This window comes from Thiohalophilus sp. (genome assembly GCF_034522235.1).
Taxonomy (GTDB): Bacteria; Pseudomonadota; Gammaproteobacteria; order UBA6429; family Thiohalophilaceae; genus Thiohalophilus.
In genome coordinates this window covers 2,284,477-2,340,691 of record NZ_JAXHLN010000003.1, presented here as the reverse complement: position 1 = coordinate 2,340,691, position 56,215 = coordinate 2,284,477, and the positions used below count along the sequence as shown (strand labels likewise).

General features: G+C 57.5%; 58 protein-coding genes and 2 pseudogenes (2 of these 60 running past the window's edge). 29 read left to right on the top strand and 31 right to left on the bottom strand.

Annotated features, from left to right (window positions below; translation table 11 throughout):
- The 5 genes from U5J94_RS14480 to U5J94_RS14460 form a co-directional block, all read right to left on the bottom strand.
- On the bottom strand, positions 1-722 hold the 5' portion of the coding sequence (locus U5J94_RS14480; protein ID WP_322566332.1) for an endonuclease/exonuclease/phosphatase family protein. The gene continues 160 nt to the left of window position 1, outside the view; only the first 722 of its 882 coding nucleotides appear in the window; it begins with the start codon at positions 720-722; its stop codon lies off the left edge, out of view.
- Between the two features lie 251 nt (positions 723-973).
- Complete coding sequence (locus U5J94_RS14475; protein ID WP_322566331.1) at positions 974-2,260, bottom strand: glycosyltransferase; 1,287 nt, start codon at positions 2,258-2,260, stop codon at positions 974-976.
- 3 nt (positions 2,261-2,263) lie between these two features.
- Positions 2,264-4,510 carry a hypothetical protein gene (locus U5J94_RS14470; protein WP_322566330.1) on the bottom strand — a complete coding sequence of 749 codons (2,247 nt, stop codon included), beginning with the start codon at positions 4,508-4,510 and terminating at the stop codon, positions 2,264-2,266.
- A complete protein-coding gene (locus U5J94_RS14465; RefSeq protein WP_322566329.1) occupies positions 4,507-5,262 on the bottom strand; it encodes a TVP38/TMEM64 family protein in 756 nt (251 codons plus the stop codon). The genes U5J94_RS14470 and U5J94_RS14465 overlap by 4 nt, the downstream gene beginning before the upstream one ends.
- A gap of 139 nt (positions 5,263-5,401) precedes the next feature.
- Positions 5,402-5,845, bottom strand: a complete 444-nt coding sequence (locus tag U5J94_RS14460; protein ID WP_322566328.1) for a universal stress protein — start codon at positions 5,843-5,845, stop codon at positions 5,402-5,404.
- Between the two features lie 425 nt (positions 5,846-6,270).
- Here U5J94_RS14460 and U5J94_RS14455 point away from each other — a divergent pair, with 425 nt between their 5' ends.
- Positions 6,271-6,657, top strand: coding sequence for a PilZ domain-containing protein (locus U5J94_RS14455; protein WP_322566327.1), 387 nt, complete (start codon positions 6,271-6,273; stop codon positions 6,655-6,657).
- A gap of 62 nt (positions 6,658-6,719) precedes the next feature.
- Here the strand turns inward: U5J94_RS14455 and U5J94_RS14450 are convergent, their stop codons facing one another.
- A complete protein-coding gene (locus U5J94_RS14450) occupies positions 6,720-9,548 on the bottom strand; it encodes an AMP-binding protein (RefSeq protein WP_322566326.1) in 2,829 nt (942 codons plus the stop codon).
- Positions 9,549-10,001: 453 nt separating this feature from the next.
- Between U5J94_RS14450 and U5J94_RS14445 the strand changes: the two genes are divergently transcribed.
- Complete coding sequence (locus U5J94_RS14445) at positions 10,002-10,715, top strand: hypothetical protein (RefSeq protein ID WP_322566325.1); 714 nt, start codon at positions 10,002-10,004, stop codon at positions 10,713-10,715.
- Between the two features lie 96 nt (positions 10,716-10,811).
- Complete coding sequence (gene trhA, locus U5J94_RS14440; RefSeq protein WP_322566324.1) at positions 10,812-11,426, top strand: PAQR family membrane homeostasis protein TrhA; 615 nt, start codon at positions 10,812-10,814, stop codon at positions 11,424-11,426.
- A 76-nt stretch (positions 11,427-11,502) separates the two neighbouring features.
- Here the strand turns inward: trhA and U5J94_RS14435 are convergent, their stop codons facing one another.
- Positions 11,503-11,826 (bottom strand): host attachment protein, encoded by a 324-nt coding sequence (locus tag U5J94_RS14435; RefSeq protein WP_322566323.1) that lies wholly within the window; start codon positions 11,824-11,826, stop codon positions 11,503-11,505.
- Positions 11,827-11,983: 157 nt separating this feature from the next.
- Here U5J94_RS14435 and U5J94_RS14430 point away from each other — a divergent pair, with 157 nt between their 5' ends.
- Positions 11,984-12,295: a DUF3301 domain-containing protein gene (locus U5J94_RS14430; RefSeq protein ID WP_322566322.1), complete on the top strand. Its 312-nt coding sequence runs from the start codon at positions 11,984-11,986 to the stop codon at positions 12,293-12,295.
- A 181-nt stretch (positions 12,296-12,476) separates the two neighbouring features.
- Here U5J94_RS14430 and U5J94_RS14425 read toward each other — a convergent pair whose 3' ends face one another.
- Positions 12,477-12,824 carry a GYD domain-containing protein gene (locus U5J94_RS14425; protein WP_322566321.1) on the bottom strand — a complete coding sequence of 116 codons (348 nt, stop codon included), beginning with the start codon at positions 12,822-12,824 and terminating at the stop codon, positions 12,477-12,479.
- A 162-nt stretch (positions 12,825-12,986) separates the two neighbouring features.
- Between U5J94_RS14425 and U5J94_RS14420 the strand changes: the two genes are divergently transcribed.
- From U5J94_RS14420 to U5J94_RS14365, 12 genes are all read left to right on the top strand, one after another.
- Positions 12,987-13,295, top strand: a complete 309-nt coding sequence (locus U5J94_RS14420; protein WP_322566320.1) for a hypothetical protein — start codon at positions 12,987-12,989, stop codon at positions 13,293-13,295.
- A 319-nt stretch (positions 13,296-13,614) separates the two neighbouring features.
- The gene (locus U5J94_RS14415; protein WP_322566319.1) at positions 13,615-14,454 is read left to right on the top strand and encodes a hypothetical protein; all 840 of its coding nucleotides are present in this window, start codon (positions 13,615-13,617) and stop codon (positions 14,452-14,454) included.
- Positions 14,455-14,475: 21 nt separating this feature from the next.
- Entirely contained in the window at positions 14,476-14,958 is a 483-nt protein-coding gene (gene aprB, locus U5J94_RS14410) for an adenylyl-sulfate reductase subunit beta (RefSeq protein WP_322566318.1), read from the top strand.
- Positions 14,958-16,826 carry an adenylyl-sulfate reductase subunit alpha gene (gene aprA, locus U5J94_RS14405; protein WP_322566317.1) on the top strand — a complete coding sequence of 623 codons (1,869 nt, stop codon included), beginning with the start codon at positions 14,958-14,960 and terminating at the stop codon, positions 16,824-16,826. Before aprB ends, aprA begins: the two co-directional genes overlap by 1 nt.
- A 193-nt stretch (positions 16,827-17,019) precedes the next feature.
- On the top strand, positions 17,020-17,355 hold the full coding sequence (locus U5J94_RS14400) for a hypothetical protein (protein WP_416224005.1): 336 nt from the start codon (positions 17,020-17,022) through the stop codon (positions 17,353-17,355).
- A 60-nt stretch (positions 17,356-17,415) separates the two neighbouring features.
- Complete coding sequence (locus U5J94_RS14395; RefSeq protein WP_322566315.1) at positions 17,416-17,940, top strand: hypothetical protein; 525 nt, start codon at positions 17,416-17,418, stop codon at positions 17,938-17,940.
- Between the two features lie 29 nt (positions 17,941-17,969).
- Complete coding sequence (locus tag U5J94_RS14390; RefSeq protein ID WP_322566314.1) at positions 17,970-18,383, top strand: HIT family protein; 414 nt, start codon at positions 17,970-17,972, stop codon at positions 18,381-18,383.
- 85 nt (positions 18,384-18,468) lie between these two features.
- The gene (locus U5J94_RS14385; RefSeq protein ID WP_322566313.1) at positions 18,469-18,630 is read left to right on the top strand and encodes a hypothetical protein; all 162 of its coding nucleotides are present in this window, start codon (positions 18,469-18,471) and stop codon (positions 18,628-18,630) included.
- A 434-nt stretch (positions 18,631-19,064) separates the two neighbouring features.
- A complete protein-coding gene (locus tag U5J94_RS14380) occupies positions 19,065-20,282 on the top strand; it encodes a cysteine desulfurase (protein ID WP_322566312.1) in 1,218 nt (405 codons plus the stop codon).
- 15 nt (positions 20,283-20,297) lie between these two features.
- On the top strand, positions 20,298-20,735 hold the full coding sequence (locus tag U5J94_RS14375; RefSeq protein ID WP_322566311.1) for a SufE family protein: 438 nt from the start codon (positions 20,298-20,300) through the stop codon (positions 20,733-20,735).
- Between the two features lie 140 nt (positions 20,736-20,875).
- On the top strand, positions 20,876-21,727 hold the full coding sequence (locus tag U5J94_RS14370; protein ID WP_322566310.1) for a hypothetical protein: 852 nt from the start codon (positions 20,876-20,878) through the stop codon (positions 21,725-21,727).
- Between the two features lie 77 nt (positions 21,728-21,804).
- Entirely contained in the window at positions 21,805-22,152 is a 348-nt protein-coding gene (locus U5J94_RS14365) for an antibiotic biosynthesis monooxygenase (protein WP_322566309.1), read from the top strand.
- A 62-nt stretch (positions 22,153-22,214) separates the two neighbouring features.
- On the opposite strand, the gene U5J94_RS14360 is transcribed toward U5J94_RS14365, so the two are convergent.
- Positions 22,215-23,177, bottom strand: coding sequence for a magnesium transporter CorA family protein (locus U5J94_RS14360; RefSeq protein WP_322566308.1), 963 nt, complete (start codon positions 23,175-23,177; stop codon positions 22,215-22,217).
- A 222-nt stretch (positions 23,178-23,399) separates the two neighbouring features.
- On the opposite strand from U5J94_RS14360, the gene U5J94_RS14355 reads away from it, so the two are divergent.
- The 4 genes and pseudogenes from U5J94_RS14355 to U5J94_RS14340 form a co-directional block, all read left to right on the top strand.
- A complete protein-coding gene (locus U5J94_RS14355) occupies positions 23,400-24,551 on the top strand; it encodes a glycosyltransferase (protein WP_322566307.1) in 1,152 nt (383 codons plus the stop codon).
- Positions 24,552-24,646: 95 nt separating this feature from the next.
- Positions 24,647-24,989 (top strand): annotated as a pseudogene (locus tag U5J94_RS14350) (metalloregulator ArsR/SmtB family transcription factor).
- A 203-nt stretch (positions 24,990-25,192) separates the two neighbouring features.
- Positions 25,193-26,140, top strand: coding sequence for an MBL fold metallo-hydrolase (locus U5J94_RS14345; RefSeq protein ID WP_322566305.1), 948 nt, complete (start codon positions 25,193-25,195; stop codon positions 26,138-26,140).
- A gap of 184 nt (positions 26,141-26,324) precedes the next feature.
- A pseudogene (locus tag U5J94_RS14340) lies at positions 26,325-26,670 on the top strand (arsenic resistance protein); the annotation flags it as partial.
- Between the two features lie 653 nt (positions 26,671-27,323).
- On the opposite strand, the gene U5J94_RS14335 reads toward U5J94_RS14340, so the two are convergent.
- Positions 27,324-27,566, bottom strand: a complete 243-nt coding sequence (locus tag U5J94_RS14335; RefSeq protein ID WP_322566304.1) for a hypothetical protein — start codon at positions 27,564-27,566, stop codon at positions 27,324-27,326.
- 225 nt (positions 27,567-27,791) lie between these two features.
- Here U5J94_RS14335 and U5J94_RS14330 point away from each other — a divergent pair, with 225 nt between their 5' ends.
- Positions 27,792-29,006, top strand: a complete 1,215-nt coding sequence (locus U5J94_RS14330) for an argininosuccinate synthase (protein ID WP_322566303.1) — start codon at positions 27,792-27,794, stop codon at positions 29,004-29,006.
- A gap of 232 nt (positions 29,007-29,238) precedes the next feature.
- Positions 29,239-31,605 (top strand): bifunctional diguanylate cyclase/phosphodiesterase, encoded by a 2,367-nt coding sequence (locus U5J94_RS14325; protein WP_322566302.1) that lies wholly within the window; start codon positions 29,239-29,241, stop codon positions 31,603-31,605.
- 17 nt (positions 31,606-31,622) lie between these two features.
- Here the strand turns inward: U5J94_RS14325 and kdsB are convergent, their stop codons facing one another.
- From kdsB to metG, 16 genes are all read right to left on the bottom strand, one after another.
- A complete protein-coding gene (gene kdsB, locus U5J94_RS14320; RefSeq protein WP_322566301.1) occupies positions 31,623-32,387 on the bottom strand; it encodes a 3-deoxy-manno-octulosonate cytidylyltransferase in 765 nt (254 codons plus the stop codon).
- Complete coding sequence (locus U5J94_RS14315; protein ID WP_322566300.1) at positions 32,384-33,472, bottom strand: glycosyltransferase family 9 protein; 1,089 nt, start codon at positions 33,470-33,472, stop codon at positions 32,384-32,386. The genes kdsB and U5J94_RS14315 overlap by 4 nt, the downstream gene beginning before the upstream one ends.
- A gap of 17 nt (positions 33,473-33,489) precedes the next feature.
- Positions 33,490-33,972 (bottom strand): HAD-IIIA family hydrolase, encoded by a 483-nt coding sequence (locus U5J94_RS14310; RefSeq protein WP_322566299.1) that lies wholly within the window; start codon positions 33,970-33,972, stop codon positions 33,490-33,492.
- Between the two features lie 4 nt (positions 33,973-33,976).
- Complete coding sequence (gene aroF / locus U5J94_RS14305; RefSeq protein WP_322566298.1) at positions 33,977-34,975, bottom strand: 3-deoxy-7-phosphoheptulonate synthase; 999 nt, start codon at positions 34,973-34,975, stop codon at positions 33,977-33,979.
- The gene (locus U5J94_RS14300) at positions 34,972-35,979 is read right to left on the bottom strand and encodes a CBS domain-containing protein (protein ID WP_322566297.1); all 1,008 of its coding nucleotides are present in this window, start codon (positions 35,977-35,979) and stop codon (positions 34,972-34,974) included. Before U5J94_RS14300 ends, aroF begins: the two co-directional genes overlap by 4 nt.
- 316 nt (positions 35,980-36,295) lie before the next feature.
- Complete coding sequence (locus tag U5J94_RS14295) at positions 36,296-37,099, bottom strand: DNA-binding domain-containing protein (RefSeq protein ID WP_322566296.1); 804 nt, start codon at positions 37,097-37,099, stop codon at positions 36,296-36,298.
- Positions 37,074-37,931 (bottom strand): DUF692 domain-containing protein, encoded by an 858-nt coding sequence (locus tag U5J94_RS14290; RefSeq protein WP_322566295.1) that lies wholly within the window; start codon positions 37,929-37,931, stop codon positions 37,074-37,076. The genes U5J94_RS14295 and U5J94_RS14290 overlap by 26 nt, the downstream gene beginning before the upstream one ends.
- 18 nt (positions 37,932-37,949) lie before the next feature.
- The gene (locus tag U5J94_RS14285) at positions 37,950-38,327 is read right to left on the bottom strand and encodes a hypothetical protein (protein WP_322566294.1); all 378 of its coding nucleotides are present in this window, start codon (positions 38,325-38,327) and stop codon (positions 37,950-37,952) included.
- Between the two features lie 244 nt (positions 38,328-38,571).
- Positions 38,572-39,207: an endonuclease III gene (nth, locus tag U5J94_RS14280; RefSeq protein ID WP_322566293.1), complete on the bottom strand. Its 636-nt coding sequence runs from the start codon at positions 39,205-39,207 to the stop codon at positions 38,572-38,574.
- Between the two features lie 176 nt (positions 39,208-39,383).
- On the bottom strand, positions 39,384-40,085 hold the full coding sequence (locus U5J94_RS14275; protein ID WP_322566292.1) for an electron transport complex subunit E: 702 nt from the start codon (positions 40,083-40,085) through the stop codon (positions 39,384-39,386).
- Positions 40,082-40,726: an electron transport complex subunit RsxG gene (rsxG, locus tag U5J94_RS14270; RefSeq protein WP_322566291.1), complete on the bottom strand. Its 645-nt coding sequence runs from the start codon at positions 40,724-40,726 to the stop codon at positions 40,082-40,084. The genes U5J94_RS14275 and rsxG overlap by 4 nt, the downstream gene beginning before the upstream one ends.
- Positions 40,727-40,731: 5 nt before the next feature.
- Positions 40,732-41,763: an electron transport complex subunit RsxD gene (gene rsxD / locus U5J94_RS14265; protein WP_322566290.1), complete on the bottom strand. Its 1,032-nt coding sequence runs from the start codon at positions 41,761-41,763 to the stop codon at positions 40,732-40,734.
- Positions 41,760-43,325 (bottom strand): electron transport complex subunit RsxC, encoded by a 1,566-nt coding sequence (gene rsxC, locus U5J94_RS14260; protein ID WP_322566289.1) that lies wholly within the window; start codon positions 43,323-43,325, stop codon positions 41,760-41,762. The genes rsxD and rsxC overlap by 4 nt, the downstream gene beginning before the upstream one ends.
- Positions 43,322-43,894 carry an electron transport complex subunit RsxB gene (gene rsxB, locus U5J94_RS14255; RefSeq protein ID WP_322566288.1) on the bottom strand — a complete coding sequence of 191 codons (573 nt, stop codon included), beginning with the start codon at positions 43,892-43,894 and terminating at the stop codon, positions 43,322-43,324. The genes rsxC and rsxB overlap by 4 nt, the downstream gene beginning before the upstream one ends.
- Before the next feature lie 10 nt (positions 43,895-43,904).
- Entirely contained in the window at positions 43,905-44,486 is a 582-nt protein-coding gene (rsxA, locus tag U5J94_RS14250) for an electron transport complex subunit RsxA (RefSeq protein ID WP_322566287.1), read from the bottom strand.
- A gap of 204 nt (positions 44,487-44,690) precedes the next feature.
- Entirely contained in the window at positions 44,691-46,721 is a 2,031-nt protein-coding gene (gene metG, locus U5J94_RS14245; RefSeq protein ID WP_322566286.1) for a methionine--tRNA ligase, read from the bottom strand.
- 213 nt (positions 46,722-46,934) lie between these two features.
- On the opposite strand from metG, the gene apbC reads away from it, so the two are divergent.
- From apbC to U5J94_RS14230, 3 genes are all read left to right on the top strand, one after another.
- Positions 46,935-48,026, top strand: a complete 1,092-nt coding sequence (gene apbC, locus U5J94_RS14240; RefSeq protein WP_322566285.1) for an iron-sulfur cluster carrier protein ApbC — start codon at positions 46,935-46,937, stop codon at positions 48,024-48,026.
- Between the two features lie 369 nt (positions 48,027-48,395).
- Positions 48,396-48,962 (top strand): dCTP deaminase, encoded by a 567-nt coding sequence (gene dcd / locus U5J94_RS14235; protein WP_322566284.1) that lies wholly within the window; start codon positions 48,396-48,398, stop codon positions 48,960-48,962.
- An 80-nt stretch (positions 48,963-49,042) separates the two neighbouring features.
- Positions 49,043-49,327, top strand: coding sequence for a hypothetical protein (locus U5J94_RS14230; RefSeq protein ID WP_322566283.1), 285 nt, complete (start codon positions 49,043-49,045; stop codon positions 49,325-49,327).
- Between the two features lie 238 nt (positions 49,328-49,565).
- Here U5J94_RS14230 and U5J94_RS14225 read toward each other — a convergent pair whose 3' ends face one another.
- From U5J94_RS14225 to purM, 3 genes are all read right to left on the bottom strand, one after another.
- On the bottom strand, positions 49,566-50,270 hold the full coding sequence (locus tag U5J94_RS14225) for a DUF3108 domain-containing protein (RefSeq protein WP_322566282.1): 705 nt from the start codon (positions 50,268-50,270) through the stop codon (positions 49,566-49,568).
- 137 nt (positions 50,271-50,407) lie between these two features.
- Positions 50,408-51,076, bottom strand: coding sequence for a phosphoribosylglycinamide formyltransferase (purN, locus tag U5J94_RS14220; protein WP_322566281.1), 669 nt, complete (start codon positions 51,074-51,076; stop codon positions 50,408-50,410).
- A 5-nt stretch (positions 51,077-51,081) separates the two neighbouring features.
- Complete coding sequence (gene purM / locus U5J94_RS14215) at positions 51,082-52,137, bottom strand: phosphoribosylformylglycinamidine cyclo-ligase (RefSeq protein ID WP_322566280.1); 1,056 nt, start codon at positions 52,135-52,137, stop codon at positions 51,082-51,084.
- A 266-nt stretch (positions 52,138-52,403) separates the two neighbouring features.
- Between purM and U5J94_RS14210 the strand changes: the two genes are divergently transcribed.
- Genes U5J94_RS14210 through hda form a run of 4 tightly spaced genes read left to right on the top strand, consistent with a single transcriptional unit; the run spans position 52,404 to position 55,850 of the window.
- The gene (locus tag U5J94_RS14210; protein WP_322566279.1) at positions 52,404-53,534 is read left to right on the top strand and encodes a DUF2066 domain-containing protein; all 1,131 of its coding nucleotides are present in this window, start codon (positions 52,404-52,406) and stop codon (positions 53,532-53,534) included.
- Complete coding sequence (locus U5J94_RS14205; protein WP_322566278.1) at positions 53,531-54,097, top strand: CDP-alcohol phosphatidyltransferase family protein; 567 nt, start codon at positions 53,531-53,533, stop codon at positions 54,095-54,097. The genes U5J94_RS14210 and U5J94_RS14205 overlap by 4 nt, the downstream gene beginning before the upstream one ends.
- Positions 54,094-55,164 (top strand): AI-2E family transporter, encoded by a 1,071-nt coding sequence (locus tag U5J94_RS14200; RefSeq protein ID WP_322566277.1) that lies wholly within the window; start codon positions 54,094-54,096, stop codon positions 55,162-55,164. Before U5J94_RS14205 ends, U5J94_RS14200 begins: the two co-directional genes overlap by 4 nt.
- Positions 55,161-55,850, top strand: a complete 690-nt coding sequence (gene hda / locus U5J94_RS14195; RefSeq protein WP_322566276.1) for a DnaA regulatory inactivator Hda — start codon at positions 55,161-55,163, stop codon at positions 55,848-55,850. The genes U5J94_RS14200 and hda overlap by 4 nt, the downstream gene beginning before the upstream one ends.
- Here hda and U5J94_RS14190 read toward each other — a convergent pair.
- Positions 55,801-56,196, bottom strand: coding sequence for a DUF2069 domain-containing protein (locus U5J94_RS14190; protein WP_322566275.1), 396 nt, complete (start codon positions 56,194-56,196; stop codon positions 55,801-55,803). The genes hda and U5J94_RS14190 overlap by 50 nt on opposite strands.
- 4 nt (positions 56,197-56,200) lie before the next feature.
- On the bottom strand, positions 56,201-56,215 hold the 3' end of the coding sequence (wrbA, locus tag U5J94_RS14185) for an NAD(P)H:quinone oxidoreductase (RefSeq protein ID WP_322566274.1). 597 nt of this gene lie beyond the right edge of the window; the window shows 15 of its 612 coding nt (coding positions 598-612); its start codon lies off the right edge, out of view — the gene reads right to left on this strand; the stop codon is at positions 56,201-56,203.

Genomic DNA, 56,215 nt, shown 5'->3' with positions numbered 1-56,215 from the left:
AGGGAGGGAAAACGGCTGGAAAATGTACTCCGGGGGCGATGGCCTGGCACCATGGCTTGCACATCTTTGAGCTGCTCAGCAAAACGGCGGTACACGGGCGAGGAGGGCGGCGCATTGAGATCGCCACAGAACACCACGGGGCCGCGATACGCTTCATTGCCCAGCCAGTCAGGATCCAGCAACGCGTCGATCTGCGCCATGCGTTCGCGCGGGGACAGTCCCAGGTGAGTATTGATGACCTGTACCTCCCGGCCATGCAGATCGATGGCGACCCAGAGGGCACCGCGTGGCTCCTGGTCCGGCTTGTCGGCGAGTCCCGGTAGTGAGCCTGTTTTTACCAGACGCTGGGGCAGGTGGGTCAGGATCGCGTCCCCGTAGCGTTCTTCCTCCAGGTGCATGGCCGGATGGAAATGAAACTCCATTTCCAGATAACGGGCAATCTGGTGCGCCTGGTCCACGCCAAGACTGCGCTCACGCCCCACATCCAGCTCCTGCAGTGCCACCACATCGGGTCTGGCGCGGGCAATCACACGCGCGATGCGTTCAGCATCGATCTTGCCATCCATCCCGATACAACTATGCACGTTATAGGTCATGATCCGCAGGGTGTCGATCTCTGTGGCCGCGGCCCGTTCGCGGGCCGCGGCGGGTTGCTGACCGGCGCGTCCCAGGCGTCGTTGCCGGCAAGCCGGAATAATGTGCGTGTTCCCGGTAATGTTCACGCCGCATCAAGCGTCTGAGAAACGGCAGCTCCCTGCGTTTGAGGGCGCGTTCGAATTGCGACTGCGAGAGGCCGTCGATCTGGATCAGGAGCAGCCCGGGTCGGGTTGGCGATCCTTCGGAAACGGGCAATTGCAGCAGGCGCGCCAACCAGGCGCTGCGGCTGAGCTTGCGGCGTATACGCCTGAAAAAGACTTCGATTCGACCGATCATGGGTCAGGCCGCAAATCGCTCGAGCAGGACGAGAGCGGCATCACTTCTCCTTGTCAGAGGAACGACTGGTGCCGATGGCCGCATCGCCCGCGCCGGCCACGCTTTTCAATATCGCCCATTCCGTCCTGATCCAGGCAACGACATTCTCCCAGTCCCGTTCACCGTGACTGGCACGCGCGGTATTCCGCGATCTGACCGCTTCATAGCAGGACAGGGCTTTCTCCGCGGTACGTGACATGGAAAAAGCCTTGGCGGTGCCCAGCGCCGCCTGTTTCATGTCTTGCCTGGTCACTGGCGGCAGCGCCGCCAGCCATTGCAATGCGGCGCTGAATGCCGCGGGCGTTTGATCCTGCAGCAGGCGCCCGTTACGCCCATCCTTGACCACTTCCCGTGCCCCGGGGGCATCCAGGGCAATGACCGGCAGACCGGCGGCCATGGCTTCGGTCAGTACCATCCCCTGGGTTTCACTCAGGGAGGCAAAAGCGAACAGGTTCATTGCATGCAACGTATCGGCAAGTTGTGGTTGCTGAAGAATGCCCACCATATGGAGTCGGTCTTCAATCCCTGCGCGCGCGAATATCGCGCGCATGGCATCCTCGGAGGGGCCCCTTCCCACTACGAGAAAATGCGCATCCGGGTGACCTTGTACGAAGTCGGCTATGGCCCGGGTCATAAATTCCAGGTTTTTTTCCGGCGCCAGTCGTCCCAGGTGTCCGACCACAAAAGCCTCTTCCGGTATACCCATCGCCTTGCGCACGGCCTTGCCGTCGCCCTGTTTGAAATCCTCCAGGCGAACACCGGTCGGCACGACGGAAACAGGCCTGATGACACCTCTTTCCCGCAGCAGGCCGGCGATACTTTCACTGGGAGCGAATACCTGGTCGCACAGATTGGCGTATCGCGTGGCCAACTCTATCGCGAAGTGTTTCATGGCGGCCGAATCACCGGGGACATAGTGGGTATATTGTTCATAGAGTGTGTGGTGGGTGAACACCAGCGGCAAACCCCGGGATCGCGCGATCCGCAAGGCAGTCATGCCAAGCAGGAAGGGATGTTGGGAATGCACGATTTCCGGCTGGAATTCATCAAGCCTTTCCCGCAGCCCGGCAATTGGTGGCAATGCGACTGAAAAATCGCTGGCGTTGAACTTCTGGATTGCCGGGGCGCGCACCACGCCGACTTCATCCTGCGGCATCTCCGGGAATTGCGGGGCGACGATCAGGACCTGGTGACCGCGCTTTCGATATTCATCGACGAATGCCGCCACCGAGCGCGCCACACCACCAACATGCGGTGCAAAGGTATTGGTGAGGATGAGAATATTCATGACTTAAGGCTGTTTCCTGGCAAGCGTGATGGAAGTCGTGCCCGGACTGGCTGTTACCCGCTCGAATCCGGGCATATGGATCTCGATCGCGGGGGCGTCATGGTGCCACTCTGCCTGCCAGTCAATGCGGGGATCGCCATTCGTGCCCGGCGTAATGCTTACGCGTATTACACCAAAGGATGTCGGCGCGGGTCCGAATCGAATGGGCTCAGCCTGGTCAAGCCAGCGTGGCGGTATGCCTGCGCAAAGAATGAGGCGATGCGCCTCCTCGCGCACGAAACAGTTGCGTATCATCATGACCCACTCGGCAGAGGCCCACACATGATGCCCGTCTCCCATGCAGCCACCCCCGGTACGCGGATGAATGGCTTCCGGCCATTGTCCTGTCGGTGAAGCCAGGGCGGCAACTTTGTCCATCAGATCCAGGTAGCGCGGATCGCCGGCCCGCAACAGCACCTGGGCGACATGCAGAGTCAGGTAAGCATTGAGACCGGAATGGATCATATCCTGGTAAAACGCGCCCTTGACGAAACATCGATCCAGCAGAAATTCCACATTGTCCAGAAGACGGGGATCGTCCGGCGCGAAGAGCTGCAAGGGATAGCCGGATGCCAGCGAACCTATGGCGCCCGCATCCAGGCGTCGGTAAGGTGACGCGGGCATGGCCGGACGAGCCAGGCGTTGCGCACAGCTTTCCAGGCTGTGATCGATCGCCTTTGCAAAGTCGTCCGCGGCCTGCGCGAATTCCGCCGCGCAATCAGCGTCCCGGTCCGCCATCATCGCTGCCGCCGCCCGCAGTCCCGTGACTCCCCAAAAGTCATCCCAGTAATAATAATCATTGGGACCCAGATGTTCCGCACTGAAACCGGCCGGCAACAGGCCGGCATGGGGGAGGCCTGTATTGTTATTCAGCCGCTTGCGTATGATCCAGCGGGCCCCTCGCTTGACAGGGCCCAGCCATTCCGTCGGGGGTGCCCGGCCGGTCAGGGCGAAGAACCGTTGCAAAATCCACAGAACCTCACCATTGGAGTCCCATTCGCCTTCCTGGGAGCGGAAGTAGCCGAGCACCGTTTGCCGCTCCGGAAATCTTGCCAGCGCCCGCTCGGCGCGATCCGTCATCCCCGCACAAAGCAGTGCGTGAATGATGAAGGCGGCGTCACGAAACCAGAACCGCTTGTAGGTAAAGGGGCCCGGGTAGACATCATCCGGCGAGTGCAGAATCAAGGAGGTTACCGCGGCATCGTAGAGAAACCGGTAATCGGGATCAGGACATTCAAGCTGGCAGCTATTGTTGCGTGCCTGCAGCCAGGCATCCGGGCGAAGCATCCCGGTATCCGCCGCCGCCAGAGGTATTGTCGCGGTAACTTCGCCCTCCACGCCTGCCTGCACCGGGAACAATGCCGCCGCCGTGGCCATACCCACGTCACACACTTCTTTATCCTGAGCATCCGTATCCCTGAGGTGAATGTATACATCACCATTGCGGTAATCTGAGACATGATGCCTTTGTGCTGCACGACTGAATTCGACCCGCCGGGTATTGTCTATGATCCAGGCTTGTCGATTCTCCGCCAGCCGGACCTCGTGGATAAAGCTGATGCCTTCCGGATTATACGGCCGCAGCGCCACGACCAGCCAGGCCTTGGTATCGGCATGGGCTCGCATCCGCAGCTCGCAAACCGGGACGCCTGATTCCATCCGGACCAAGGCGTTACATGACAGGACAAGATCATCGAGTTGGGTCTCTGTATTAATGCTTACCCCCGATTCCATCTCCTGTCGTTGCCGGCAGATCTTCGCCCGCGAAGGCAGCAGGCATCGTCCGTCTTCCGCAAGCAGCCAGGTATCGAGTGACCAGCCGTCCAGGAAAGGGGTGAGCAGTCCTCTGGGATCGACAATCGGCAGTTCCTCGAAGTCCGGATAGCCGATGGCGGTCCAGTTGCGCTGGGTTAGATTGATATGGGTGATCGAAAAAGCGCGTGGAACGAATGACTCGTCGAGAGGATCGAACTGGCGCTCGATCCAGTAGGGCCATACCCAGTCCATGTTATGCTGTATGACCCGGCTGTTGACCAGTCCGCGGGCATGAAATACCACTCCCGCCCGCAACAGCTCGATGGGCTCCCCGACTTCGGAAGGCTGGGCAAAATTGTGCAGTCTGCCCAGCAATGCAATGGGATCAAGAAAGCCGTGCTTGCGCGCCAGGTAACGCACTATAAAACGCCAGGGGAGCCACTTCATCCAGCTCACGACACCTCCTCTTCTATGACACCTTTTTCGGTATAGCGAGCCAGCGCGCGCCGCGCAAGGTGGTTGAGATAAAGGACTGTGGCCACGGTGACAAGGAAGCCCGCGCCATATAGCGTCCACTGCAGCGGACTGCGTTCCAGGTCGCGCACAGCCAGGGTGGTAATATCGGCCGCAATGGAACCAAGATAAACATTGTGGACCGAGAAGGGTATGAAGCCCAGTAGCGAACCGCCAACATAACCTCGCAGGGAAAACTGGGTCAGCCCGAAGAAATAATTGGATATCTTGCCGGGAAAAAAAGGTATCAGGCGCGTCAGCAGCACGATTTTCCAGCCATTGGGTGTCAGCTCCTCGCTCACTAGCCGAAGCTTGACGTGATTTATAACGAACCGCCTCGCCCGTCTGCCGAACAGGTAGCGTGCCAGAAGGAATGAAACGGTGGACCCGAGCGTCGTCCCCAGCACGACATAGATCGAACCCTCTACAAGGCCGAATACGAAGCCGGCGCCAGCAGTGAACAGTATGCCGGGCAGCAGAAGCACCACCACGGCCATCATGATCAGGATAAAGAGTAGCGGCGCCCATGCCCCCTGTTCATCAATCAATGCCAGCAGGTTAAAAACCTGTTCATGGGCACCGGAGTAGACCATGACAGCGAGTGCCGCAGCGACAAATAAAATACTGACCGTGATACCGAACAGCGGTGACTGCAGGGGATTAAAGCGGGACCTGTGCGCGGCCTGTTTCACCATCGACTCCAAACGCCGGGCCAGTAGGAAAGCCGGGACAGATTTATTTTTCTGGACATGACTACCCGCCTGAAGTTCCGGCCTGGCCCTTCCATTCGCAAAAGGTGTGGCCCTTTCGACAAGCGACAAAGCCTGTTTGGTCTTATTCGCCCCGGATCAACAGTACCGGTCTGGATGCAAGGCGCATCACGCTCTCGGCAATGCTGCCCAGTAACAGGCGGCGAATGCCGCGTCGTCCGTGGCTGCCGATCACGATGAGGTCGGCTCCCCGGTTCTCTGCTTCGGCCACGATCATATCGGCGGCATTTTGACCGAATTTGTCGATCTCGAGCAGTATCGTCTCGGCTGTCACGCCGGCCTTGCGGGCGTCCGACTCGGCCTGTCTCAGGATCTCGCGCCCGGATTCGCGGAACGCTTCTTGTACATCGGGGACATAACCCCCCTCCGGCAAGCTCATGCTGATTTCATTGATGACATGCACAACCAGCAATTCCGATTGCTGCACTTTGGCGAGCCGGATTGCGGCTTTGAGGGCATGTTGCGCTGTTTCGCTACCGTCGATGGCAACCAGGATGTGTTTGTACATGACGCGGTCTCCTGAAGTAATAAGCCAAGCGTAGCAAACCAGCTGGAACTCAGGCAGAGCCGGCAAGGGTTATCGTACCCTCGCCGCTTTATACCATGAAAAATAGTATTACCTTTCCCGCGAGGTGATCGATTATGGACCTTTAAAAAGTGCGTGCAAACACCCCGGGTTTTGCCACCCCTTGAACAGATTTATTCAATAATCCAACGCGCTTTTCTTCTCTTTTACTTCGATACCTGATGGCCTGATTTTAAATCCATCTTTTTTTGTCCCGGCGACCAACTAGACTTTCAATGAAGCTATCAACATGGCAACGCGCCATGGAACAAAATGGCTGATATGAGACCACCAATGGATGAGCAGCTAACCCGGCAAGCCACCCCCCGGGGCCTGTAGCTGAGCTGCTGGATAAAAGGAGAGAAGATATGGAACACCGGCATGGTGAACGTATTCGGGCCCTGGCTCTGGTTCGTGTTTGTCGAAGTGATCGTGCAGGCGAGTGCCGGGCCGGGCTGTTATATAATATCAGCCAGGATGGTATTTTCGTGCTGAGTAATATGCGCCCGGCGATCAATACAGGTCTCGATGTGTACATTCAATCTGCTGATAATCGTATCAATTTATGCCTGCCGGGGCAGGTTGTACACGCCAATGGTCACGGGTTTGGTTTGATGTTTCGCCGCTTAAACACGCAAAACCGGTGGTTGATAAGATTGTTTCACGAGAATTACCGAACAACGGCGAAGCGGCAATTGATTGAGGGCCGCCAGGGAGCCCAGGGAACCAGCGAAGCCGGCGCATCGTTTTTTTGACAATGGGCGCTGTGCTTCGAGGTTCTGCTTCAGCGCAGAAATCTGCCCGGAATGTCCGGTATTCAGGACATATCCCTCGCCAGATCCGGTTCGCCGAGTTGTTTGAGTATCCGGTTGCGCGCGGCATCGCGCAGGCGCACTGCCGCGGCCCAGTCATTTCCGTGCGGTATGATGGGTTCGCTAATCAACACGCTTACGGCCCCGTGGCGCGGGAACCAGGTGTCGCCGCGCAGGATTGAGCGGGTGCCCCGCAGGGTGATCGGCACTACCGCGAGGCCGGCTTCCGCCGCGGCGGCGAAGGCGCCCATGTGAAAGGCCATCAGCCCCGGCATGCGTCGCAGCGTGCCTTCGGGGAAAAACAGCAGGCTGCGTCCGCCACGTGCGAGCCCGGTAATCCGTCGGGCGTCGATCACGCCTTTTTGCTTGTCGAAGCGTTCGACAAATTGCGTGCCGATGCGCTTGAGAAACAGGCCGGCCAGCCATTGTGACTGCAGTTCCCCCTTGGCGACGAAGCTGAAGGGGCGATCCAGCGCCGCCACCAGCATCACGCCGTCCAGGTAACTCGCATGATTAGCGACCATTACACGGGTGCCATTGCCCGCCAGGTATTCAGTGCCGTGCACCTGCAGCGGCACGCCGGCCAGGCGCAGCAGCAGGCGCGCGCCGCGCCGCATGACGGCCCAGCGCCAGGACTCGCGCGGCAGTATTACCACCAGCGTCCAGACTGGCGGGGCCAGCAGCCAGAACAGCAGTTGCACATAGGCGGCGTAGGTGAGATGGCGCAGGCCGCGCCAGACCCGGCGGGTTTCGGGCAGCAGGCTGGCGCCGACCAGGCGTACGATCTGCCACCAGACCGCACGGGACTTGTCGCCGACCCGGCCCTGCTCGTACAGCTCGCGCGTGGCGGGACGACGGATTTTGCCGCTGGAGGTTTTGAGAATGGTGCGCGGCGGTGCCAGTACCACTTTGTCCGGCGGCAGGCCGAGCAGATCGTGGCTGGTGTGGCGGATGCGGGTTTGCAGATCGGCGCGCGCGGCGGGATCGGTCAGCCGGGTTTCGGCCATCACCACCAGCCGTTCGGTGCCGGAATCCGGATCCACGCTGCCGAATATTGCCACGCAGCCTTTGCGCACCCCTTCCAGCTCGCCGATGGCGTGTTCCGCCTCGTAAGGGTAAATATTGCGCCCGCCGCGGATGATGACGTCCTTGATGCGGCTGGTCAGGTACACCTCGCCGTCGGCGATATAGGCGAGATCGCCGGTTTCCAGCCAGCCATCATCGAACAGCGCGCGGGTGGCTTTGGGATTGCGATAGTAACCGCTGGTGGCGGATGGCCCGCGAAATTGCAGCCGGCCCTGCTGCCGATCGGGTAACTCGCGGCTGCTGTCATCGACGACGCGCAGTTCATAACCCGGCAGTGGCTGGCCGCAGGCGACATATTCCAGGGCATGGGGATCCTCTTCGGCGGCGGGTTGCGCGCGTGCTTCATCGACGAAAATATCGCGCACGATGCGATCGATTCGCGGGCCGCGCCCCAGCGGCGGAAAGGCCAGTCCCACCGCCGCTTCGGCCAGTCCGTAAACCGGCGCTATTGCGGTCGGGTGCAAACCGTATTGCGCGAAGCGCCGGTTGAAACGCCGGATGGTTTGCGGGCTGACCGGTTCGGCGCCGTTGAACAGCATGCGCAGGGAGCCCAGATCCAGACCGGCGAGGGCCTCATCGGGAATGCGGGTCAGACACAGTTCATAGGCAAAATTGGGCCCGGCGCTGAGCGTGCCGCGATGGCGGTGCACGGCCCACAACCAGCGTTGCGGGCGGGTCAGAAACGTCAGCGGTGACATCAGCACCAGGGTCATCGCATAGTACAGGCTGCCGAGCCAGGCGCCGATCAACCCCATGTCATGATAAAGCGGCAACCAGCTGACGAACACGTCGGTGGAATCCACCCGGATGGCGCGGCCCATGGCGCGGATGTTGGCCAGCAGATCCGCGTGGCTGAGCACCACGCCCTTGGGTTGGCCGGTGCTGCCGGAGGTGTATTGCAAAAATGCGATATCCTGCGACGTGACCGGCGGCAGCAGCTCGGCCGGTTCCCGGTGCAGGTCGTCCGGCGTGGTGATCGTGTCCAGCGTCTGCACCCGGGATTTGAGCAGGCGCGCCAGCGGCCGGGCTTCGCTGACGGTGATCAGCAGTACCGTCGCGGCATTGGCCAGGATGCCGGCATGGCGTTGCAGATGATCCTCCAGTTGCGAGGGCCGCGCCGGGGGGTAGATGGGCACCGGAATCGCCCCGGCATATAAAATGCCGAAAAAACAAAACAGATATTCCCGGCCGGTGGGCAGCATGATGGCCACGGTTTGTCCCGGTTTGACCCCATGCGCCAGCAGCCCGGCGGCGATGGCCAGCGCGCCGTCGCGCAGGGACCGGTAACTGATCGGTTGCGGATCCTCGGCTTCATCATACAGGTAGAGCTGCACCCGCTCGGGCCGGGTCTGCACATGCCAGTCAAGCACCTCGAGCAGGGTCGTGGCACGGTGTGGCGCGGCCCCGGCTTCCGTTCTGTTGGCGGGGGCCGCCGGCTGCGAGCGTTCCTGTTTTTGGGCTTGCTGCGGCGCGGCGCTGGTAACGGCCCGCAGCAGATCGCGCGGGGTTTCGGCGCTGGCCAGCAATTGTTCGGACAGGCCGATCTGAAATTCGCGTTCGAGACGTGTCAGCAATTCCGCGCGTGTCAGGCTGTCGAAGCCCAGCTCGCGCTCCAGTGCGGCGTCGAGCTGAACCTCGCTGTCATCGCGATCGGGATGCAGTTCGCGGCTGAGCGTGCGCACGATATCCAGCAGCCTGTGCCGGATATCGACGTCCGTGTCCGGTTCGCTGTGGGGCGGGCAGGTCATCGTATGATTCAGAGTAAGATCTATTTGCACCTGATGCGGTATGTGTGCCGGGCGGTTGATGTCAACATGCTACTTTGAAGTTGATCGCGCAACAAACCCGGGAGTCTGAGCAGAGGTATCCGGCCTTACCTTCTGCTCTGATTATTGTAGAAGAACACAGAAGAAGTGCACCAACAATCGACGTTATTCGCCTGGTTGATAATTCTATATTTTGATTGCGGGTTAGCGGCGAGTGATTCCACGATGCCAATCACAGGCCGGGCCCGAACAAAAGTGAATCCCTCTATCCCTTTGCTTTATGTTATGTACTTTTAGGCGGCTTCAGGCCGTACAGGGCATGCGAAGCGGGGCAGACCTGGCATCAAGGAAGAGAATGCTCTACCTTCAATGGTGAATGAAATAGTTTGTCAGCGACGCTTTTAGCGCATTGCATGAATCAGGGGCCATGCTGGTATGGTGCAAAATATCTTTGTTCTCGGCGCGGACGATTCTTTCTTTCGCTATGAGTATCCCTCGCAACTTCCGCAGGAGGTCAAGGATGCGATGGTTGAGACTTCCCGGACGATTATGTCGCATATCGGCTTTGACAATGGCGCTTTCAATATTGAATATTTTTACGATATGAATACTGGCGATTATCAATTGCTGGAGATCAATCCCCGGATTTCCCAGTCTCACAGTGAAATGTTTCAGTTCGTCGACGGGACCTCAAATCATCAGATAATGGTGGATCTGGCCCTCGGAAATAAGCCGGATTTCAAGGCCCGGGCCGGACGGTTTGCTTGTGCCGCCAAGTTTTATTTGCGCCGCTTCAAGGATGGAAAGGTCAGTCATGTACCGGGTGCCGATGAACTCGATCGCCTGCGCAATTCTATTCCCGGGGTTGATATTGATATCAATGTTGAAAAAGGTACGCAGCTGTCCGCCATGATTGAACAGGACAGTTACAGTTTTGACCTGGCAAATATCTATGTTGGTGCCGACGATACGCGGGAGCTGCTGGAAAAGTTTCGCAAGGTGGTCGAGGCCCTGCCGATTGAGATTGAGGGCGAAGTGAGTCGCGAATGGAAACAAGCCGCATTAAGGGCCAGCTACGAAATGGTTTTTCTCGGCGATGTTTTCAAATACAATCATTGTGATGCGGCTGTGACAAACGATTCTCATTAGCGCGGTGATCGGAGCAGATCCTGCCTTTGTTCCTCCCGTCTTTATAAAGTAAAAATCTGTAAAACACTTCGATCCCTTCATAATTATAATAGTGGTATGAAAAAGGGCGAGCGTTTCAATACCATCTCTCACCTCGTTGGCGCCACACTCGCGCTGGCGGGTGTGGTCGTGCTGCTGGTTGTTGCGACAAACAGCGGTGATGGATTCAAGATCGTGTCATTCAGCGTGTACGGCGGCTCGCTGTTCCTGCTTTATCTGATCTCGACGCTTTATCACGGATTGCGTGGCCGGGCGAAGCGGGTGTTTCGTGTTCTGGATCACCAGGCCATTTATCTGCTTATTGCCGGCACCTATACCCCGTTTACGCTGGTGACGCTGGAAGGCAGCGTGGGCTGGTGGCTGTTCGGGGTCATCTGGGGACTGGCGGTGCTGGGTATCGTGATCGATGGTGTGTTTCGAAACGGGACGCGTGTTGCCCCGTTTATTATCTATTTGCTGATGGGCTGGCTTATCCTGCTGGCGCTTGGGCCCTTGCTGGCCGGTTTGCCATTCAGCGGTTTTGTCTGGTTGCTGGCCGGGGGGCTTTTCTATACGGGCGGGATCGTCTTTTTTGCCCTGGACCGTCGTTACCCGTGGATGCACGGCCTGTGGCATCTGTGTGTGCTGGCCGGCAGCATCAGCCATTACGTGGCCATACTGGTCTATGTTTGAGGCGCCGAACATTGTGGCGGGCAAATGACACATTGTTCGTCCTCCCGGTTTGATGTGACCGGGAGGCGGTGCATGTTTATTCCTTCAGGTACGGACGCAGGTAGGGAAGGAGCGTATCCAGCATATCGCTATCCTTTACCTGGGTGTAATCTTTTTCGATGTTGTGGCTTACCTTCTCGCTCGATTCATCATAAAGATGCTGATTGATGAGGCCATGAAAGTGGGGAGAGGCGACGATGACCAGTTCGTTGAACTGATTCTCACTGCGCGCCTTGTTAAGGACGTTTGCCAGTTCCCGGGCGAAGCGGTCCTTTTCATACTCTTTGGGGTTGGTCGGTTCCGCGTAGCTGCCGTGCCCTTCGCGGTTGACCTCGCTCTGGATAGCCGGTTCGACCGACAAGGTGCCACTGGTGGCAATACCCGGGACAGGATACAGATTTTCTTAATATCAGTAATAAGCGTGCACTGACCGCGGTTAGTTGGCAAAATCGGGCCATGACAAATGACACTACGAATCATTCTTACATGCGTACGCATCTGCTGACGGAGCGGGTCGAATGACGCTGACGGGATTGCTTGTCTTTATCCCCGTCGCCCTGCTGGCGGTATTGTGGTGGAAGGGGATGGGCAGCAAGGAGATCGCGCGTCGTGCCGGCATCCAAGCCTGCCGCGAGGCCGGGGTACAGTTTCTCGACGATAGCGTCGCGCTGCACAAACTGCGAGTGCGGCGCGGGCCGCGCGGTGCCCTGGCGCTTTACCGGGTGTATGGCTTCGAATTCACCAGTAGTGGGGAGCGTCGCCATCACGGTTACATTCACATGCTGGCCCATCACGTACAAAAGCTGGAGATGGATCCTTATCCGGAATAAAAAGACGGGTAAGAAGAAAACCGGGAAGAGCGCCCAATTGTTTTGACCTGTCGGACAAACCTGTGCCCTGAGCCCGGTTTTTTGGCATGCCTCAGGCGCAGAAGGGAGCGAACAGCTTGTTTGCAGGGTTCTGCGCCAGCGCTGCGCTGAATCGATTCCTGGCGGTGGCAGATAAAGACCTTTACGCCGCCCGTGGCATATCGTGCAGCAACTCCCTGAAGCGTTGCCACTCGGTGGCCGCCCAGATCTCCGAGGTGGCATGGCCGAATATCTGCACCAGCATTGATACTCGGGTTGCGGTCTCGACGTCGGGGGCCTCGAAAATGCCCACGTAATCGTAAGGCCCCAGGGTGGCAAAGTTGTGCAGCCAGTTGACGTCGGGCAGTTCGCTGCGGATTTTGTCCATTACCCGCTGTTCGAGTTGTTCCACCTGTTGGGGGATTCGGTGGCATCCGGCGACAGCCGGGTCAGTCGCAAGTTCGATGCGCGGGTTGGGAACAATGTGGGCGATATCGGGCAGCAGGATCATGAATGCCTCAGCCCGGAGCAGCGGCGGGTCACCCGATTGTCTACACTGGCGCTATGAATTTTAGACAGTGTGAAGGTTTTAAAATGAAACAGTATTCATCGTGTTAATTTTTCAATGATCGGGTCTGCGATGAATGGCCAGGCGTCTGCGCATGTTACCGGGATGTCACAGCATCCCGTCGATCATGAGTTCGATGAACCGCGCGAGATTGTCCGGATCTATTTAAAGGCGGTTAAGCGGGGCGAGTTGGTCGTGTTTGATCAAACCCTCGATGCATCGATGCTGACTCCCGTTCGCGTCGAATATGTCTATGAATTGAATAACGCGCTACCCCGGGTAAAGGTATGTGCCGAATTCAAACAGCCAATGTCCGTTCCGGGGCAGACTGACTGCAAGGCCCGCGGCGTCAATGCCGTGCTGGATGACGCGGGCAGTATCGTCGAGGTCGAGATCCACGTCTGGGCGGAGTAGTCGTGATTTAGAAAGATTCTAAGTTCGCCGAAGGATTATTACAATATTAGCAAATACTAAAATAGAGTCAGAATCGTAACTCCATGAATTGCACACGGACTATCCAGCCATCTGGTGTTGAGAGCCGCTCCGCGCTATAATAGCGGGCTTCGCCTCCCTCCACGAGCTGAGGCTCTTATCAACTTTCGGAATGACGGATAAAAAACGTTTATCGTGATTGTCTGGTCGAACCGCAAGAGCAATGTTAACCTTGGCCGCGTTATTGCGGGTGTAACGATTGTTACAAATCATAAACAATAAATTAGAGGAAGTGTCTCATATGCTGACCACCAACCCCTTCTCTGAACTAACAGCATTGATATCTCCCGAGATCATGCAGGGTTACATCATTTTAATGATTATCCTGGTGGTGCTGGGTACAGTGCTGGATATGATGCACAAGAAAAGTGCCCAGTACTTTTTCGAAAATTCGAAAAAGTCGCAGAAGGCTGCCAAACGAACAGTCGGTGGTGGTGAAAAAGCATCACTGCTGGTCAAGACCGTAGCCAGTGAAGTCATCACTTCTTCCGAGTTCTGCAATATCCGTCGCAGAATCTCTCACCTGTTGACCATGTACGGCTTCATTATCTTCGTCGTGACAACCGTGATGATGATTTTCGGAGCGGACACTTCATCCGGTACTGTACCGCTGCTGTGGCATGTCGGTGCCCTGATGCTAGTCATCGGTGGTTACTGGTTCTGGTTCTCCATCCGCGTTGATGTTTCTGCAGAAGCTGTCAAGTGGTATCAATTGCGTCAGGCCGATATCTTCATCCTTTCTCTGATCACCATGGCGACATTTGGCCTGATCTGGTCCATCCTGCAGTCCGCTGGTGCTGCCGGCTGGGATATGTTGTTCTTTGTTCTGTTCATCGTAGCCACGACTGTTCTGTTTAGTACCGTGCTGTGGTCCAAGTTTGCTCACATGTTCTTCAAACCTGCTGCGGCCTTCCAGAAACGGACGATTAAAGCGGATGGTTCCAGAGAAAACCTGCCGGCTGACTATGATCTGTCGGACCCTGCAGTACAGGCAAAATTTCCGGATATTCCTGAATATATGGGCAAGAACCCTTCAGACATGGGCCTTGGTATCAAGCGTGAAGCACCGCGCCACTACTAATTCGATAGCAGGAGATAAAAAATGCCAACTTTTGTATATATGACGCGTTGTGATGGCTGTGGTCATTGCGTCGATATCTGTCCGTCGGACATTATGCATATCGACAAGGTAACTCGCCGTGCGTACAACATCGAACCCAACATGTGCTGGGAGTGCTACTCCTGTGTAAAAGCCTGTCCGATGAACGCCATTGATGTGCGTGGTTACGCAGACTTTGCGCCGCTGGGGCACTCGGTACGTGTGAAACGTGACGAGGAAAAAGGTGTTATTGCCTGGCGCATCAAGTTCCGCAACGGCGAAAAAGACATGGAACTGCTTGCACCGATTACAACCAAGCCATGGGGCAAACACATTCCCAAGCTCGCTTCAGTGCAAGGTCCGACCCAGGAAATGCGTAACAGCCAGTTGCTGTATAACGAACCGAAATATATTCGTCTTGATGACGGGGATATACACACCTTGAAATCAAACGGGTTAAAAATGAAAGCAGGGGTGTACTACTGATGGCTTACAAAACAATAATAGAAGACAATATTGATGTCCTGGTAGCAGGTGCGGGCCTCGGTGGGACCGGTGCTGCATTCGAAGCCAGATACTGGGGTCAGGACAAGAAGATTGTTATCGCCGAAAAGGCAAACATCGATCGTTCCGGTGCGGTTGCACAGGGCCTGTACGCCATTAACTGCTACATGGGTACGCGCTTCGGTGAAAATAACCCGGAAGATCACGTGCGTTACGCACGTATCGACCTGATGGGCATGGTGCGTGAAGATCTGTTGTTTGATATGGCCCGTCACGTGGACTCGGCTGTACATCAGTTCGAGGAATGGGGGCTGCCGCTGATGCGCGATCCCAAAACCGGTGCCTATCAGCGTGAAGGTCGCTGGCAGATCATGATTCACGGTGAGTCCTACAAGCCGATTGTGGCCGAAGCCGCCAAGAAATCCGCGGATGAGGTCTTCAACCGTATCTGTGTCACTCACCTGCTGATGGACGAAGCCAAGGAAAACCGCGTTGCCGGTGCCGTCGGTTTCAACGTCCGTACCGGTAACTACCACGTATTCAAGTCCAAGACCGTCATCGTCGGTGCCGGTGGTGCTTCCAACATCTTCAAACCGCGTTCCGTGGGTGAAGGTGCGGGTCGTGTCTGGTATGCACCGTGGTCATCCGGTTCAGCTTATGGTTTGTTGATCGAAGCCGGCGCAAAAATGACCCAGATGGAAAACCGTATCGTACTGGCCCGTTTCAAAGACGGTTACGGTCCGGTGGGTGCATACTTTCTGCATCTGAAGACCTACACCCAGAACTGCCTGGGCGAAGAGTATGAGTCCAAGTGGTGGCCCGGTCTGCAGGAAATCGTCGGTAAGGAATACCTGGATCCCGATGCTTCTCACGTAACGCATCGTCCGATTCCGACCTGCCTGCGTAACCACGCCTTGATCTCCGAGGTAAATGCCGGTCGTGGTCCGATTCACATGGTCACCATGGAAGCCTTCCAGGATCCGCATCTCGAAGAGATCGGCTGGCATAACTTTCTGGGCATGACCGTCGGTCAGGCGGTACTGTGGGCTGCCACCGACGTGGATCCCAAGAACGAAAACCCCGAGCTGACTACCTCCGAGCCCTATGTTATGGGTTCACATGCGACCGGTTGTGGCGCATGGTGTTCAGGTCCCGAGGATATCTCACCGGAAGAATACTTCTGGGGTTATAACCGCATGACCACCGTTGAGGGTCTGTTCGGTGCCGGTGACGCGGTGGGCGGTACGCCGCACGCCTTTTCCTCCGGTTCCTTTACCGAAGGTCGTCTGGCTGCCAAGGCCGCCTGCAAGTACATCGACGACGGCAAGGCCGAAGGCATTGTGGTCTCCGAGAAGCAGATCAACGACCGCAAGACGCAGATCTTCAAGCCGATGGAGCACTACAAGATTTACCGCAACGAGATCACTGCCGGTGATGTTAACCCCAACTACATCAATCCTCGCCAGGGCCTGGATCGTTTGCAGAAATTGATGGATGAGTACTGTGGTGGCGCCAGCGTCAACTACATGACCAACGAGAAGCTTCTGCATATCGGTCTGAAGAAACTGGCCATTCTGGAAGAGGATCTGGAGAAGATTGCCGCAAAAGATTTCCATGAACTTTTGCGTGCATGGGAACTGATGCATCGTCATCGCGCTTCAGAATCTGTAATGCATCATACGCTGTTCCGCAGGGAAACCCGCTGGCCCGGCTATTACTACCGTGGTGATGCACTGAAGCTGGATGATGAAAACTGGCATGTGCTGACCGTTTCTCGTCGTGATCCCAAAACAGGTGAATACACAATGGAGAAAGCTCCTTGTTATCACCTGGTAGACGAAAACGAATAAGATCTGCCCTGAAGGCCGTAAAGCACCAGCAACTTCTTGTTTTTAAAGTGGTTGCTGGTGTTTCTTTTCCTGTTGGAAAAGTTTTAAGGCCCCGGGTTGCTTAACTGGAAAACTGATTATTGGTAGCAATAGAAGCGTGACTATGACAACTGAAGCATCAATCGAGACACAAAACCAGCAGAATATTATTAATATGCCCGATGAGGAGTTGCTGGCTATTGCACATCCCATGTGGGAAGACCTGATCAAATATTCCAATAAAGGCCAGTACGGTAAATTCATCAAAAAATTCTCCTACAACCTGCTGTTTGGCCTGAATGAAGTCGAAGTCGGCAAGCAGTTTGCCAAAAGCGAGCTGACGAGAAGCTTGTCCGAAGATTATGACTATCTGGGGACGATTCGCCGTGGCGAACATGTCACGATTCTCTACCGGGTTCGCAGTAAGAAGAAAGAAGGTGAGTGGCTGGGCCGCATGGTACTGGGTTATGAAGATGGTGAAGTCAGAATCTTTGGTGCCTCCATATTCTGAGTTCGAATCATCTGATCCTGTTTTTAATACCTTAATCAATACAGATTGAAAGCTTGTAATATGAATCAACAACTCGAAGACGCCATCGCTGACAACAAGTACGTCGAACTCAAGTACAAGGTCATCGATAAAAAGTCAGGATCTGTACTGACCGAGATCGAATACCCCCTGGGTTATGTTCACGGGGTAAGTGAAGTCCTCGCACCTGCCGTTACCGCCGAGCTGGAAGGCAAGCTCGCGGGTGATGTGATCGAGGTGCCGATAGACTGTAACCAGTTGTATGGTCCCAGAGACGAATCTCTGGTCATTGTCGAGCCTATCGAAAATGTGCCTGAGGAATATCGCGAAGTCGGCACGTCCATCCTGATGGAAAACGAGAGGGGGCAGACCAAGACATTTCTGGTCACAAGAGTGGATAAAAAGACCGTCACTATCGATGGCAACAACCCGCTGTGTGGCAGGGAAGTCATTTTCAAACTGGAAATCAAGGAAGTTCGTGATGCCAGCGAAGAAGAAATCGAGTTCGGTGGCAAGGTCGACGACGTTCCGGATGTTGAAGGGACTACCAGGGTTCCTGTGCAATAACCGGGTGCCAGACGAACGGGAGTAGAAGTTTGTCGTCTGAAGCAAAAGCAGAACAAAAAAGAGACCCCAATAATCCGTGCCTGTTTTGTACAGATCCACGCGGGGTATCACTGGAAAATGAACTGGCTTACAGTGCTCGTGACACCTACGCGGTGAGCCCGGGGCATACCCTGGTGATTCCGCGTCGCCATGTTGCCAGCTTTTTTGACCTGACGCCCGAAGAGATCAACGCCTGCATGGCGCTGATCACCGAGGAGCGCAGGTTGCTGGACGAGGAGTTCAACCCTGACGGCTACAACATCGGCGTTAATATTGGACCGGCGGCCGGACAGAGTATCTTCCACGTCCATATTCATGTCATACCCCGCTACACGGGGGATGTTGAAAATCCCCAGGGGGGCGTGCGGCATGTGATTCCCAAAAAGGGACATTACACGCGCTAGAGAGTATGATTTACGTCAGTTAAGTGGGAGGGGCTGACATCCCTGTTTTAATTCCTCCCGTTTCAACCATTGAGGAGTGATGATTATGAGTGATGCACCAAAAACCCGGCCCAAGGTTCCCGATGGCAAGTCACGTTTTCTGACAACCCGTCAAATGCCGGCTAATGAGAAAGGTTACGTTGGTTATGACACCATCTGGGAATCCTTCCAGAAAGAAGTGCCCTACACCACCCCCAAGAAGCCCTGAGGCGATCAGCCGCGCGACCCTCAACAGTCGCGCGGCTTCTCTTCAATCATTTCTGGCGTTAGCTAATGCGCCTCCTACTTTCTGTTATTCTGATCGGCCCCGCCGTTTTACCTTCCAGCTAAGATCCTGACCCAGTGGCGCTGATGCGCTTCATGGATAATTATGCGACTGTACGGCGCGCAGAGCGCGTGCCCGGTCAAGGCCGCAGGGAGCCTGATCGCAGATTGCCCAGCGAGTGGGGCTACACGCCGCTACAAACAGGGTGGCCAGAACAGGCCGCAGAGGCGGGCGCAATGGATTGAAGCGAGCGTCCCGCCGGAGTGCCCTGAGCCGGAACGATCCGGGTGATTTTTGACATTTTCCCACCTTGCCCTCTACATACCTACAGGTTATGCTGATTAATACACTTATAGTCAGCGAACCCGAACCCCGCGATGACCTTAGATGTCAACAATATCCGGGACGATTTTCCCATCCTGCATCAGTCGGTTCACGGTAAGCCTCTTATTTATCTGGACAATGCTGCTACCGCACAAAAACCGGTCCAGGTTCTGGATGCGATTGACCGTATACACCGCCAATTCAACAGCAATGTTCATCGCGGCACGCATTACCTGAGCGAACAGTGCACCGAACAGTTCGAGCATGCCCGCCAGAATGTGCGTGACTTCATCAATGCGGCCTCGACACGGGAAGTTGTATTTACCTCGGGTACCACAGGCGCCATCAACCTGGTTGCCTTCAGTTTTGGCGAAAAATTTGTCCACGAGGGCGATGAGGTTCTTGTAACCGGCATGGAGCACCATTCCAACCTGGTGCCCTGGCAATTGCTTTGCGAGCGTAAGGGCGCCCGACTCAAGGTGCTACCATTTGATCCCCCTGGTGTATTACGTGTTGATGAATTAGACAACCTGCTTACGGACAAGGTGAAGATTCTTGCAGTCAACCACGTGTCCAATACACTTGGCACAATTAATCCGATTCGGAAAATCATTGACACCGCGCACAAACATGGTGTGCCTGTACTTATCGATGGCGCCCAGGGAATTCATCATGTAGGCGTGGATGTGCAGGCACTTGATTGCGATTTTTATACGTTCTCGGGGCATAAGATGTACGGGCCCACCGGCATTGGCGTTCTCTATGGCAAGGAGAAGTGGCTGGAGGAACTGCCGCCATACCAGGGCGGCGGTGATATGGTCGCCAGTGTATCCTTCGAAAAAACCTCTTATGCCGAGCTTCCTCTCAAATTTGAGGCAGGCACGATTAACTATGTCGGCGCCATTGGCCTGGCCGCCGCCATCGACTATTTGCGAGCCGTTGGTCTCGATGAAATCGCCACGCACGAGCGAAAGCTGCTGGAATATGCCACCGAGCGACTGTCCGCTATTGATGGCTTGACCATCTATGGTAATGTCCCCGACAAGGTGAGTATTGTCTCATTCCTGCTAGAAGGTATTCATCCTTACGACACAGGCATGATCCTCGACAAACTGGGCATTGCCATGCGCACCGGTACCCACTGCACCGAACCGTTGCTGAAGCGCTTCGGCATTGAAGGCACCGCCCGTGCCTCGTTTGCGATGTACAATACCATTGACGAGGTGGACCGGTTATATGAAGGGATTATGAAAGTCAGGGAAATGTTTTAAGTAGTTCGTTTGATAATGAAAGATGGAATGCAGGTAAAAACGTTGAACCTGGAAGATGCTCAAAAGGAAATTGTCGATGAATTCGGCATCATTGACGAATGGATGGATCGATACAGTTATCTGATCGATCTGGGAAAAAAGCTCGCCCCCCTGGATGACAAACTCAAAACCGAAGAACATCTCATCCGAGGTTGCCAGAGCCGGGTCTGGGTCGTGCCGGAGATGAAAGACGGCAGGATTTACTTTTTCGCCGACAGCGATGCCATGATCACCAAAGGTATCATTGCCCTGTTAGTACGTGTTCTGTCCGGCCGAACCCCCGCTGAGATTATTAACGCCGATTTACACTTTATTGACGACATAGGTCTTAAAGAAAACCTCTCGCCGACGCGCTCAAACGGTCTGGTTAATATGATCAGACAGATGAAACAGTACGCGCTGGAACATAAATAAGATAGCCTCTCCCGTTCATGCAGCGTAATGTGTATTTCGAGAAATTGCCTGCTGTACGGTGCGCAATGAAAAGCTGGCCATGAAGCAAAAGTTGGTGGCACAGTTGGCAGTGTCGACAACTGATTATTCGTGTTTCGAAAATGACCCGTTTGTACTCCAAAAAATTTCTGTTGCCCTTCGTCGGCGTGGTCCAGGTTGCAGAACTGGACTGGGGGCGTGCCCTGAGCCTGGACGGGAAGAACTGGGCGATACGCTACGCGCAGAACGACAACGAGCAGGTAAAAATTGGGCCATTCAGAGACGATCCGAGAGTGAATTCTTCTCTGGTGGTAACCATCGCTGAGGACCGGCTGGAGACCCGCGCCATCCACCCCTTTCTGGATCCTGAACGGGTCCGCGCGGACAGCCAACAGCTTTTCGAAGCGATCCGCGACACCCGGATACCCTTTGAGGCGGCGGACCGTTATGAATACTGGTTGCTGGATGGCAGCGACGACAGCCCCCTCGCACTGTTGCATTCCTGCGTCAATGAGGCAGATATGCAACTTCCGCTCCCGCCGCCGGAATGGCTGGCCATGCCCGCGGCGAAACTCGTGGTCCCCGATCCGGCTCCCCCGGCGCAGGCGACCTACCTGCCGCCGGTCAACTATCGCCTGCAGCAACAGATCGAGGCGCGGGCCGGCAACAAGCCACGGGTGGCCTGGTTCGAACGCCCGCAGGCGACGGACGATTTTCCGCCCTGTCTGATCAGGGAGGCGTGGGCGGATCCGGAATGCCAGCGGCTTTGCGATCTTTATCTGCAGCGGCTTGCCCCCCGCCTGTTAATGCTTGGGGACCTCCCCAGTGCGGTGCGGCAACGCCTGGAACAGGCCGCGTGCGAACATGTCTTCGAAGTGGAACGGTTCTATCCCCTCTATCCCGAGGTAGTTGATGAGAGTCTGCTGAACACCGCCCGGGTCGAGGCTAAACTGCGCCGCGCCAACGAGGTGTAATCCGGCAACTGTCCAGCATAGAGTCTGAACACGCTTTGCCGGATGCGCGTCCGGCCTGCCATTTACAGAGGTGACCCATGATTGCGGTAATATTCGAAGTGATTCCCACTGCCGAGGGTAAACAGGAGTACCTGTCCATCGCGGCGCAGCTGCGGGAGTATTTAAAAGAGATGCCCGGGTTTATCTCCGTCGAGCGGTTCCAGAGTCTGAGTGATGAAAGAAAGATACTGTCGCTTTCCTTCTGGGAGGATGAAGAAGCTATCTCCCGCTGGCGAAATCTGGAACAACACCGCGTGGCACAAACAAAAGGTCGAGACAGGCTGTTCCAGGATTACCGGATACGCGTCGGAACGATAGTGCGGGATTATACACTGAACGATCGCGCCGAAGGCATGGAGAACAGCGAAAGGAATGAGTCAGGATAATGCTTTTCCGGTAAATTTTGTAAGTTCAGTGTTTCGCTGGTACCAGGCTTTGTTCTTTCAGCTCACAACCACTTCTTGAACTTGAACAGGATCAGCAGAACGACGGCCAGTGTGGCCATGCCGCCGAGGGTAAAGAAGTAGGCGTATTCCAGTTGCAGCTCCGGCATGTTCTCGAAGTTCATGCCGAAGATACCGGCGATGAAGGTCAGTGGCAGGAAGATAGCGGAGAGGACAGTCAGCACCCGCACAATCTCGTTGGTACGATGGGCCACGGCGGAAAAATGCAGCTGCACCAGCGCTTCGGTTTCGTTTTTCTGGTCTTCGGCGAATTTGATCACGCGCTGAATATGTTCGACCAGATCGTTGAACCGGACCGTGAGGTGATCATCGAATTCGGTATCGGTGTCCTCGCGCCAGGCCTGCAGCGCGGTGATCTGTTCGTCACACAGGCGCTCCAGTTTTCGCAGGTCGCTGGTGTAATCCATCACCGCCATCCAGTCACTGAAGTCATGGCGGGGGTCGAGCAGATCCCGGCGCCATTCATCGTAGCGATTCAGCAGTGGCTCACGCAGGGCAAGGTAGCGATCCACCATGTAGGTCATCAGCAGGTGCATCAGGCCGGCCGGGCGGCGGGGGATGCGCACGGCCTTGTCCAGCAGGCGCGGCTTGATCTGGGCGACCGAAACGCTGTCGGTGGGGCGAATGGTCAGTAGCAGATGTTCGAGCACAAAGAACACTGTCGGTCGGGTCTGAAAATCCCCGGTCTGATCCGCCGGAGACAGGCCGCGAAAGATGAGCATCTCGTAATTCTGGGTCCCGTCATAAAAGGACGGGTGCTCCAGGTTCTGGCTGTCACGCACATGCCGTTCGTGGATGCTTGCGCCGCACAAGCGTTCGACCTGTTGCGGCCAGTCACTCTCCTCGCCGCGGATAATATCCAGCCACAGAAAGCCGGATTCCGGCAAATGTTCCGGCAGGCTTTCCAGCGGCGTGACCTGTTGATGATTGATCAGCAGAATATCCATCGGATTACCCGGCGGTTTTCACGATATATTCGGCTGTGAGCAGGTGACCTGTCAATGACATCGGATTCAAGACGCGGATTCTTATGAGCCCGTCATTGAGTTTACGCGCTGTTGTGCGGATTTTCTATCTTGCCGGATGTGATATTATAAATCCGGTTAAGCAATGATTTCACAACATCCGGGAATGTGACAGGCCAGTGTGTATGAACTCGGGAGATAATGATGTCGGATAGAGCAGGCAGGCAGCGTATACTGCTTATCGTACGCAGTTTGCAAATGGGCGGCATTGAGCGCCATACCATCAATCTGGCTAACGCCATGGCGGCCGATGGTCATGATGTGCATATTCTGGTGCTCAAACGGCGTGTCGTGTTACAGCCCGATGCGGCGGTAACGGTTCACTATTTTGATGTGGACAAGATTAACCGGCTGACGGGGATCGGCCTGGTTTATGACCTCATTACCCGGCTGTTGCTGGCGCCGCTGATCAAGCGTTCAAACTTCTATTGGCGCGGCCTTTACGGCGGCTGGTATCTGCGGCTCTTTCTCTATTGGCAGGAACGCAAGTCTGGTCGTTTTGACAAGATCATCGCCCTCGGGCAAGGGGCGTTTGAACTGTTCTGGAACTATCGGGATCCGCGTTTCTATCAGGTGGTGGTCAGTCCGTTATGGGCCATGCGGGGTGGCTTCTGGGAGCGGGTCTTTTCAAAAGCGCTCTATCATCGGAAAAATCTGGTTACCAATTCCAGCGGTGTGCAGGCTTCACTCGAAGAACGTCTGCAGGCCTACAGTTTGATACCCCGCAGCCTGAAGCTGATTTACAACCCGCTGCCGGTTGCCCGGATTCAGGCCCAGTCCCGGGAGCCGGCGCCGTTACCTGATGAGCCCTATATCGTTCATGTCAGTCGACTCACTTACCAAAAGCATCAATCGCTTTTGTTACGCGCCTATCAGGCTTCGGGGGTCAACCAGAAGCTGGTGATCGTCGGTGGCGGTCAGGACGAGCCACGCTTGCGTCAACTGGCCAGGGAACTGGCGATCGACAGCCGGGTCAGGTTCGTCGGTGAACAGTCAAATCCTTATCCCTGGATGCGCCAGGCAAGTCTGTTTGTCCTGAGCTCGCGCTTTGAAGGATTTGGCCTGGTGCTCGCTGAGGCCATGATTTGCGGCACACCGGTTGTGGCCACCGATTGCCCGGGCGGTGTCCATGATGTGCTCAGCGGCGATCAAAAGCGGCTGATTGCCGACAATACGGTGCAAGGGCTGGCCGACAAGATTCGCGAGGGGCTGGACAATCCGCCCGAGATCACCCCGGCGCTGTACCGGCGGTTCGATGCCTCTGAGATTGCCGAACAATTCTTACGCCTGGAATGACGCTCAACGCCGGGTAGGCGCGTTATGCCCGGACAGAATGTCTGCTTGACCGGATATATGGATAATCATATATTTGATCATATATTTGGCGCATGATGATTAATTCCGACAGTCTGTTCAGTGCCCTGGCCCACCTGCTGCGCCTGCGCGCCTTGTTGCTCATGCAGCAGGAGGGCGAGCTGTGCGTGTGTGAGCTGACCCATGCGCTAACCGATGATATCTCGCGCCATCTGGCCCAGTCGCGCCAGGCGGGGCTGGTCAGTGACCGGCGTCAGGGACTGTGGGTTTACTACCGGCTGCAACCCGGCGCTTCCCGAGTGGGCGCAGCAGGTACTGGCGGAGACGGCACAGGGCGTGGCCGACCGGACGCCTTACGCTGCTGATCGCGCGGCCCTGGCCGCCATGCCCAACCGGCCGGGGACAGCCTGCTGTGCCTGATAGCGGACCATCTCTCCCCCAACCCTACGAAACCGCTTTGTTCGCCGCACAGGTTGGGACAATTCGCCAGGAGGTGGCTGAATGAATCGACTGTTCCTTTGCACGGGGAACGCCTGCCGCTCAATGCAAGTGTTTCGCGCCACCCGGGATGCTATCCAGTGTCGGGTGCGCAAGCTGATACAACAACTTCAGGAGCAAAACCAATGATTAAGACAGCACTGGCAGCCGGACTCATGTTGATCAGCGCCCTGGCTTCGGCCATGAGCCTGACACCGCAGCAGGTGGACGAAGGCATCTATGCGCTGATCGGCCCGACCACCGGCCGCACGCCGGAGAATCTGGCGCTCAACGCTAATTACGGTTTCATCGTCACCGGTGAGGGCGTGGTGCTGATCGACAGCGGGGCCTCCAACAGCGGCGCCGAGGTCATCGAGCGGGCGGTGCGTTCGGTCACCGAGCAGCCGATCCGCTGGGTGATCAATACCGGTTCGCAGGATCATCGCTGGCTGGGTAACGGCTATTTTGCCGACCGGGGGGCGACGATCATTGCCCTGCAACGCACGGTTGATACCCAGCGCGGGCTTGCCGGGCAACACATGGCCAGCCTCAAGCGTGTGCTCGGGGACGCGCTGGCCGGGACCCGTGCGACCTACGCGGCCGAACCGCTGCCCGGCAACCGGGCCGAAATGAAACCCGGCGGTGTGGCCATCGAGCTGCACTGGTTCGGCGATGCGCATTTTCCCGGCGATGTCAGTGTCTGGCTGCCGCAGCAGCAGATCCTGTTCAGCGGCGATCTGATCTATGTCGATCGCATGCTGAGCGTGCGTCCGGAAAGCCGGGTCACCAGCTGGCACCAGGCGTTTAACGGGGTCATGGCCGCCTTCGCGCCCAAAGCGATCGTGCCGGGGCACGGTAATGTCTGCGATGTGGCCAGGGCGAAGCGTGATACCGGCGAGTACCTCGCCTGGCTGATAGATAATATACGCCCGGCGGCGGAAAACTGGGAAGGCCTTGAAGCGACGCTGGCGCAGTACGGTGATGCGCCGCGCTGGGCGTTTTTGAAAAATCACGATCAGTTACACGGCGGCAACGTGCACCGCAGTTACGCCCAGTTTGAAAACAACCAGACCGGGGAGCTGCCTGAACCATGAGCGCGCAGTGCGAGTCCAAAAACGCGCCATCCCTGGCGCATGGCCCTCGCCTCGATCCAATCGGCGAAATCACCGCGAAAAAGTCCGCCGGCGCCGGGATGGGGTTTTCGAACGCTATCTGACCGGCCGGGTGTTTTTGTGCATTCTCTTCGGCATCGGCCTGGGGCACTTTTTCACCGACACGTTTCAAGCCATCCTCGCGCTGTTGCTCGGTTTGTCCGCGATCACGGTGCCGTGGGAGACACTGCTGTTGTCGGTGCTGGTCTATATCGTGATTCCGTTGATTATTGCCAACCTGTGGCGCAGCTGGGCTGCTGGACTATGAGCACGGTTATCTGCGTCTGCAGCGGGTGCTTAATGCCATGCATCCGGTTTCCTTTGTGGCCCTGCTGGTGACGCTGGTGCTGCTGTTCGGTTTTCAGGACGAGCAGATCATCAATCAGCCATTGATTATCGCGCTGCTGGCGGTGCCGATCCTGATTCAGATGTTTTTCAATTCAGGCCCGGCCTATCTGCTCAATCGTGTGGTGCGCTCTCCGCTCTCCGCTCTCCGCTCTCCGCACTGCGCTCTCCGCACTGCGTCGCAGTCGCCACTGGTACGAAGCGCGCGAGGGGGTTGTGCCGCACGCACAATGCTGTCCCGCGGGTCTGCATACGCAGCCGGGGCATTAATGCCGTGTTTGGTGTCGTTTCTTGATTTGGTGAGAGTTGGATTTGGCGAAAGAGGGGGTTTGGCGCAAGCGGGGGATCTGGCGCGAGCGGGCGCCGGCCGGGTGAAGCGCTCAGTCGCCGAGCCGAGTGTGGCCGGGGACAAGCGCCCGGGTGTCGGCGCAGTCGGATTCGGCATTCCGCCAGTCGGGTGAATACCCCGTTGCCAGGGCCTGATTTCGTTGCCCGCCAGCATGGGCTTCGCTGTAGATGGCGGTCACCGAAAACAGAACCAGAATGATCAAGACCAGTCGTCCCATCTTCTCCATCACACATTATGGTTAGTGAATAACCCTGTATAGCATGACTTTTGATGCGGGTTAAGGGGGAAATGTGCCGGTTTGTGATGAATCCGGCAAATTGGGCCTGTTATCGCCCGATTTTGCAGTTTTCCCGTCATTTAACCGACAAATTTCCGGGTTTTGGAGGCAACCGCTTTTTGGCGAAAATGGATACAAATCACAGAATTTGGCGATTATTCCGGGTTATTTCCAGGATCTTTGAGGCTCACGAGTCCCTTGAGCCGGGTGCGGGCGATAACGTGCAGGACGATGGCGCAGCCGCCGAAGAAAATGACCGAGGCAATGAGCGAGGCCTGAATCGGGTCACTGCTTTGAACAGGCTCGTACAATACCGAGGCCACGAGGCAACCGACCGCCGCCAGATAGCAGGCGATAGCGAAGAGTAAGGCAATTTTTTGACCGATATTTCGTTGCATAGTGCGGGACCGCTGAGGTTGTCGAGGATGGGAGGATTCAGTCTTGCGGCGCACTCAATAAACCGCAGGCCAATATAGCATGCCGCGAGCGCAGAGCCCGGTTTTTTCTCGCTACGAACATTGGCGCAAAGAAGCCGGGATCCGGCGCCGCGGCCCGGCAACTTTCCGTTATAATGCGCCGCGATTTACACCGATTGTGGCGCATTTGCGACGGAGCTGATTTTCATGAGCGATATCAAGAAGGTAGTACTGGCCTATTCCGGTGGCCTGGATACATCCATCATCCTCAAATGGCTGGAGCAGACCTACGGCTGCGAGGTGGTGACTTTCACCGCCGACATCGGTCAGGGCGAGGAGGTTGAACCGGCCCGGGCCAAGGCCGAGGCCATGGGCGTGAAGGAGATCTATATCGAGGATCTGCGCGAGGAGTACGCCCGCGATTACGTCTTCCCCATGTTCCGCGCCAATACCGTCTACGAGGGCGAGTACCTGCTGGGGACTTCCATCGCCCGGCCGCTGATCGCCAAACGGCTGGTGGAGATTGCCAACCAGACCGGCGCCGATGCCATCTCCCACGGCGCCACCGGCAAGGGTAACGACCAGGTCCGCTTCGAGCTGGGGGCCTATGCGCTCAAGCCGGATGTGAAGGTCATCGCCCCCTGGCGCGAGTGGGACCTTAACTCCCGCGAGAAGCTGATGGCCTACGCGAAGGAACACGACATCCCGGTCGATTTCGCCAAGGCTGGCAAGAAGTCGCCCTATTCGATGGACGCCAACCTGCTGCACATTTCCTACGAGGGCGGGATTCTGGAGGATCCCTGGGCCGAGCCGGAAGAGGACATGTGGCGCTGGAGTGTCTCCCCCGAGGCGGCGCCGGACAAGCCCACCGAGCTGACATTGCGCTATGAGCAGGGGGATATCGTGGCCATCGATGGCAAGGCCATGAGCCCGGCCCAGGTGATGAGCACGCTCAACGAGGTGGCCGGCGCCAATGGCATCGGCCGCGACGATCTGGTCGAGAACCGCTATGTAGGCATGAAATCCCGCGGCTGCTACGAGACCCCCGCCGGCACGGTGATGCTCAAGGCCCATCGGGCCATTGAGTCCCTGACCCTGGATCGCGAAGTGGCCCATCTCAAGGACGAGCTGATGCCCAAATATGCCTCGCTCATCTACAATGGCTACTGGTGGTCGCCGGAGCGGGAAATGCTGCAGACCCTGATCGACGCCTCGCAGGCGCATGTGAACGGGCTGGTGCGGCTCAAGCTGTACAAGGGTAATGTCATTGTTACCGGGCGCCAGTCCGACAGCGACTCGCTGTTTGACGAGAAAATCGCCACCTTTGAAGAGGACGCCGGTGCCTACGACCAGAAGGATGCCGAAGGTTTCATCAAGCTCAACGCGCTGCGCCTGCGTATCGCTGCCAAGCGCCGAAGCTGAGACCACGGGATCCGGCAAGTCTCCTCCGGACGTCCTGCCCGGAGGCATAAATCCTTATGAAATCAAGGGATTGGAATAATCTTACCCATATCCCGTCTTATGAGTCGGGTCGCGGTGTAGCGGGATTGAAGTAAAGTTCCGGCGCCGCAGGCCGACATACGCCTGTACTCACGGAATCCGGGAGGGTTTTCCCATCTAATGCCAGGGAACGGGAGCAGACAGATGTTTATTTATGCCATTGGTCCCCGAGGCTTCGATTATCAACAACCTTTCTCACGGCTGGAAAACTGCACTCGACTTTCTTGATGAGCCCATCTGTCTGTTGGATCTGGACGATCAGGTGGTCCAGGCGAATAAAACCTTTTTCGCCCATCTGGGGCGCCGGTCTGACGAAGTTATTGGCAAGCCGATTAGCCTGTTTTTCCACCCGGAGGGAGAAGAAGTCCCCTGTCCGGTCTGTCGGGCGCGCTATGATCGGCGCGATGCCGTCATTACCCTGGAGGCGGATGATCCGCGTAACCATGCCGGGCGTTCCATCCAGGTGCGTATCGGTGTGGTGCGCGATGCCCAGGGCAATCCCACCGGCATTGTGCAGCATATCCAGGATCTGACTCTGATCCGTCAGGCGGAAAGTAAATATCTTGATACCCAGCGGCGTTTTCGCAGCCTGTTCGAAGCCTCACCGGATCCACAAATCATCGTCGACAGCGACGGCATCATCGAACAGGCCAATGCCCAATGTTTCGGTGTGCTCGGCTACAAGAATACGGAACTGATCGGTGAGTCCGTCGAGGTGTTGCTGCCGGAGCATCTTCGCCAGCGTCACGTGAACTTTCGCCAGATGTTTAACAGTGCACCGTGGGCACGACCCATGGGGAATAGTGAACTGACTTGTCTGCGCAAGGATGGCAGTGTTATTCCCGTGGAAGTCAGTCTGACCTCGATCACTACCGACCAGGCCGTTTCCATCTGCGCCGTGATTCGTGATATCAGTGAGCGTAAGCAAGCGGAACAGGAATTACAGCGGCTGGCCAGTTTCCCGGAACTCAGTCCGATGCCGATTATCGAGATTACCCGCCAAGGAGAGCTCACCTACACCAACCCGGCGGCCAAGGTTACTTTCAGCGAACTTGGAACGCTGGGAATCGCGCATCCGGCCCTGTCCAACTTGCAGGCCATGGTTAACATGGTCGTGGGAAGTGAACGGCCGGTGTTTCGCAGTATCGAAGTGGGCGGCATGGTCTATGAACAGCAATTTTCCTATGTCAGGGAGAATGAGGTTGTGCGGATCTATTCCTGGGATATTACCGAGATCCGGGATATGGCCGACGAGATGGAGTATTTCGCGACCCATGATGGGTTGACCGGACTGATCAATCGCAGCGAATTTGATCGCCGAATTAACCAGCTACATGATCAGAGTATCCGCGAGAATCAGGCGCACGGTATGTGTTATATCGATCTCGATCAGTTCAAGATTGTTAACGACAAATGTGGTCACAGTGCGGGCGATGAGCTCTTGCGCCAACTGGGCCGGTTGCTACAGGAAACGATTCGGGATACCGATACACTGGCCCGACTGGGGGGTGATGAATTCGGCCTGCTGTTGCCGGGCTGTGGAATCGAAAAAGCCAAAGAGATCGCAGAGGCAATTCGCAAGGTTATTGCCGAATACCGGTTTTCATGGGAGAGTCACACATTTACCGTCGGGGCCAGTATTGGCCTGGTGTCGATTAATCGACACAGTGGTGGTGTCAAGGAAGTTATGCGGGCTGCCGACACGGCCTGCTATGTTGCCAAGGATACCGGACGGGATCGGGTACATGTATACCATCAGGACGACTATGAACTGGGCCGGCATATCAAGAATATAGAATGGGCGCATCGGCTGCAGCAGGCGCTGAGTCACGGTCGGTTTTGTTTGCGTAAACAGCTGATACGATCCACCCGAACGGGGAAGCGCGATCGCTATGAGTTGCTGGTCAGTATGAAAGATGAAGACGGCAAGCTTTATGCTCCCGGCGCATTTATACCGGCTGCGGAACGCTTCAATCTTATAAAGAGCATTGATAAGTGGGTAGTCAATGAAGCATTCAGTCTGATTCAAGCCGGTCATATCGACGGCAATGAAATATCGATTAACCTTTCCGGTGAAGCACTGGGCGACATCGATATGGTTACTTACGTAATCAACAAGCTGGAAGAATACCAGATTGATCCGAAGGGGCTGATTTTTGAGATCACTGAAACCGCAATGGTCACCAATCTGGCCAATGCGAAGAAGTTTATGTCAATTATGAGTGATGTCGGCTGCCATTTTGCACTGGACGACTTCGGTAGCGGGGTAAGCTCATTTGCCTATTTGCAGAACCTGCATGTGGACTACCTGAAGATTGACGGCAGCCTGGTGCGTAACAGCGTAACTAACAAGATCAACGAATCAATGGTCAAGGCGATTGTCGACATTGGCCATGCCATGGGAATTGCTACTGTGGCAGAATTTGTGGAAGATGAAACGATCTATGAAAAAATGCTGGAGGTCGGTATTGATTATGTACAGGGATACCATATCGGTCATCCCGAGGAAGTTGAAAAGTAAGCGTCTTTATATGGATACTACTGGTCTGCCAGAAGAATTTCCTCCACCCGCTGTAACTCTTCCTCGGTATTGACACCCGGCCCGGGCACCTGCATGGCCGTTACCACCTTGATCTTCCTGCCGTGATATAACACCCGCAACTGCTCCAGCGATTCAATCCGCTCCAGGGCACAGCTGCCCCATTCGATGTATTGTTTGACGAAACCCGCGCGGTAGGCATATAGACCGATATGGCGGTGAAAGTGGCTGAAGTCATCCAGCGTGGGTGTTGATTCGCGAAAGGCCTCGCGATCCCAGGGGATCGGTGCGCGGCTGAAGTAGATTGCATTGTCGTCATGATCGCGAACCAGTTTAATCACATTCCAGTCGAACAATTCCTCAACAGTTTCGGCCGGGGTGCTGAGGGTGGCCATCTCCGCGTTGCTATCCTGCGCCAGGGCATGGCCGACCTGGTTGAGACAGGCCCCCGGCATCAGGGGTTCGTCACCCTGCATGTTGACGATGATCGTCTCGTCCGCGATCTCGAATTTTTCGATGACCTCGTGAATGCGCTCGGTCCCGGAATTGTGCTGCTCCGAAGTCATACAGCATTCCACCGGGAAGCCGGCGGACGCTTCCATGATGCGTGCGTCATCGGTGGCGACAATGATGCGTTCGGCATCACTCTGCAGGGCGTTGTCGATGACATGGGCGATCATCGGCTTGCCGGCGATCTCGCGTAGTGGTTTGCCCGGCAGTCGGCCGGATGCGTAGCGGGCGGGAATGACAATATGAAAGCTCATAGGGTGTTATCTTTTGCCGATGAATGTGCGCCGCTGGCATGAATCAGCCGGTCGAGGGTGGATTTTACTTCCTCAACACTGATCCGGTCCATGGTTCCCGCGTCACGTACACGGAGCCCCCACGGCAGTGCTTCGACCGGTTTGTGGTATCTGGCCTGTACCGCCTCGGGGTAACGGTTGACTGTCCATTCGGCACTCAGATAGGGCCGGGCGCGATCGGGATTGGTACAGGCATACAGACCGATAACCGGCGTGCCGACGGCGGTGGCCATATGCGCCGGTCCCGAGTCGGGGGCGATGACGCCGAGCGCATTTTGCAAAACCACCAGCAACTGTTTCAGTGACGTTTTGCCCGCGAGGTTGGTGATGGCGTCGGTCGTGCTTTTGGTGCAGATATCTTCCGCCAACTGTCGCTCCAGTGGGGTATTGCCGCCGGTGATATAGACCCGCAGACCATGTTCGTTCGCCGCATGGTCGGCCAGTTGCGCGTAACCGCTTGTGTGCCAGTTACGATAAGGTTTGCTGGAGCTGGGACTGATGACCAGGTAGGGCTGCGCGGGATCGGCCAGTTGCCGGGCCAGTTGCATATCCTCCGGCGTCACCGGAATGTCCCAGCGTAACTGTTTTTCCCTGATTCCCAATGCCTGGCTGAAGCCAAACAGGCTGTCCAGCACGTGTTGATTTTTTTGTGGGGCAATTTTGTGATTACTGAACAGCCATTGCATGTCACCGGCACGGTCCCGATCAAAACCCAGTTTAACCGGTGAGTTGACCAGCAGGCTGAGCAGACTGGAGCGCAGCGACATCTGCATGTGCAACAGGGCGTCGAAAGCTCTTGAGTTGAGTTGCCGGCGCACGTCGCGGTAGGCGCTCATTCCCGCGGATTTATCGAAGACGACGAATTCTATATCCACAATTCCCTCCAGCAACGCGTATTCGCTTTTACCGATGATCCAGGTCAGCCGGGTTTGTGGCCAGGCCTGCTGGATGGTGCGCACCACGGGCAGGGTATGGCAGATATCTCCAATGGCGGAAAGACGCAGGATGCACAGGTTGTTCGGTGGCGAAGAGAAGGGTAACGGCATGGCGTTCGGGGTCCAGGTTAAAAATGGTAGCCGAGATGCTCGTCGATGAACTCGCGAATACAACCATATCCGCCGTTTTTTTCCAGCACCACGTCCACGATCGGTTTGATCGAGCCGACCGCGTCGGCGGGGCAGGCGCTAAAGCCGACATTGTGAATGATATCGCGATCGTTGATGTCATCCCCGATATAGGCGACCTCGTCCAGCTTGATGCCAAGCTCGGTACAGAACTGTTTGAGAATATCCAGTTTGGGCTCGGTGCCGACATAAAACTTATCGATGCCGAGGGTCTTGCAGCGTTCGGCGATAATGGTGTTTTTAAAGCCGGAGCTCAACACGACAACCTGTACGCCCTCGCGTAACAGGTGAATAATACCGCGCCCGTCCTTGGTATCGAAGCGTTTGACCTCCTCGCCGCTCTCGGTGTAGTACATGCCGCCGTCGGTCATGACCCCGTCGATATCCAGGGCCAGCATTTTGATGTCCGTGCGGCGGGTCATGGAGCTAGACAATGTTGTAACCGATCGCCTGGGCGATGGGTCGCAGAGTGCCGATCAGTTCGCGGAAGGCGTCGTGATCCAGCTGCTGGGAGGCATCGGACTTGGCTATGGACGGATCGGGATGGACCTCGATCAGCAAGCCGTCGACACCCATGGCCGTCGAGGCCCGGGCCAGATCCGGCACACCGTAGCGATAGCCCATGGCGTGACTGGGATCGACGATGATCGGCAGGTTGGTGTATTCCTTCAGATAGGCCACGCCGCACAGATCCAGGGTAAAGCGGGTCTTGGTCTCGAAGGTGCGGATGCCGCGCTCGCACAGGATAACGTTGTCATTGCCGCCGGAGAGCACAAATTCGGCGGCCTGGACGAACTCCTGCAGGGTGGTGCCGAAGCCGCGTTTGATCAGGATCGGCTTGTTGCTGCGGCCGCAGGTGCGCAGGATCCCCTGGTCGTACATGGCCTTGGCGCCGATTTGCACAATGTCGGTGGTTTCGATCACTTCGTCCACATGGGTGGAGTCGCGCACTTCGGTAATGATGTTCAGGCCGTATTCGCTGCGCATCTTGTCCAGCAGGCGCAGGCCTTCGGTACCCAGCCCCTGAAAACTATACGGCGAGGTGCGCGGCTTGTAGCAGCCGGCACGCAGGGTGGAGATGCCCAGTTCCTTCATCAGTTTGGCCGAGGCGGTGATCTGCTCTTCGGATTCCACCGAACAGGGACCGCCGATAATCATGGTGTTGCGGGTGTTGCCGCCGATGCTGATGTTGCCGATGTCAATGCGGCGTTTTTCCGGCAGGTATTCGGCGCTGGACAGTTGCATGTCGTTGGGAAAGACGAAACTTTCCACCACCATGCTTTGATATTCTTTCGGCACTTCCTGCAGGGCCGAGGGGGTGACCATCACATGATAGTCCGGTTTTTTGATATGAAAGGCGTCCAGCTCCCGACCGATCTTGTCGAGCGTTTTCTGGTCGGTATTTTTGTCGAAATGGATAATCATACTTCACCTTTAACGAGATTCATGAACGTAACCGAGCCGGTCACTTCATGCTTGTTGTTGACGACGGGTAAATAATTCACGGGAAACGTCTGCTCCTGAATATAGGCCAGCAGTTCCTGTACGGTAAAATCCTCGCGCGCGGCAGCGGGCGACGGGTTGATCATGTCGGTGACTTCCAGGGCATTGAGATTGTCGATATGTTTCAGCAGCCCTTTGCGCACATCGGCATTGGTGATCATGCCCAGTAATATACCGCTCTCATCGGCCACCAGGGTAAACCCGAGTTTGTTGTCCTCAATGGATTGCAGGATATTGCGCACACTCAGTTCGTCGGGGCGTAATAGCGGCGTCTCATCCCGCTGGCGCATGAAATCGCCGACCAGATAGTGCGAGCCAATGTCATGGGTCTTGAGGTTCAACATGGCCGCGCCGATGGAATCACTGTTCATCAGGTAGGAGCCGGAAACCGCGGCATAAACCCCCATGTTGCGCAGGATAAAGGAGACCTCGTGATTGACCCCGCCATCGACATGAATTCGGGTGCGCGGAAACTTCTGCCGGAACTGACGGATCTTGCGGAAATTGTGCTTGTCGAAGGTGCCGCCACTCTGTCCCGGCGTGGTGGCCATGATCAGCACAAAGTCGAGTTGATCGGCATAGGGGGCGAACACGTCGATATCGGTATTCGAGCTGATGGCCAGACCGATGCGGGCATGAATCGTCCCGGGAATCGCCAGTGCTTCCTGCAACGCCTCATACTGAAAACAGACCGCATCCACCTGATGGGACGCGATCAAATCGTAATACTTGCCCGGTGTCGGGGTAATGATGTGCAAATCGAGCGGTGTGCTGCTGAGCTGGCGGATTTGCGCGATGTCGTCGAACACCTTCGGGTCATCATTGCAGTCGATATGAAAAAAATCCGTGCCGTGCGCATCCAGCTCGGCAACGATGTCCTGCAGTGCCTTGTGCTTGTTGGAATAAATCGAGGCGGAAATTTTCATGTTAAACGTCGTTCAGCTGTCAGCATGGCTGGCATGTGAGTGATGCGGTATCCGGATTGGGTTTGGCCGGTCCCCGGTAGTCCCTGAGTGCCTCCAGGGTTGGCCCACAGCGGCGCCGTTGCAGTGTAATACAAGAGACCTGTACAGGTACAGCGCAGGGGCTCCCTCCACCGATACGGCAGAGGATTGTATCATCATTATCAGCAAGTTAGCGCGGGAAAAGCGTGATCCAATGCCCGTCGTGCGCAAAAAGAAAAGCCGGCCAAAACTTCGACCGGCAACAGACCACAGGAGGAGATCTAAAAACGTGTTCCGACTAGCTCGACACGTCGGTGTCAGAGCGTCGGGTACCGGGTATGACACCGCGCTGGTGCAGATCGTTCAGAATTTGTTGGCCGCCCTGAATGACCGTGCCGGGATCGGGATGATTCAGCTCCCCGGCAATCTGCCGCAACAGCGCTTCGCCGCTTTGTCCGTTGTTCTCGTCGATCAGGGCCAGCAGGCGGGCGGTGACCGGGTTAAGCTCCATAAAGGTGATCTCATCCCGCTCATCCCGATAAACCAGCAGGCAGGTGGGTTGCTCGCCCGGCTGTCCGGGCTGGAAATCGGGACCAATCCGGTGAACCGGAAAGTGGTAGCTGAGCGGCCAGGCCAGGGGCGAGAGCACCGGTTGCGCCGCCAACAGGTCCCCCTGGGGGTCGAGCCGGGCCCAGTCCGGTTCCTGATCGGCGAGGCTCAGTGCCAGTTCCACCCATTCGTAATGGGCCAGCTCAAACAGAAACGGGGGATCATCCGCCGCCGGTTCACGTTCGTGTTCGAGATATTTGAGAAACTCTCGCGGCATTTCGGGAAACAGGGGGGTTTTTGCCCTGTGCCGGGCGAAATAACTACGAATCAGTCGATGCCAGCGTTCATCATTCAGCAGCGCGCGCAATACCGGAAAACTGTCGGCCATAAAGCCCTGGACATTGTTGTAGAACAGTTCCCGATAGATCGCCATGCGCCGATCCTCAATACCCTCCGGAGACGGAGCGGCCTGCGGGTCGCGGATATGGGCCGCAAACCGGTATTGCTGCTGACGGAAGTCGGGCTTGTCAGACTGATTCGGCACGGAAGTCATGCGATTGTTCCTGGCGTTGCTGGAGCGTATGAATCATGTCCACTTCGGTCAGTAATTCATTGACCGGCGGCAGGTTGAAGTCACGTTCCAGCAGGGTGGGGGTTACACCAAAATGGCGGTAAGTCTGATCGAGCAGCTCCCAGACCGGATCGATGACAGGCGCGCCGTGGGTGTCGACGATCAGATCCTCGGCTTCATTGTAATGGCCGGCGACATGGATATAACTGATGCGTTCGCCCGGCAGGGCGCGCAGGAACTCCAGGGCGTCGTAGCGGTGATTGACGCTGTTGACATAAATATTGTTCACATCCAGCAACAGCTTGCAGTCGGCTTCATCGAGCACGGCATTGATGAACTCGATCTCGTCCATCTGTTTGCCCGGGGCGGCGTAGTAGGAGACATTCTCGACGGCAATGGGTTGTTCGAGTATCTCCTGGACACGACGAATCCGCCCGGCCACGTAATGGACCGCCTCGTCAGTGAACGGAATGGGCATCAAATCATACAGGTGCCCGTCGTCACTGCAGTAGCTCAGATGCTCGCTGTAGATCCGGATATTGTGTTGTTTGAGAAAACGCTTGAGACGCTGTAAAAAGGCCTCGTCCAGCGGTGCGGGACCGCCCAGCGACAGCGACAGCCCGTGGGTGACAAACGGATAGCGCTCGGTGAATTCCCGTAACTTGCGACCGTAGCGGCCACCAACGCCGATCCAGTTCTCCGGGGCAATTTCCATAAACTGCACCTGAGAAGGGAACGGGTCCGCGAGCGGCTCCATGATGGAGCGCCGCAGACCCAGTCCGGCGCCATGAACAGGATAGGTCGTCGTGTTCATGTCAGTTCCCCTGGCAGCTTATTTGCTGGCGCCGCATTTACCTTCGCCGCACTTGCCTTCCTGTTTGGCCTTGTCGCCGCCACATTTGCCTTCCATGTTCTTCTTCATTTCCTTGTTACCGCCGCATTTACCTTCGCCGCACTTGCCTTCCATGTCATTTTTCTTGCTTTCGCGGCCTTCGCCACAACGACCTTCATTTTCAGACTTTTTGTTACCGCCACATTTGCCTTCCATATGGTTATCGGCCAGCTGCATGTAGCCGCTGGACAACTCGTTCATGGCGAAGGGATTGCTGGTGGTTTCGGCCGCCGAGGCGATGTTGCTGGCTGCCATGCTGGCGGCAAAGGCCGTACCCAGGGCAAGCGTCAGGGTCTTGGATGATTTACGGTTTGACATAATCTGCATTCTCCATGTGTGTTGTTTGTTGGTTATTAGTCGTGGAATCGGGGTAAACCTTACAACAGAAATGATATAAAAAAACCACGCCATTGCATAATTGTGACCCTGTCAGGACCGGATGGTTCCTGGCGGGGCCCGGCGCGAGGAGGCGGTAAATTAGCGGTTTCTAATATACGGCCTTTACCGGGACTCGCCCGGACGCTGGAAATAACGTTTATTCCTCCGGTCATAAAAAAGGGAATCAGTCGGAGGTCTTGTCCTTGTATTCGCACAGGTCCTCGATGACACAGGCCCCGCAGCGCGGTTTGCGGGCCACGCAGGTATAGCGTCCCAGCAGGATCAGCCAGTGGTGGGCGTCCTTTTTGAATTCCCCGGGCACCACCTTGAGCAGCTTTTTCTCCACCTCCAGCACGGTCTTGCCCGGGGCCAGGCCGGTGCGGTTGCTGACCCGGAAGATGTGGGTGTCCACGGCGATGGTGGGGTGGCCGAAGGCGGTGTTGAGGATCACGTTGGCGGTCTTGCGGCCCACGCCGGGCAATGCCTCCAGCGCTGCCCGGTCCTCGGGGACCTTGCCGCCGTGTTGCTCGACCAGTATCTGGCAGGTCTTGATGATGTTTTTGGCCTTGCTGTTGAACAGGCCGATGGTCTGGATGTATTCCTTCAGGCCGGATTCGCCGAGCTCCAGCATCTTTTTCGGGCTGCGGGCCACCTTGAACAATTCTTTGGTCGCCTTGTTGACGCCCTTGTCGGTTGCCTGGGCCGAGAGAATCACCGCGATCAGCAGCTCAAACGGGCTGCGGTAGTTCAGTTCAGTGGTGGGGTGCGGATTTTCTTTCTTCAGCCGCCTGAAAATCTCACGTCGCTTCTGGGGGTTCATTGTAGTGATGTATAGGGTAGATTGATGATTATTTTACCGCAGAGAGGCAGAGAACACAGAGAAAAAAATTATGTGGATCGGGGTTTGTAATTATCCCATGCCTCGGCCAACCCCATGGCGCAGACCACACAAAACTTTGCGTCCTCTGCGTCTCTGCGGTGAAGCTTTATTCAGATTTATCCTGCCCCTGCACCTGCGCCGGCGGGTTGTTCGGTAGCGATGGCTGCTTTGCGGCTTTCGGCGCGGCGCTGGTCGATCAGGTTTTTGACGGCGATCAGCAATCCCAGACCGATAAAGGCGCCGGGGGGGAGGATGGCCAGCAGGTAGCCGCGGTAGTCTTCGAACAGGACCAGGGTCATCCACTCGGCGCCCTGGCCGAACATCAGTTCGGCCTGGCGCAGCAGGGTACCGAAGCCCAGGATTTCCCGCATGGCGCCGAGGGTGACCAGCACGGCGGTGAAGCCGAGTCCCATGAACAGGCCGTCGGTGAAGGCCTGCGGGACCGGATTTTTCGAGGCGAAGCTTTCGGCACGCGCCAGAATCGAGCAGTTGGTGACGATCAGCGGAATGAAGATCCCCAGGATCTTGTACAGCTCATGAAACCAGGCGTTCATGCTCAGCTCGATCATGGTCACCACCGAGGCGATGATCAGCACGAATACCGGCACCCGGATCTCCGGGCGCACCCAGCGACGAATCAGGGATACCGAAGTGTTGGAGGCAACCAGGGTGAGAATGGTCGCCAGCCCGAGGCCCAGACCGTTGATCATGGTATTGGTGACTGCCAACAGGGGACACAGGCCCAGCAACTGGACAAAGGCCACATTGTTGGTCCACAGGCCGTCGCGGATCAGGGTGCCGTAAGGATTGTTTGTCATGAGGCGTCGTCGCTTGTGTTGTCGGTTGGGCGAAACAGTTGCTCGCGATGTTCGGCATAATATTTAAGCGCGTTATGCACCGCTTTGACAACTGCCCGCGGGGTTACGGTCGCACCGGTAAACTGATCGAATTCACCCCCGTCTTTTTTGACCCGCCAGCCGGCCGGGCCGGGGTTATCGAGCGATTTACCGGCAAAGCTGTGGATCCAGTCGGAACGGTCGGCATCGATGGCGTCGCCCAGTCCCGGGGTCTCGCGGTGATTGATCACGCGTACGCCGGCCAGTTCCCCGTTGTAACGAATGGCCACCAGCAGGTTGATGCGGCCGCTGTACCCGTCCGGGGCGATGACATTGAGAATCGCCGTGACCGGCTCCCCGTTCTGGCGTGCCCGGTAGACCGTTACCGGTTCGGGCGTGCCCAGCAGTGCTTCGTTGCGCACCTGAATCGTGTCCCGGGTCAGATCATTGTCATGGCTATCCGGGGGCACCAGGCTGTGCAGGTTGCGCAGCAGGGTAGCCTGTTCGTTGGCCACGATGGTGGGGGCGGTCTGTTGATGGATCCAGGCCACCAGACCGCTGCCGATAATGGCAAAGCCGCCCAGTAACACGGCGCTGATTGACATGTGTTTGAGCAGTTGCATGGGGGTCAGTCCCGACTCTCGCCAAACACCCGTGGCCTGGTGTAATAATCGATAGTGGGCACCGCCATGTTCATCAGCAGCACGGCAAAGGCGACGGCATCGGGGTAGCCGCCCCAGGTGCGGATGATATACAGCAACAGCCCGATGCCGATGCCGAAAATAATCCGTCCCCGGTTGGTTGCCGCGGCGGTCACCGGATCGGTGGCGATGAAGAACGCGCCGAGCATGGTGGCGCCGCTGAACAGGTGAAACAGGGGCGAGGTGAAGGCATCCGGATCATTGAGATGAAACAGGCCGGAGACCAGAAACAGGGTGGTCAGCATGGCCAGCGGAATATGCCAGCTGATCACGCGCATATAGATCAGTACCAGGCCACCGAGCATGAACAGCAGATTGATCCATTCCCAGCCGTGCGCCGATATCATGCCAAACAGTTCCGTGCTGCCCTGGTGAATTTCGGTCAATGTCAGGTTCTGTGCCAGTTGGGTTTTGACCGCGTCCAGGGGCGTGGCGGCAGTCAGACCGTCCAGGGTCCAGTTGGCGGGCAGTTGTTCCAGGAAGGTGTAGCGCAGGTTATCCAGGAAGGTGAGGTCGTGCAACTCGGGGGTTAACCACAGAGTCATCTCACGCGGGAAGGCGATCAGCAACATGGCGTAGCCGACCATGGCCGGATTGAAGGGGTTGTAACCCAGGCCACCATACAGGTGTTTGGCGATAATCAGTGCAAAGGCGGCGCCCAGTACCGGGATCCACCACGGCGCCAGGGAGGGAATGGCCACCCCCAGCAGGATCGCTGTGACCAGCGCACTGCCGTCGAGTAGAAAGGGTTTAATCGGCCGTTTGCGCAGGCGCAACATCAGCGCTTCGGCCGCCATGGCGGTGATGATCGCCAGGCTGATGTTGATCAGCACACCCCAGCCGAAAAAATGAATGCAGGCCAGAATACCGGGGATCAGGGCGAAGATGACCGCCAGCATGATCCGGTTAACCCGGTTGTCGGTCTTCATGTGTGGTGAGCTGTGTAACGACAGGTTCATGCGTCTTCCTTGTCCCCGGATGGCGAATTCTTTTCTCCGCGGCGTGCCTTGGCCCGTGCCATGGCGGCTTCGATGGCGGCTTTTTTGCTGTCTTCGCCACCCGTTTCATCGCCCTGGCTCTTTTTGAGCATCTCTTTCTTGCGCCGTTTGCGTTCTTCCTCTTCCTGTTTTTTACGTTCGATGCGTTGCTGGCGAAATTCATGCCGCTCGCGGGCCTGATCGGCTTTTTTCTTGTCCCGTTCCTGGGCCCAGATTTCAGTCTTGGCGAAGCGATAATACTGCACCAGCGGAATATGGCTGGGACAGACATAGGCGCAACAGCCGCACTCGATGCAGTCGAACAGATTAAAATCCTGCACCCGATCAAAATTCTTGGCCCGGGCATACCAGTAAAGCTGCTGGGGCAACAGTTGTGCCGGACAGACCCGCGCGCATTCGCCGCAGCGAATACAGGGCATCGGTGTCTGCTGCTCTTTTGTTGTCGGCCAGGAAAGGATGCAGTTGGTGGTCTTGATAACCGGTACGGCGGGGTTGTCCACGGTAAAACCCATCAACGGCCCGCCCATGATGATCTCGTCGTTGCGGTCATCGCGCCAGCCGCACTGTTCCAGTAATGCCTCGAAGGGGGTGCCGATCCGCACTTCCAGGTTACAGGGTTGACCGATGGCATCCCCGGTGACGGTGACATAGCGGGTGATCAGCGGTTTGCCTTCGTGAATGGCATCAGCGATGGCAGCGGCGGTGCCGACATTATGACAGACCATATGGATGTCCAGCGGCAGGCCGTGGCTGGGGACTTCCTTGCCGGTCAGCACCTTGATCAACTGTTTCTCACCGCCAGTGGGATAGATGGTCGGGATCTGGATGATTTCAATGAATTCGCTCTCATGCTCATGCAGGGCGTTGACCAGCAGTGTATGTGCGTTTCGCTTGTTGTCTTCCAGCGCGATGATGCAACGGCGTGCCTGCAGGGCATGTTTCATGATCAGCAACCCGTCAATGATCTTGCGGGGTTGCTCCTGCATCAGCATCGCATCGCAGGTGATATAGGGTTCGCATTCGGCGCCGTTGAGGATCAGGGTGTCGACTACATTACGGGGACCGGGATTGAGCTTGATAAAGGCCGGGAAGCCGGCGCCGCCCAGGCCGACAATGCCGGCTTCGCGAATCACATTGCGCAGGGCGCTGGATTCCAGTTCGGTATAGTCGTTGATCGGTGCATGCTCGATCCATTCGTCCTGCCCGTCGCTGTCGAGGACGATACACGGTGCCTGCAGGCCTGACGGGTGGGGAATGGGGCGATCCTCGATCGCGGCGATCGTGCCGGAGGTGGAGGCGTGTACCGGCACACTGATGTATTCGCTGGCGCGGGCCAGCATCTGGCCCTTCAATACCCGTTGCCCGACTTCCACCACCGGCTCGGCGGGCTCGCCGATATGCTGTTGCAGGGGAATGGTCAAACGTTCTGGCAGGGTCGCCGTCTGGATCGGCTCCTGCATCGATTCGGCTTTGTGACCGGGCAGGCGCAAGCCGCCGTGAAAATGCCACAGCCGACGCTTCACGTTGAACCCCCGGCTTCACGGGGCGGCTTTTCCAGCGGCAGAGGCGGCGCAGGCCACTTCCAGGTCTGCGGCGTCTGTGGGACGGGGACGATATGAATGCAATCCACCGGACAGGGTTCGATACAGAGATCGCAACCGGTGCATTCGGATTCGATTACGGTATGCATCTGCTTGGGCGCGCCGAGGATGGCGTCCACCGGGCAGGCCTGGATACAGAGGGTGCAGCCGATGCATTCGTTCTCGTCGATCACTACCACGGTCTTCTCGCCGTGTTCACCGTGCTCCTCGTTGAGCGGTTTGGGATCGACACCGAGCAAGTCTGACAGGGCATGAATCACCGACTCGCCACCGGGCGGACACTGGTTGATATCGGCCTCGCCCTTGGCGATGGCTTCGGCATAGGGGCGGCAACCGGCGTAGCCGCACTGGCCGCACTGGGTTTGCGGCAGGATGGCATCGATCTGATCCACCACCGGATCGCCTTCGACCTTGAAACGCACCGCGGCAAAGCCCAGCAACAGGCCGAAGACCACGGCAAGGACGGCGAGGACGATGATGGCTTCCAGCATGACAGTCGCCCTAGCCTCTGACCAGTCCGGCAAAGCCCATGAAGGCCATCGACATCAATCCGGCGGTGATCAGCGCAATGGAGGGGCCGCGAAAGATCTCCGGCACATCGGCCACCGCCAGGCGTTCGCGCATGGCGGCGAACAGGATCAGCACCAGCGAGAAGCCCAGCGCGGCGCCGAAGCCGTAGAGGGCCGATTCGATAAAGCCATGCTCCGTCTTTACATTGAGCAGCGCGACGCCCAGTACCGCGCAGTTGGTGGTGATCAAGGGTAAAAAGATCCCCAGCACCTGATAGAGCAATGGACTGGTCTTGTGCACCAGCATCTCGGTGAACTGTACTACCACCGCGATCACCAGGATAAAGGCGATAGTGCGCAGATACTCCAGCCCCAGCGGCATCAGCAGGTATTCGTTGACCAGATAACTGGAGATGGACGACAGCGTCAGCACAAAGGTGGTGGCCAGCGCCATGCCCGTGGCCGTCTCCAGCTTGCGTGAGACGCCCATGAACGGACACAACCCCAGAAACTTCACCAGAACGAAGTTGTTGACCAGGACGGTGCTGACAAGTATCAGGGCGTATTCCATCATTACATCACAGTGACGAGGGCCGAGGGCCGAGGGACGAGGTAATAGCGTACTCCGTCAGGATAAGAAATTTAAGCATAGCTTGCTTCCACCTGGTTTGAGGTCGATCAAAATCCCTGCAGGTTATGTGCATGCTTCGATAAGAAACAGGGGTTTTCCTCGTACCTCGTACCTCGTCACTCGTCACTCGTCCCTCGGCCCTGTTATTTATTTAACGCGCATACCCGGCTGCGCCCCCGCGTGCGGTTCGAGGATCCACAGATCCTGGCCACCGGGCCCGGCGGCCAGCACCATGCCCTCGGAGACGCCGAAGCGCATTTTACGCGGTTTGAGGTTGGCGACCATCACGGTGAGCTTGCCCTCGAGATCTTCCGGCTGATAGGCGGACTTGATACCGGCGAAGACATTGCGGGTGCCGTCGCCGATATCCAGAGTCAGTTGCAGCAGCTTGTCGGCACCTTCCACGTGTTCAGCCTTGACGATGCGGGCGATGCGCAGATCGATTCTGGCGAAATCGTCGAATTCAATTTGCTCGGCGATCGGCTCGATATTGGCGGCCGGTTTTGAGGCGGCGGGCGCGGTTTGCTGCAGATCCTGTTTCGATTCGTCGATCATGGCGTCGATGTGCTCCTTTTCGATGCGGGTCATCAGCGGTTTGAACTTGTTGATCCCGTGGTCGATCAGCGGTTCACTCATGTCGTCCCAATGCAGGGCGTCGATGTTGAGAAATGCCTCGGCGCCGGCGGCCAGTTTGGGCAATACCGGCTTGAGGTAGGTGACCAGCACCCGAAACAGGTTGAGCCCGACGCTGCAGATGGCCTGCAGGGTCTGATCGCTGCCCGCCTGTTTGGCGATGACCCACGGTTTTTCCATGTCGATGTACTGGTTGGCCTGATCGGCCAGGGCCATGATCTCGCGCATGGCCTGAGCGAACTCGCGGTTTTCATACAACTCCGCGATCGATTCGCGCGCCTCGACAAACTGCTGATAGAGTTCGGGCTCGCTGCAGGTGTCGGCGAGCCGACCTTCGAAGCGCTTGTGGATAAAGCCGGCGCAACGACTGGCAATATTGACCACCTTGCCCACCAGATCCGAGTTCACCCGCTGCTGGAAATCTTCCAGGCTCAGATCGATGTCCTCGATCCCGCTGCCCAGCTTGGCCGCAAAGTAATAGCGCAGGTATTCGGGATTGAGATGCTTTAAATAGGTCCGCGCCTGAATAAAGGTGCCGCGCGATTTGGACATCTTCTGGCCGTTGACGGTCAAAAAGCCGTGGCAGAAAACCGCGCTGGGCGTGCGAAACCCGGCACCATGCAGCATGGCCGGCCAGAACAGGGTATGGAAATAGGCGATGTCCTTGCCGATGAAGTGATACACCTCGTAGTCGCTTTCCCTGTCCCAATAGCGGTCGAAGTCGAGATCCTTGCGTCGCTCGCACAGTTGCTTGAAACTGGCCATATAGCCGATGGGCGCGTCCAGCCAGACATAGAAATACTTGCCGGGGGCGTCGGGGATCTCGAAACCGAAGTAGGGCGCATCGCGGGAGATGTCCCACTCCTTCAGCCCGGCGTCGAACCATTCGTGCAGCTTGTTGGCGATGACCGGCTGCACGTGGTCGCCCAACGTCCAGTCGCGGAGCATGGCTTCGAAGTCGCTCAGCGCGAAAAAGTAGTGCTCCGATTCCTTTTCTACGGGCGTGGCGCCGGAGAGGGCCGAGACCGGGTTTTTCAGTTCGGTCGGCGTATAAGTGGCGCCGCAGGCCTCGCAGCTGTCCCCATACTGGTCCGCGGCGCCGCATTTGGGACATTCGCCCTTGATGAAGCGGTCCGGCAGAAACATCTGTTTTTCCGGGTCGAATGCCTGCTTGATGACCCTGGTGTGAATATGACCGGCATCGCGCAGGCGACGATAGATCAGCGTGGCCAGCTCGCGGTTCTCGTCAGAATGGGTGGTGTGGTAATTGTCGAAGCCGATGTCGAAGGCGGCAAAATCGGCGGTGTGCTCCTCGTGGGTACGGGCGATCAGCGTTTCAGGCTCGATGCCTTCGCTCTGGGCGCGCAGCATGATCGGCGTGCCGTGGGCGTCGTCGGCGCAGACATAGGTGCACTGGTGACCTTGCATTTTCTGAAAGCGAACCCAGATATCGGTCTGGATATACTCCACCAGATGGCCAAGGTGTATCGAGCCGTTGGCGTACGGCAGGGCGCTGGTGACGAGGATATGACGCGGCGTGGACATGGTTTCAAAGCACCGAAATCGTGAGGCTCAAAAGCCGCCTACCCTAGCAGGAATGGGCGTTTGCAGCCAGTTGCAAATTATTTCCGTTGTTTCTTGCCGGGTTTTGCGGTGAAATTCGCACTCGTCGAGGAATTTGTGTAACATACGCGACCCCGTGATTAGTTGTCTATTTTACTCGGTTATTTAGTCACATAAACTATCAGGAGATACGAGATGGCAGACGTCTCCCAGACACAGATTGAAGAAGCACTGAAACAGGTCACCGATCCGAATATGGAAAAGGACCTGGTCAGCGCCAAAGCGGTCAAGGACATCAAGATCGATGGTGACAAGGTGAGCGTCGACATCGTACTCGGTTACCCGGCCGCCGGTTACAAAGACAAGCTGGCCGCCCGGCTCAAGGAAAAGGTCGAAGCGGTCGACGGTGTGAGCAGCGCCGAGTTCAACATCAGCTGGAAGATCGTATCCCACAGCGTGCAAAAAGGCGTCGAACCCCTCAAGGGCGTCAAGAACATCATCGCCGTGGCCTCCGGCAAGGGTGGCGTGGGCAAATCCACCACCGCGGTCAACCTGGCCCTGGCCCTGTCGGCCGAAGGCGCCAACGTCGGTATCCTGGACGCGGACATCTACGGTCCGAGCATGCCGCGCATGCTGGGTGTCACCGGCCAGCCCGAGTCCAGTGACGGCAAGACCATGCAGCCGATGAAAAGTCATAACGTCCAGTCCATGTCCATCGGTTATCTGATCGATGAAGAGACCCCGATGATCTGGCGGGGTCCCATGGTCACCCAGGCACTGGAACAGTTGCTTAACGATACCCAGTGGAACGATGTCGATTACCTGATCATCGACTTACCGCCGGGCACCGGCGACACCCAGCTGACGCTGGCGCAGAAGGTGCCGGTCACCGGTGCGCTTATCGTCACCACCCCGCAGGACATTGCCCTGCTCGACGCCCGCAAGGGTCTGAAAATGTTCGAGAAGGTCGAAGTACCGGTGCTGGGGATCATCGAGAACATGAGCACCCACATCTGCTCCAACTGCGGTCACGAAGAGCATGTCTTCGGTGAAGGCGGCGGTCAGCGCATGGCCGACGAAAACCAGGTCGACCTGCTGGGCTCCCTGCCGCTGGATATGTCCATCCGCAGCTCCACGGACGCCGGTAAGCCTTCCGTGGTGGCCGATCCGGACAGCCGCATCACGGAAATCTATCGCGACATCGCCCGCCACGTCGCGGCCAAACTGGCACTCAAGGCCAAGGACCACAGCGCGAGCTTCCCCAAGATCGTGATTCAGAACAACTGAACCACGATCTCAGGGCCGAGGGACGAGTTACGAGGGACGAGGCAAAGCCAACCCGGCTTTGCCTTACTCGTTAGTTCCTGTAACGGGGCACTTCGGTGTCCCGTTTCATTTCCGGTGGTCCCATTTTTCAGATTTTTCTGGAAAAACGCAGAGGTCGCGGAGGCGCGGAGTCGCAGAGCAAGACTTTGTGGGGCTTCACAAATAATTTTCTCCACGCCTCTAAATTTGCATAGTACCAATCCGCGCGATGTACAGGATGTACAAGTGTCGCGAGAGCCAGCAAACCTGCTTTTCCTCGTCACTCGTCACTCGTCCCTCGGCCCTGTTTTGGATTAGAATAGCCCCTTGTTTTTCGAGGAGTGGGGCAGCATGAGTATCAAGGCGGACAAGTGGATCAAGCGCATGGCGGAGCAGGAGGGGATGATCGAGCCCTTTGAACCGGGCCAGGTGCGCGAGGTAAACGGTCAGAAGATCGTCTCCTACGGGACCTCCAGTTACGGCTATGACGTGCGCTGTTCCGACGAGTTCAAGATCTTCACCAATATCAACTCCGCCATCGTCGATCCCAAGGACTTCGATCATCAGAGCTTCGTCGATTTCAAGGGCGAGGTCTGCATCATCCCGCCCAACTCCTTTGCCCTGGCCAGCACCGTGGAATATTTCCGCATCCCGCGCAGCGTGCTGACCATCTGCCTGGGCAAGTCCACCTATGCCCGTTGCGGCATCATCGTCAACGTCACTCCGCTGGAGCCGGACTGGGAAGGGCATGTCACGCTGGAGTTTTCCAACACCACGCCGCTGCCGGCGAAGATCTATGCCAACGAGGGTGTGGCGCAAATGCTGTTCCTCGAATCCGATGAGGTCTGCGAGACCTCCTACAAGGATCGCGGCGGCAAGTACCAGGGCCAGCGCGGAGTAACCCTGCCCAAAGCCTGAGGGCGCCTCGAAGAGTGACGGACTTCTCCAAATGAGAATTATTCCTATTGCAATGCCGGACGGGTCTGGTAATATTGCAAATGAGAATCATTATCATTATGGAGGATCGCATGCATCTGCAACTGGAATCCCGCCTCGGTGACGCACATCCGAGCCTGCGTATTCGCGCGGCCGACAGCGGCCGTATCCTGGTCGAGCTGGAACGAGCGCGCCTGCAGGCGCTGCTGGAACGGGGCGCGGTGACGCCCGTCGAGCTGGACACCTGCCACGGTTCGGACCGGCAGATCATGGCGCTAGTGGACCGGCTCGGTTGCTGGCGCGACTTCGTGCGTGGCTGCCTGAATGTCCCGGCCGCAGCCGGTTGAGCCCCTCGAACCCTCCGTGTCATTGCGGATAGCGGGTGGCGTTTACCTGTCTGCTATTTTTCAACCTCACTGGGAAATAACGCAGAGGACGCAGAGTCGCGGAGACGCGGAGAAAAGGTTTTTGTGGGTTTTGACAAAATCTCCTCTGCGGCTCCGCGGCTCCGCGCCTCTGCGAACTCCGCGTTTTATTGCAACGAACCCGAAAAGAGGCGACTCGTCCCTGTCCGTAAGGGCTGGGCTAAAGAGACTTGCCGTTGTAACGGCGCAATTTTAATTCGATGGTATCGCCATCGGAATCCAGGCGTCGGGTTTGATAGGGCAGGTAATCCAGTTCTTTGGCGCACCAGAAAGTGTAGGTACGGTTGCGCTTCTGGTCGTAATACTCCATCACTACCGTGTGCAGTTTGCCTATATTGGTGTCGAAAACTTTTTCGCCTCGCGGGATCAGGCTGTAGTTCTCAATCCGTTTTTTATCGGCAATCCGGTATTCCAGCTTGCGCACGCTTTGTTGCAAATCAAGCATCATGGCGAACTGGAAACTGATCAAATCCTGATCGTTGTCCTGCAGGGTCAGGGTTTTATCGAGCAGGCTGTGGCGCAGAACCTGTGCCTGGCGATCGTAGTCGACTTCGAAGGTTTCCGGGTCTTTACCGTTTTTATGATAGCGGTAGTGTAACGGCTGGATCTGTCCATCCACGAGCCGGAAATGGCTGGTCTCGCGCACAATGTCGGAGACGAAGATCGCGGCAAAGCCTTCCGCTTTGGTCTTCGCCCGCATGACATATTCATCACTACCCGTCTGCAGTAACTTGCGGTGGGTACCGCCCAGATTGAGATTATTCCTGCTGACACTGTATTCAATATCCAGCGCCGGCAATTGTGCGCTGACCCACCCGGGCAGGGCGAGCAAGAGACTTAACAGGGAAAATCGCAGTAATGACACAAGAGCCAATCTATCATCAGAGCAGCAGGTCACCAAGGCGTTATTAAGTCGATCTTTTGAACTGTTTTGTACACTCACTTGAGGGTTTCCAGATGCCTTGGTGTCCTGGGTGTTTGATTTGAACTGATACGGGAAGTTCAATCAGGTGTTGCCCGGCGCGGCTGGTCGTTGATGGGCTGGTTGTCGAACAATACGGTATCCTCTTCGAGGCGCACGCGACCGCGGGCGATCCACTCGATTACCCGGGGATAGATACGGTGCTCCTGCGCATGGACTTTTTGCGCCAGACTTTCGGGGGTGTCACTGGCCTCCACCGGGACGCTGGCCTGTAAAATGACCGGGCCGCCATCGAGTTCCGGGGTGACATAGTGCACGCTGCAGCCGTGCTCGGCATCGCCGGCTTCCAGGGCGCGCTGGTGGGTATTGAGGCCCTTGTGGCGGGGCAGCAGGGAGGGGTGGATGTTGATCATCCGCCCCTGGTAATGACGCACGAAGTCATCGGTCAGAATCCGCATGAAACCGGCCAGCACCAGCAGATCCGGTTGATAGCCGTCAATTAACCGCTGCAGCGCCGCATCGTATTCCTCACGGGAGGCATAGTCCCGGTGACTGAGTACCTTGGCCGGAATCCCGGCCTGCTGGGCCCGTTTGAGACCGTAGGCCTCGGCCTTGTTACTGATCACCGCGACGATCCGGGCCGGGCTATCACCCTGGTGAATCTGATCGATCATCGCCTGCAGATTGGTTCCGCTGCCGGAGATCAATACCACGATGCGCAGCAGGTCCTGTGCCGTAGAGTCGCGCATGAGACTCAGCGAATGAGAACCTGCGGATCGCCATCCGTGCTGTCGATCCGGCCAATGACCACCGGGGCCTCGCCCTGTTCCTGCAAGACGTTCAGACAGGCGTCGGCGTCGTCGGCAGCTACCATCAGCACCATCCCCAGTCCGTTGTTGAAGGTGCGGAACATCTCCTCGTCAGCGATGTTGCCCTGTTCCTGTAGCCAGTCGAACACGGGCGGGTGTTGCCAGCTTTGCCGGTCGATGATCGCGGCGGTGTTCTCGGGCATGACTCGTGGCAGGTTTTCACTCAACCCGCCCCCGGTGATATGCGCCAGGGCATGGACGTTGATCTGCTCGAACAGGGCCAGCAACGGTTTGACATAGATCCGGGTCGGCGCCAGCAGCGCCTCGCCCAACGTGGTGTCGCCCAACGGGCTGTCCAGTGCGACGCCGCTGACTTCCAGAATCTTGCGGATCAACGAATAACCGTTGGAGTGAGGGCCGCTGGCGGGCAGGCCAATCAACACATCGCCGGCCTGGACCTGGCTGCCGTCGATGATGCGGCTTTTTTCCACCACCCCGACGCAAAAGCCGGCCAGATCATAATCTCCGGCCTGATACATGCCGGGCATTTCGGCGGTCTCGCCGCCGCTCAAGGCGGCGCCGGCCTGACGGCAACCCTCGGCGATACCCTTGATGACATCGCTGGCGGTCTCGACATCCAGTTGGCCGGTGGCGTAATAATCCAGAAAGAACAGTGGTTCGGCGCCCTGTACGATCAGATCGTTGACGCACATGGCCACCAGATCGATGCCGATGGTATCGTGGCGCTGCATCTGCATGGCCAGTTTGAGCTTGGTGCCGACGCCGTCGGTGCCCGCGACCAGTACCGGCTCGCGATAGCGTCCCGGCGGCAATTCGAACAGCGCGCCGAAGCCCCCCAGCCCGCCCATGACTTCCGGGCGCCGGGTACTGGCGGCGTAGGGCTTGATGCGGTCGATCAAACGGTTCCCGGCGTCGATGTCGACACCGGCATCACGGTAACTCAGGCCACCCGATGCCGGTGGGGCGGTATCATTGGACACAAAAGACTCCTGAAATTAGAGAATGGGGCGCACCTTTTTCGGGTCGCTTCAAGGCATAATACGCCAATTGTCGGTTAATGGCTGTTTCGGCCGGGCGATCGGGCCGTCGATCCGCACGCTTTCTGCAAAACCGGGCAGAGGGCGGATGGGCGCCCAATCGCCTTTCGGGACGCCGCGTAGTTTAGCAAGTCGGCTACTGGCTTGGAATCCATTGCCGGTGGGCCGGTACAATGGCTTCGCGCTTAACGCAGAAGGATGTGAATCGAATGAAGTATTACAAACAGCTGGGGATGACCGTCGCGGGATTGCTGTGGCTGGTGACACCGTTGCAGGCGGAGCAAGTGAGCGGCCTGTACGAAGCCCGGGTTCCGGTCGAATCCCAGGCCCGGGATGTGCGCGAAGTGGCGCTGCGCGTGGCACTGCAACAGGTGCTGGTGCGGGTGACCGGCCGACGCCGGGTGCTGACGGTGACCGATATCGAGCCGTTGCTGGAAAAGGCACCGCGCTATGTGCAGCAGTTCCGTTATCAAAGCCGGGAGGTGGAAGGCGAGGATAAACCGACCGATGTCCTGTGGGTTCGCTTTGACAAGCAGGCGATCGACCGCCTGTTGCATGAGAACCGCCTGCCGGTGTGGGGGCGCACCCGCCCGGCGACATTGATCTGGCTGGTCGTGGATGATGGCCGGGAGCGTGAATTGCTGAGTAATGACATGAACACGCGAGCGCGGCGAGCCCTGGAAGAACAGGCACGCCTGCGCGGGCTGCCGTTGCGTTTCCCCCTGATGGATCTGACCGATCGCCAGGCGATCAGCGTCAGCGATGTCTGGGGCAATTTTGAGGACAACCTGCTGCAGGCCTCGAAGCGTTACGACGCCGAGGCGGTGCTGGCCGGACGGGTCACCAGAACGGGCTCGGGTGACTGGCGCGGCCGCTGGACCCTGTACCAGGATGGACGGCGCCAGACGTGGAACGCCTCGGGACAGGCACTGGCAGAGGCGCTCACACCCGCCATCGATCAGCTGGCTGATCTGCTGGCGGAACAGTATGCCCGGGTCGGGCAGAATGACCAGAGCGAGTCACTGCGAGTGCGGGTTACCGGCGTCAAGGGGCTGGATGCGTTCAGCCGGGTGATGAACTATCTGAACGACCTGGCGCTGGTGGAGGATGTGCGCATCGACCAGATTGAGGCGGACAGTGTGAGCCTGATTCTGACCAGCCGGCATGGCCGGATGGCGATCAATCAGGCCATTTCGCTGGGGCGTACGCTCGAGGCGGAAACCGTCCCGATGGCCCGGTCGGGGCTTCAGAACCCGTTGGCTGAGCCGGTGCAGGGCGATGATAGCGGTATGCCGCTGCCCACGCGCCAGGTCGATCTGCAGTATCGCTTGTTGCCGTGAATCTGCGCCAGCTGCCCAATCTGATCAGTCTCCTGCGTATCCTGCTGGTGGTGCCGGTGGTCTGGAGCCTGTTGCAGGGCGCCTATACCACGGCATTGATCCTGTTTCTGATTGCGGGGCTGTCGGACGGGCTGGACGGTTACCTGGCCCGGCGTTACCAGTGGATTACCCGTCTGGGCGGGTTTCTCGATCCGCTGGGCGACAAGCTGCTGATGGTCTGCGGTTATCTGACCCTGGGCTGGATCGGCGCCTTGCCGGGCTGGCTGGTGGGCACGGTGATCGCCCGGGATGTGATCATCGTGCTCGGGACCCTGTCGTATCGCTGGCTGATCGCCAACGTGACGGCGCAGCCGCTGTTAATCAGCAAGCTCAATACCGGTTTGCAGATTGTGCTGGTGCTGCTGGTGATCCTGTCCCTGGCCGGCTGGCTGGATCTGCCCATGCTGGTCAAGGGTCTCATGTATCTGGTGTTCATCACCACCGTCATGAGCGGGGCCAGCTACGTGGCCCTGTGGGGCTACCGGGCCTGGCAGCAGTGGCCGACAAGGAGAAGAGGGGCATGAGTGTACAACAACGATGGTGGGTGCTGGGGGCGATCGCCCTGACCGGGGCGGTGCTGTATCTGCTCGGGCCGGTGCTGGTGCCGTTTATCGGCGCGGCGATCCTGGCTTATGTGGCCGATCCGCTGGTGGATCGCCTGCAGGGCTGGAAACTGCCGCGCACCCTGGCGGTGGTGCTGGTGTTTGTGCTGCTCACCATTGTGGCGCTGTTGCTGCTGCTGGTGCTGATCCCGCTCATCGAGGAGCAGATCCGGGTGCTGGTGCAGAAACTGCCCCGCTATATCGACTGGCTGCAGGCCGAAGGACTGCCCTGGCTGACCGCCCGGCTGGGCCTGGCCGAAACCACGCTGGAACTGGATACCCTCAAAACCGCCATTCAGAAAAACTGGCAACAGGCCGGCGGTATCGTGCGCGAGACGCTGAGTTCGGTTTCCCGCTCGGGGCTGGCGCTGGTCGGCTGGATCGTCAATCTGCTGATCATGGTGGTGGTGACCTTTTATTTATTGCGCGACTGGGAACCGCTGCTGGAACGGCTGCGGGCCCTGCTGCCGCGACGCAGTGAACAGACTGTCGTGCGCCTGGCGCGGCAGTCCGATGAAGTGCTCGGGGCCTTTCTGCGCGGCCAGTTGCTGGTGATGCTGGCGCTGGGGCTGATCTATTCGCTCGGGCTGTCGCTCATCGGGGTCGACTTTGCTCTGTTGATCGGCGCGATCGCCGGGCTGATCAGCTTTGTGCCCTATCTGGGGACCATCGTCGGGATCCTGCTGGCCCTGATCGCAGCGATGGTCCAGTTTCAGGATCCGATGTACCTGGTTTATGTCGGTATCGTTTTTGGCATCGGCCAGGTGCTGGAGGGGACCGTGCTGACCCCGTTGCTGGTCGGTGATCGGATCGGCATGCACCCGGTGGCGGTGATTTTCGCGGTGCTGGCCGGCGGGCAGTTGTTCGGCTTTATCGGGGTGTTGCTGGCGCTGCCGGTGGCGGCGGTGGCGATGGTGTTGCTGCGCTATGCCCACGAGCAGTACCGGCAAAGCGACCTCTATACGGACGACAGTTCGGAGTCGGCATGACCCGACAGCTCCCGTTAGGCGTGCGCTTGCGTGACGCGGCAACTTTCGAGAATTTTCTGCCCGCCGGCAACGAGCGGGTGCTTGATGCCCTGCACACCGCCGATGCCCCTTCGATCTATCTGTGGGGCGCCGCCGGCACCGGCAAGTCCCATCTGCTGCAGGCGGTCTGTCATCAGGCGGCGGCGCAGGATCAGCGTGCTGCCTATCTGCCGCTGGCCGAACCCGGCCTGCATCCGGCCATGCTGGAAGGTATGGAGCAGTTCGATCGGCTCTGTCTGGACGATCTCGATGCGGTGGCCGGTGATCCCGTGTGGGAGACCGCCCTGTTTCACGCCTACAACCGCCTGACCGCCGCTGGCCATCAATTGCTGGTGACCGCCAACGGTTCGCCGACGGCGCTGGGGATCCAGCTGCCCGATCTGCAATCGCGCCTGGGTTGGGGGCCGGTGTTTCAATTACAGCCGCTGGGTGACAGCGCCAGACGTCAGGCGTTGCAACAGCGTGCCGCGGCGCGCGGCCTGAGCCTGGATGATGAGGTGGCCGCCTATCTGATGACGCGCTGTGCCCGGGACATGGGCTCGTTGTTTGCCCTGCTGGAGGGACTGGACGAGGCCTCGCTGGCCGCGCAGCGCCGGCTTACGATTCCTTTTGTGCGCGAGTATCTGCTCCGCCGCTCTGGATCCTGAGCTGACGGCCCCGGTGGCGGGCATAGAGCAGCGCCCCGCTGTAGAGCAGCACACTGAACAGGATCTCCAGCGCCGCGTAGAGCCGTTCATCGGGGTTACTGTAGGCTTCCACCACGCCGTGGACGAAATAGATCAGCACCAGAAAACTGGTCCAGGCATGGGTGTAGGGGCGACCGTGCAACAGGCCCCGCAGCGGGAACAACAGGGGGCCGACCAGCAGCAGCAGGGCTACGGAGACTGGCACCGATTGCGGTGGCGCCAGCACGGTCAGCCACAGCATCAGCAGGATCAGCAGGGCAAAATACGCGCCCAGCGTCAGCCAGCGGGAAAAAATAATGATATTCAATCGTTTACGCCTTTATCAG

Coding starts and splice junctions, on each gene's coding strand:
- nth (WP_322566293.1), bottom strand. CDS start 39,207: ATGAACCCCCAGAAGCGACGTGAGATTTTCAGGCGGCTGAAGAAAGAA.
- U5J94_RS14420 (WP_322566320.1), top strand. CDS start 12,987: ATGTCACAGCATCCCGTCGATCATGAGTTCGATGAACCGCGCGAGATT.
- dcd (WP_322566284.1), top strand. CDS start 48,396: ATGAGTATCAAGGCGGACAAGTGGATCAAGCGCATGGCGGAGCAGGAG.
- rsxD (WP_322566290.1), bottom strand. CDS start 41,763: ATGAACCTGTCGTTACACAGCTCACCACACATGAAGACCGACAACCGG.
- U5J94_RS14285 (WP_322566294.1), bottom strand. CDS start 38,327: ATGTCAAACCGTAAATCATCCAAGACCCTGACGCTTGCCCTGGGTACG.
- rsxA (WP_322566287.1), bottom strand. CDS start 44,486: ATGATGGAATACGCCCTGATACTTGTCAGCACCGTCCTGGTCAACAAC.
- U5J94_RS14465 (WP_322566329.1), bottom strand. CDS start 5,262: ATGGTGAAACAGGCCGCGCACAGGTCCCGCTTTAATCCCCTGCAGTCA.
- U5J94_RS14360 (WP_322566308.1), bottom strand. CDS start 23,177: ATGGATATTCTGCTGATCAATCATCAACAGGTCACGCCGCTGGAAAGC.
- U5J94_RS14200 (WP_322566277.1), top strand. CDS start 54,094: ATGAGTGTACAACAACGATGGTGGGTGCTGGGGGCGATCGCCCTGACC.
- U5J94_RS14460 (WP_322566328.1), bottom strand. CDS start 5,845: ATGTACAAACACATCCTGGTTGCCATCGACGGTAGCGAAACAGCGCAA.
- U5J94_RS14395 (WP_322566315.1), top strand. CDS start 17,416: ATGAATCAACAACTCGAAGACGCCATCGCTGACAACAAGTACGTCGAA.
- U5J94_RS14290 (WP_322566295.1), bottom strand. CDS start 37,931: ATGAACACGACGACCTATCCTGTTCATGGCGCCGGACTGGGTCTGCGG.
- aroF (WP_322566298.1), bottom strand. CDS start 34,975: ATGATTATCCATTTCGACAAAAATACCGACCAGAAAACGCTCGACAAG.
- rsxG (WP_322566291.1), bottom strand. CDS start 40,726: ATGCAACTGCTCAAACACATGTCAATCAGCGCCGTGTTACTGGGCGGC.
- trhA (WP_322566324.1), top strand. CDS start 10,812: ATGAAAAAGGGCGAGCGTTTCAATACCATCTCTCACCTCGTTGGCGCC.
- U5J94_RS14450 (WP_322566326.1), bottom strand. CDS start 9,548: ATGACCTGCCCGCCCCACAGCGAACCGGACACGGACGTCGATATCCGG.
- U5J94_RS14315 (WP_322566300.1), bottom strand. CDS start 33,472: ATGCCGTTACCCTTCTCTTCGCCACCGAACAACCTGTGCATCCTGCGT.
- U5J94_RS14475 (WP_322566331.1), bottom strand. CDS start 2,260: ATGAATATTCTCATCCTCACCAATACCTTTGCACCGCATGTTGGTGGT.
- U5J94_RS14380 (WP_322566312.1), top strand. CDS start 19,065: ATGACCTTAGATGTCAACAATATCCGGGACGATTTTCCCATCCTGCAT.
- U5J94_RS14455 (WP_322566327.1), top strand. CDS start 6,271: ATGGAACACCGGCATGGTGAACGTATTCGGGCCCTGGCTCTGGTTCGT.
- U5J94_RS14345 (WP_322566305.1), top strand. CDS start 25,193: ATGATTAAGACAGCACTGGCAGCCGGACTCATGTTGATCAGCGCCCTG.
- U5J94_RS14385 (WP_322566313.1), top strand. CDS start 18,469: ATGAGTGATGCACCAAAAACCCGGCCCAAGGTTCCCGATGGCAAGTCA.
- U5J94_RS14400 (WP_416224005.1), top strand. CDS start 17,020: ATGCCCGATGAGGAGTTGCTGGCTATTGCACATCCCATGTGGGAAGAC.
- kdsB (WP_322566301.1), bottom strand. CDS start 32,387: ATGAGCTTTCATATTGTCATTCCCGCCCGCTACGCATCCGGCCGACTG.
- metG (WP_322566286.1), bottom strand. CDS start 46,721: ATGTCCACGCCGCGTCATATCCTCGTCACCAGCGCCCTGCCGTACGCC.
- aprA (WP_322566317.1), top strand. CDS start 14,958: ATGGCTTACAAAACAATAATAGAAGACAATATTGATGTCCTGGTAGCA.
- U5J94_RS14445 (WP_322566325.1), top strand. CDS start 10,002: ATGGTGCAAAATATCTTTGTTCTCGGCGCGGACGATTCTTTCTTTCGC.
- U5J94_RS14355 (WP_322566307.1), top strand. CDS start 23,400: ATGTCGGATAGAGCAGGCAGGCAGCGTATACTGCTTATCGTACGCAGT.
- U5J94_RS14275 (WP_322566292.1), bottom strand. CDS start 40,085: ATGACAAACAATCCTTACGGCACCCTGATCCGCGACGGCCTGTGGACC.
- U5J94_RS14295 (WP_322566296.1), bottom strand. CDS start 37,099: ATGACTTCCGTGCCGAATCAGTCTGACAAGCCCGACTTCCGTCAGCAG.
- U5J94_RS14370 (WP_322566310.1), top strand. CDS start 20,876: ATGACCCGTTTGTACTCCAAAAAATTTCTGTTGCCCTTCGTCGGCGTG.
- purN (WP_322566281.1), bottom strand. CDS start 51,076: ATGCGCGACTCTACGGCACAGGACCTGCTGCGCATCGTGGTATTGATC.
- U5J94_RS14230 (WP_322566283.1), top strand. CDS start 49,043: ATGAGAATCATTATCATTATGGAGGATCGCATGCATCTGCAACTGGAA.
- rsxB (WP_322566288.1), bottom strand. CDS start 43,894: ATGCTGGAAGCCATCATCGTCCTCGCCGTCCTTGCCGTGGTCTTCGGC.
- aprB (WP_322566318.1), top strand. CDS start 14,476: ATGCCAACTTTTGTATATATGACGCGTTGTGATGGCTGTGGTCATTGC.
- hda (WP_322566276.1), top strand. CDS start 55,161: ATGACCCGACAGCTCCCGTTAGGCGTGCGCTTGCGTGACGCGGCAACT.
- U5J94_RS14430 (WP_322566322.1), top strand. CDS start 11,984: ATGACGCTGACGGGATTGCTTGTCTTTATCCCCGTCGCCCTGCTGGCG.
- U5J94_RS14425 (WP_322566321.1), bottom strand. CDS start 12,824: ATGATCCTGCTGCCCGATATCGCCCACATTGTTCCCAACCCGCGCATC.
- U5J94_RS14365 (WP_322566309.1), top strand. CDS start 21,805: ATGATTGCGGTAATATTCGAAGTGATTCCCACTGCCGAGGGTAAACAG.
- U5J94_RS14335 (WP_322566304.1), bottom strand. CDS start 27,566: ATGCAACGAAATATCGGTCAAAAAATTGCCTTACTCTTCGCTATCGCC.
- U5J94_RS14375 (WP_322566311.1), top strand. CDS start 20,298: ATGAAAGATGGAATGCAGGTAAAAACGTTGAACCTGGAAGATGCTCAA.
- U5J94_RS14325 (WP_322566302.1), top strand. CDS start 29,239: ATGCCATTGGTCCCCGAGGCTTCGATTATCAACAACCTTTCTCACGGC.
- apbC (WP_322566285.1), top strand. CDS start 46,935: ATGGCAGACGTCTCCCAGACACAGATTGAAGAAGCACTGAAACAGGTC.
- U5J94_RS14310 (WP_322566299.1), bottom strand. CDS start 33,972: ATGACCCGCCGCACGGACATCAAAATGCTGGCCCTGGATATCGACGGG.
- U5J94_RS14415 (WP_322566319.1), top strand. CDS start 13,615: ATGCTGACCACCAACCCCTTCTCTGAACTAACAGCATTGATATCTCCC.
- U5J94_RS14330 (WP_322566303.1), top strand. CDS start 27,792: ATGAGCGATATCAAGAAGGTAGTACTGGCCTATTCCGGTGGCCTGGAT.
- U5J94_RS14210 (WP_322566279.1), top strand. CDS start 52,404: ATGAAGTATTACAAACAGCTGGGGATGACCGTCGCGGGATTGCTGTGG.
- U5J94_RS14300 (WP_322566297.1), bottom strand. CDS start 35,979: ATGAAAATTTCCGCCTCGATTTATTCCAACAAGCACAAGGCACTGCAG.